The sequence below is a fragment of the Burkholderia sp. R-40 genome, assembly GCF_049942845.1.
GTDB lineage: Bacteria > Pseudomonadota > Gammaproteobacteria > Burkholderiales > Burkholderiaceae > Burkholderia > Burkholderia ambifaria.
The window spans coordinates 2684280-2740145 of the sequence record NZ_CP187967.1 but is presented as its reverse complement, the minus strand read 5'-3'; the positions used below and the strand labels follow the sequence as shown (position 1 = coordinate 2740145).

Sequence of the window (55866 nt, the reverse complement as noted above, 5' to 3'; positions counted from 1 at the left end):
CGGCAGCGTGCGCGCGACGACGACCGGCTGCGTCGGGAACAGCGTCCCGTCGACGTCCTTGCCGCCGAGCTTGATGAATTCTGGCGTCGCGATCCCGTGCGTCTGATAGATCGCGCCCTTGTAGCCGCGCTCGATCAACGTGCGTTGCGGCAGCACGGCCGGCGTGCCCGAGCCGGCGACCAGGATCGCATCGGGCTTCGCCGCGATCAGCTTCAGCGCCTGGCCCGTGACGCTCGCGTCGGTGCGGTTGAAGCGCTCGGTCGCGATCACGCGAATCTTGCGCACCTGCGCGAAGCGCGTGAATTCATTCAGCCAGCTGTCGCCGTAGCTGTCGGCGAAGCCGATGAAGCCGACGGTCTTCACGCCGTGATTGGCCATGTAGCGCGTCATCACGTCGGCCATCGCGCTGTCGCTCTGCGCCATTTTGAACGCCCAGGTCCGCGCGCCTTCCTGCGGCTCGACGATCGCGCCGGAGCCGACCAGCGTGATCATCGGCGTCTGGGCAGCCGCCACCGCGTCGAGCGCGGCGAGCGCGGCCGGCGTGATGTTCGGCCCGACCACGACGTCGACGTGATCCTCGTCGACGAGCTTGCGGATGTTGCGCACCGCGGTGCCCGGGTCCGACGCGTCGTCGAGCACCGTCACCTGCACCGGCTGCCCGGCGATCGTCTTCGGCCACATCAGGATCGCGTTCTTGCTGGTGATGCCGATCGCGGCGGCCGGGCCGGTCGACGACAGGTCGACGCCGACCTTCAGGTCGGCATGCGCGGCCGTGCACGCGAGCACGAACGCGGCGCCGGCGGCGCGGCGCAACAGGGCGGGAAGCGTCATGCGGGAATCTCCGTCGGGCAACGAAAAGGGGCGCGATATGCGCCCCTGTGGTTATACACGTACACCTCGTTTCTCGAAAATGCCGGCGGCCCCGAGGGGTTCCTGATCCTCGCCGGGCGTCCGGCGCGAAGCGGCCGGCCTGGGGCGCTGATCAAAGCTCGTACGATTCGGCTTCGCCCTTGAGCGCCTGCTCGATCAGCTTGCGGTTCAGCGTCGGCGACAGCAGCTCGACGAGCGTATACACATAGCTGCGCAGATAGGCGCCCTGCTTGAGCGCGACGCGCGTCACGTTGCTGCCGAACAGGTGGCCGACCGGAATCAGCCGCAGGTTGCGGTCGCGCTCCGGGTTGAACGCGATGTCGGCCATGATCCCGACGCCGAGGCCGAGCTCGACATAGGTCTTGATCACGTCGGCGTCGATTGCCTCGAGCACGATGTCCGGCGACAGCCCGCGCAGCGCGAACGCATGGTTGATCTTCTTGCGGCCCGCGAACGCATCGTCGTACGTGATCAGCGGGTACTGCGCGAGATCGTCCAGCGTGACCGGCTTGCGCTCGAGCAGCGGGTGGTCGGCCGGCACCACGGCCGCGTGATGCCACTGGAAGCAGGGCAGCGACACGAGTTCCTTGTAGTCGGCGATCGCCTCGGTCGCGATCGCGAGATCGGCCTGGTCGTGGATCACCATCTCGGCGACCTGCGTCGGGCTGCCCTGCAGGATCGACAGGTGCACCTTCGGGAAGCGCTTCTTGAACTCGGCGATCGCGGCCGGCAGCGAGTAGCGGGCCTGCGTGTGGGTGGCGGCGATCGTCAGGTTGCCCTGATCCTGCGCCGCATAATCTTTTCCGACCCTTTTAAGGCTTTCGACTTCCTGCAGGATCCGCTCGACCGACGCGAGGATGATCCTGCCCGGCTCGGTGAGCGAGCGCACGCGCTTGCCGTGCCGCGTGAAGATCTCTACGCCGAGCTCGTCCTCGAGCTCGATGATCGCCTTCGAAACCCCCGGCTGCGACGTGTAGAGCGCCTTGGCGGCCTCGGTGAGGTTGAAATTCTGCCGGACGGCCTCGCGCACGAAGCGAAATTGGTGCAGGTTCATTTATAACCCTTCCGCATATCAACAGAATTTTTTAGTCGTTTGAAATATAAGGCGAGTTTATTACGATTCACCGGAGTTTTTCAAATATGGATATCTGTTTTCGTCATTAGCAATCCAGCCGGGCAGCGGAAGGCCGCCGGCGGTGGCGGCGGAACGGAGATTCGGGCGCGACGTGGCTAGGACGTCGCGCGGTCACCACGAAAACCCTGGGGTCCCCGAATGTATCAGTACGACCAGTACGACCAGACGATCGTCGACGAGCGAGTCGCACAGTACCGCGATCAGGTGCGCCGCCGCCTGTCGGGCGAGCTGAGCGAAGACGAGTTCCGTCCGCTGCGCCTGCAGAACGGCCTGTACATGCAGCGCCACGCGTACATGCACCGCATCGCGATTCCGTACGGCAACCTGCGCAGCGACCAGCTCCGCATGCTGGCGCGCATCGCTCGCGAACACGACCGCGGCTACGGCCACTTCTCGACCCGCTCGAACATTCAGTTCAACTGGGTCGAGCTGGAAGACACGCCGGAGATTCTCGCGAAGCTCGCATCGGTGCAGATGCACGCGATCCAGACGTCGGGCAACTGCATCCGCAACATCACGGCCGACCAGTTCGCCGGCGTCGCGCAGGACGAGGAGATCGATCCGCGTCCGTGGGCCGAGATCCTGCGCCAGTGGTCGACGTTCCATCCCGAATTCGCATGGCTGCCGCGCAAGTTCAAGATCGCGGTGTCCGGCTCGAAGGACGACCGCGCGGCCGTGCAGATCCACGACCTCGGCGTGTACCTGAAGAAGAACGCGCAGGGCGAAGTGGTCGCCAGCATCCTCGCGGGCGGCGGTCTCGGCCGTACGCCGATCGTTGGTGCGGTGATCAAGGAAGACCTGCCGTGGCAGCACCTGCTCACCTACTGCGAAGCCGTGCTGCGCGTGTACAACCGCTACGGCCGGCGCGACAACCTGTACAAGGCGCGGATCAAGATCCTCGTGAAGGCGCTGTCGCCCGCGAAGTTCGCGCAGCAGGTCGAGGAAGAGTGGCAGCACCTGAAGGACGGCCCATCGACGCTCACGCAGGCCGAGCTCGACCGCGTGTCGCAGTCCTTCCTGCCGCCCGTCTACGAGAAGCTCGCCGACACCGACGCATCGTTCGAACAGCACCTGCTCGAGAACAAGGCGTTCGCGCGCTGGGTCGAGCGTAACGTCGCGCCGCACAAGGTGCCGGGCTATGCCGCCGTCACGCTGTCGCTGAAGGACCACCGCGTGGCCCCGGGCGACGCGACCGACGCGCAGATGGACCTGGTGGCCGACTGGGCCGACGCGTACTCGTTCGGCGAACTGCGCGTGTCGCACGAGCAGAACCTGATTCTCGCGAACGTGAAGAAGCGCGACCTGTTCGCGCTGTGGGAAAAGGCGAAGGCGGCCGGTTTCGCGACGCCGAACGTCGGCCTGCTGACCGACATCATCGCGTGCCCGGGCGGCGACTTCTGCTCGCTCGCGAACGCGAAGTCGATCCCGATCGCGCTGGCGATCCAGCAGCGTTTCGACGATCTGGACTACGTGTACGACCTCGGCGACCTGTCGCTGAATATTTCCGGTTGCATGAACTCGTGCGGTCATCATCACGTGGGCAACATCGGCATCCTCGGCGTCGACAAGGACGGTGCCGAGTGGTACCAGGTGTCGCTCGGCGGCGAGCAGGGCACGGGCCGCAACGGCGCGCGCCTCGGCCGCGTGATCGGGCCGTCGTTCTCGGCGGAAGAAGTGCCGGGCGTGATCGCGAAGCTGATCGACACGTTCGTCGAGGCGCGCATCGACGGCGAGCGCTTCATCGACACGTACGACCGCATCGGCATCGCGCCGTTCAAGGAGCGCGTGTATGCGGCGCGCCAGGCAGTGAACGCGTAACCAACCGGCTAGAAGGAATTTGCAGATGGCTTCGATTATCAAGAACCGCGCAGTGATCGACGACGCATGGCAGGTCGTGCGCGCGGCGGAAGACGGTGCGCTGCCCGCGGTCGACGCGTTGCCGGCCGGCAAGGTGCTGGTGCCGTTCACCCTGTGGCAGGCCGAGCGCGCGGCGCTCGTCGCCGCGAGGACGAAGGATGAACTCGGCGTGTGGCTCGCGCCCGACAGCGAGCCGGCCGATCTCGTGGCCGACTTCGGCGCGATCTCGCTGATCGCCGTCGAATTCCCGCGCTTTGCGGATGGCCGCGGCTACAGCATCGGCCGCCTGCTGCGCGAGCGCCACGGCTGGACCGGCGAGCTGCGCGCGATCGGCGACGTGCTGCGCGACCAGCTGCTGTACATGTCGCGTTGCGGCTTCGACGCGTTCGCGGTGCGTGCCGACAAGGACATCCACGACGCGCTGAACGCGTTTGGCGAATTCACGCAGCGTTACCAGGGCGCGTTCGACGAGCCGGCGCCGCTGTTCCGCCGCCGCGCCGCCGCCGACGTAGCGACGCCCGACACGAAGGTGAGCGCATGAGCACCGCGACCGCCGCCGCACTGACGCCGGAACTCGCCGCGAAGATCGAGCGCCTCGACGCGCTGCTCGCGCAGATCGGCGCCCGGCACGAGAAGGTGAAGTTCGCGAGCAGCCTCGCCGCGGAAGACATGCTGCTCACGCACGCGATCCTGTCGAAGGGCGTGTCGATTGGCATTTTCTCGCTGAACACCGGCCGCCTGCATGCGGAAACGCTGGGCATGATCGACCGCGTGCGCGAGCGCTACGGCTACGAGATCGAGCAGTTTCACCCGCAGCAGGACGCGGTCGACCAGTACGTCGCCGAGCACGGCCTGAACGCGTTCTACGAAAGCGTCGAGCTGCGCAAGTCGTGCTGCCACATCCGCAAGGTCGAGCCGCTGAACCGTGCGCTGGCCGACGTCGGCGCGTGGGTCACGGGCCAGCGTCGCGAGCAGTCGGTCACGCGTGCGGAGCTGCACGAGGAAGAACAGGACGAAGCGCGCGGGATCGCGAAGTACAACCCGCTCGCCGACTGGACGGAAGCCGACGTGTGGGCGTACCTGAAGGCGTTCGACGTGCCGGTCAACCCGCTGCATGCGCGCGGCTACCCGAGCATCGGCTGCGAGCCGTGTACGCGCGCGATCCGTCCCGGCGAGGACAGCCGGGCGGGCCGCTGGTGGTGGGAGTCGCGCGACACGAAGGAATGCGGGCTGCACATCACGATCACGCCGATTCCCGCGAACGCCGAAGCCGGCGCCGCGCACTGACAGCCGACCAGAAACCGAATATTGCGCCGCCTGCGACAGCGGGCGGCACGAACCCAGAAGAGAAGGACTGAAATCATGAGCACGACGCTCGAGCAATCCGCCTTTGCCCCGCCCACCGGTGCCGACAACCGCATGGGCCACCTCGACTGGCTCGAAGCCGAGTCGATCCACATCCTGCGCGAGCTGGTCGCCGAGTGCAGCAAGCCGGCGCTGTTGTTCTCGGGCGGCAAGGATTCGGTCGTCGTGCTGCACCTCGCGCTGAAGGCCTTCGGCCTCGGCGCGAACCGCAAGACGACGCTGCCGTTCCCGCTCGTGCACATCGACACGGGCCACAACTACGAGGAAGTGATCGACTTCCGCGATCGCCGTGCGCAAGAGCTCGGCGCCGAGCTGGTGGTCGGCCACGTCGAGGATTCGATCAAGCGCGGCACGGTCGTGCTGCGCCGCGAAACCGATTCGCGCAATGCCGCGCAGGCCGTCACGCTGCTCGAGACGATCGAGCAGCACGGCTACACCGCGCTGATCGGCGGCGCGCGCCGCGACGAAGAGAAGGCGCGTGCGAAGGAGCGGATCTTCTCGTTCCGCGACGAATTCGGCCAGTGGGATCCGAAGGCGCAGCGCCCGGAACTGTGGAGCCTGTACAACGCCCGCCTGCACAAGGGCGAGCACCTGCGTGTGTTCCCGATCTCCAACTGGACCGAACTCGACGTGTGGCAGTACATCGCACGCGAGAACCTCGAACTGCCGTCGATCTACTACGCGCACGAGCGCGAGATCGTGCGCCGCAACGGGCTGCTCGTGCCCGTCACGCCGCTCACGCCGATGCGTGACGGCGAGACGAGCGAGATCGCGCAGGTGCGCTTCCGCACGGTCGGCGACATCAGCTGCACGTGCCCGGTGGCGAGCGATGCGGACGACGTCGAGAAGATCATCGCCGAGACGGCCGTGACCGAGATCACCGAACGCGGCGCGACCCGGATGGACGATCAGGCGTCCGAAGCCGCGATGGAACAGCGCAAGAAGCAAGGTTATTTCTGAAGCACACGAGGACATTCAAATCATGAGCATCATCGAGAACACCGAAGACCTCGGCGTGCTGCGCTTCATCACCGCAGGCAGCGTCGACGACGGCAAGAGCACGCTGATCGGCCGCCTGCTGTACGACAGCAAGGCCGTGCTGTCCGACCAGCTGTCCGCGCTGTCGCGCGCGAAGAACAAGCGCACCGTCGGCGACGAACTCGACCTCGCGCTGCTGACGGACGGGCTCGAAGCCGAGCGCGAGCAGGGCATCACGATCGACGTCGCGTACCGCTATTTCGCGACCGCGAAGCGCAAGTTCATCATCGCCGACACGCCGGGCCACGAGCAGTACACGCGCAACATGGTGACGGGCGCATCGACCGCGCATGCGGCGATCATCCTGGTCGACGCGACGCGCGTGACGCTCGAGAACGGCGTCGCGCAACTGCTGCCGCAAACGAAGCGCCACAGCGCGATCGTGAAGCTGCTCGCGCTGCAGCACGTGATCGTCGCGATCAACAAGATGGATCTGGTCGACTACAGCGAAGCACGCTTCAACGAGATCCGCGACGCGTACGTCACGCTCGCGAAGCAGCTCGGCCTGACCGACGTGCGCTTCGTGCCGGTGTCGGCGCTGAAGGGCGACAACATCGTCGGCGCGAGCGAACGCATGCCGTGGTACGCGGGCGAGCCGCTGCTCGACGTGCTCGAGTCGCTGCCGGTCGAGACGCAGGCGCATGACGCGCTGCGCTTCCCGGTGCAGTGGGTCGCACGCCAGGACGGCAGCTCGGCCGACGATTTCCGCGGCTACATGGGCCGGATCGAATCGGGCGAGGTGAAGGTTGGCGACGAAATCGTCGTGCTGCCGTCGAACCGCACCGCGACGATCGCCGAGATCGTCGCGCCGGTGCCGGGCGGCACCGCGTCCGTCGCGCACGCATTCGCGGGCCAGACGGTGACGATTCGCCTGGAGGAGGATGTCGACGTGTCGCGCGGCGACATGTTCGTCACGACCGCCGAGCCGGTCGAGCCGGCGAAGAAGCTCGAGGCCGACCTGTGCTGGTTCGACGAGACGCCGCTGTCGCCGCAGCGCAAGTACCTGCTGAAGCAGACCACGAGCACGGTGTTCGCGAAGATCGGCGCGGTCAAGGAAGTGCTCGACGTGCATACGCTGTCGCAAGCGACCGACCGCCAGGAACTGAAGATGAACGACATCGGCCGCGTCGCGCTGACGCTGCAGAAGCCGATCGTCTGCGACACGTACGATGCACATCCGGGCACGGGCGCATTCGTGCTGATCGACGAGGCGACGCACCACACGGTGGCCGCCGGCATGATCCGGGCGTTCTCGGCGTAACCGGCGTTGCGCGCCGCCCTCGTGGCGGCGCGGGCCGGCCGCCGTCCGCACGGGCAGAACCGAAGCGAAGCGACAAACATGGGCAAGGTGTATCTGATCGGAGCAGGGCCGGGCGCCGCGGACCTCATCACGGTGCGCGGCGCGCGGCTGCTCGAGCAAGCCGACGTCGTGCTGCACGACGCGCTCGTCGAGCCGGCGATGCTCGACTACGCGCCGAACGCGCGCAAGATCGCGGTCGGCAAGCGCTGCGGGCAGCGTTCGACCGCGCAGCATTTCATCAACAAGCAGATCGTCGACGCGGCGCGCGAGCATGCATGCGTCGTGCGGCTGAAGGGCGGCGACCCGATGCTGTTCGGTCGCGCCGAAGAGGAAATGCGTGCGCTCGAGGCGGCCGGCATCGACTACGAGGTCGTGCCGGGCATCACGGCGGCGCTGGCCGGCGCGGCGACGCTTAAGCGCTCGCTGACGTTGCGCGGCGTGTCGCGCAGCGTCGCGTTCGCGACGCACAGCCGCGCACCCGGCAGCGACGAGATTCGCGAGGCCGCGCGCGCCGATTCGATCGTCTACTACATGGGCCGCGACAGCGCGCCGGGAATCGCGCAGGAGCTGATCGACGCGGGCCGTGCGCCCGCGACGCCGGTGGCGATCGTCGAGGCGTGCAGCACCGCGCGCGAACGCACGCTGACGCTGACGCTCGCGCAGATGGCGGCGGGCGACGCGCAGGCGTGGCTCGATCCGGCGGAGCCGAGCCTCTTGATGATCGGCGATGCATTCGCCGAACGCGTGCGACCCGCGAAAGCGGGCGAGGCGTTGCGCAATGCGGCTTGAGTCGACGTAGCGGTTCCCGAGCGGCAGCCGCTCGGTTTCGCGGTGGGTAATTCGAATGAGCGCTGGCGGAAGCCGGCGCTTTTTCATTGGTGCCGTGGATCCGACTAGGGGCTACGCGTTGCGGCCGAGCTGGTCGATGCAGTAGCGTGCGATGGCATCGAGCACGCCGTCGTCTTCGCCGACCGCCGTCGCGCAACGGATCTCGACATTCGGATGGGCGGCCCGGCACGCATCGACGAGCTGCGGCAGGTCGCGACGGACATGGCCGCCCTGGCCGAAGAACACGGGCACCACGGTGATGCGCGTGCAGCCGGCCGCGACCTGCGCGGCGACGGCCGTGTCGAGCGAAGGCGTCATCAGTTCGAGGAACGCGAGCGACACCTGCGGCGCGGGTGCGCCGCTGCCGCGCAGCCGCGCGGCCAGCCGCTCGAACGGCTCGGCCCAGCGCGGATCGCGTGCGCCGTGGCCGAACAGGACGATGCCGTGCGAACTCATGTCGAAGCCTCCGTCGTGACGGCGCTCAGTGCCGGTCCACCCACTTGAGCGCGAACAGGCCGAGCGCGAGATAGATGAGGCCCGGCGTCGCCGCGGTCAGCGGCGCGGGCCACGTGTTCAGCGTGCCGATGTGCGAGAACAGCGTGTTGAGCAGCTGGAAGCTCATGCCGAGCATGATGCCGCCGAACACCTTCACGCCGACCACGCCGGCGCGCGTATGCAGGTACGCGAACGGCAGCGACAGCACGAGCATCACGAACACCGCGAACGGGTAGAGCAGCTTGCGCCACAGCGCGATGTCGTAGCGCTGCGTGTCCTGCTGATTCTCGCGCAAGTGCTGGATGTAGCGGAACAGGTTGATGAGCGACATCCGCTCCGGCGACACGAGCAGCACCGACAGGATCTGCGGGGTCAGATCCGAGCGCAGCCGGTATTCCGGCAGCGTGACCTGCTGCGACCGGTACACGGGGTTCAGCGCGTCGGCCGGTGCGCCGCTGATCGGCTTGATCGGCGTCAGTTCGGTTTCCGTCACGCCGGTGAGCAGCCAGTGGCCGGGCGGCTCGTAGCGGCCCGTCTGCGCGATCCGCACGTTCTGCAGCTGGAATTTCGAGTCGAACTCGTAGATGCGCACGTTGCTGATCGTCGAATCGGGCGACAGGTTGCCGACGTTGACGAAGCGCGTGACCTGCTCGCCGTTCTCGCGGGCCGCGAGCGTGTCCTTCACCCACACGCCCGACTGGAAGTTCGACGACACCGACGCGCCGAGCGCCTGCAACCGCACGCGTTCGGACAACTGGTCGGCGTACGGGCCGACGAATTCGCCGATCAGGTAGGTGATGATCACGAGCGGAATGCCGATCTTCAGCAGCGAGCGCAGCGCCTGGTTGGTCGCAAGGCCCGACACGCGGAAGATCGTGAATTCCGAGTTCGCGGCCATTTGCGCGAACACGTAGATCGCGCTGATCAACGCGGCGACCGGGATGATCTCGTAGAAGCGCGACGGGGTTTGCAGCGCGACGCGCAGCACCGCGTAGCCGAACTTGTAGTTGCCGTGCCCGACCGAGTTCAGTTCGCTGATCAGGTCGAAGAAGAAGAACAGGCCCGAGAACGCGAACAGGATGAAGATGAACGTGACGTAGATCTGCCGCGCGAAGTATTTTTCATAGAGCCGCATCGATCATGCTCCCGAGCGGCCGAACAGCGCGCGTGTCAACAGCGGACGATTGCGCACGCGCAACCAGAAAATAAGAGCGACGATCGCCGCGACAATCACATGCAGGCCGACCAGGCCGACGCCGAACGACATCTTGCCCTGCTCGATCTGCGCCTGCACGACGTTCAGCAGGTTCGAGTACGTGAGGTAGATCAGCACGGCCATCACGAGGTTGATCGTGCGGCTGCGGCGCGGGTTCTGGTACGACAGCGGGATGCCGAGCACCATCAGGTTGATCGCGATCAGCGGCAAGCCCGCGCGCCACGCGAATTCCGCGAGGTTGTCGCGCGTCGGGTTGCGCAGCAGGTCCGGCGTGGGCGTGCTGTTGGTGGTCGGCACGTTGGTGACCGGGGTGCTCGTGATCTTCACGCCGTAGCGCTGGAACTCCATGATCTTGAAGTTCGGCTGGCCGGGCGTGCCGTCGTAGCGGCGGCCGTCCTCCAGCACGACGAAACGATCGCCGTCCTTCGTTTCCGTGTGACCCGTGTGCGATACGACGATATTGACCTTGCCGTTCTCGGTCGACGTGACGAACACGTTCTGCACCTTGCTCTGGTCAGGCGACATCTTCTCGATGAAGAACACGCGATGGTTCGACGCCGATTCGCGGAACTGGCCGGGCGCGAGCAGCGAGATCTCGTCGCGCTGCTGGAAGCGCGCCTTGATCATCTTGCTCTGCTGGTTCGACCACGGCCAGCCGACGAACGCGAAGAACGCGATCAGCAGGATGAGCGGCGTGGCGAACACGCCGATCGGCTTGATCAGGCGCGTGAGGCTGACGCCGGACGCGAGCCAGACGACCATTTCGGAGTCCCGGTACCACCGGGTCAGCACGAACAGGATCGACACGAACAGCGTGACGACGAGCATCACGGCGAGATAGCCGATCACGGTCAGGCCGATCAGCACGAGCACGTCTCGCGGATCGATTTCGCCGGACGCGGCATAGCCGACGATGCGGATCATCATCGTCGTGAGCATGATCGTGAGCAGCACCATGAACACGGCGCCAGCCGTATACGCAAGCTCGCGCTGGAGGGAGCGTTCGAAGATCATTCTTGATGAGAAGAGGGCGGGAGGCTGCGCACGCGTGGTGGAGCGCTCGCGCCGCCACGGGAAAAATAGCGGATAATTGCGGCTTTCATCCTTAGCCCAGATTTTATCCGAGGACAAGCGCGATGGACTTTAGCATAAAAGGCTGTGATTGGAGCAAAGGCGAGGCCAAGGGGTTCCTGACGGGGAAGTCCGATTGCATCGTGCTGGGCATCTTCGAGGCGCAAACCCTTTCGGGCGCGGCGCTCGACATCGACACGGCCACCAAGGGGCTGATCTCGCGCGTGGTGAAGGCCGGCGACATGGACGGCAAGCGCGGCAAGACGCTGTTCCTGCATGAAGTATCGGGCATCGGTGCGTCGCGCGTGCTGCTCGTCGGCCTCGGCAAGCAGGATGCTTTCAATCAGAAAGCCTACACCGACGCGGTGACGGCCGCATGGCGCGCGCTGCTGTCGACCAAGATCGTCCAGGTCACGTTCACGCTCGCGCAGCTGCCGGTCGACGAGCGCAGCTCCGACTGGGGCGTGCGCGCGGCGATTCTCGCGCTGCGCAACGAGACCTACCGCTTCACGCAGATGAAGAGCAAGCCGGAACCGGCGTCGCACACGCTCAAGCGTGTCGTGTTCAGCGTCGATCCGGTCGATGAAAAGGCGGCGAAGCTGGCGGTCAAGCAGGCCGTCGCGCTGGCGAACGGGATGGATCTCACGCGCGACCTGGGCAACCTGCCGGGCAACGTGTGCACGCCGACCTATCTCGGCAACACCGCGAAGAAGATCGCGAAGGATTGGGGTCTGAAGGCCGAGGTCCTCGGCCTGAAGCAGATCCAGGCGCTCAACATGGGCTCGTTCCTGTCGGTCGCGCGCGCGTCGGTCGAGCCGCCGCAGTTCATCGTGCTGCACTACCAGGGCGCCGCCGCGAAGGCCGCGCCGGTCGTGCTGGTCGGCAAGGGCATCACGTTCGACACGGGCGGCATCTCGCTGAAGCCGGGCGAGGCCATGGACGAGATGAAGTACGACATGTGCGGCGCCGGTTCGGTGCTCGGCACGATGCGTGCGGTCGCCGAAATGGGCCTGAAGATCAACGTCGTCGCGATCGTGCCGACCTGCGAGAACATGCCGGGCGGCAACGCGACGAAGCCGGGCGACATCGTCACCAGCATGAAGGGGCTGACGATCGAGGTGCTGAACACCGACGCCGAGGGCCGCCTGATCCTGTGCGACGCGCTGACCTATGCGGAGCGCTTCAAGCCGGCCGCGGTGATCGACGTGGCGACGCTGACGGGCGCGTGCGTGATCGCGCTCGGCGCCCACAACAGCGGCCTGTTCTCGAAGGACGACGCGCTGGCGGGCGAACTGCTCGACGCATCGCGCGAAGCGAACGATCCGGCGTGGCGCATGCCGCTCGACGACGAATACCAGGATCAGCTGAAGTCGAATTTCGCGGACATCGCGAACATCGGCGGGCGTCCGGCCGGTGCGGTGACGGCGGCGTGCTTCCTGTCGCGCTTCACCGACAGCTATCCGTGGGCGCACCTGGACATCGCCGGCACCGCCTGGAAGGGCGGCGCGGCGAAGGGCGCGACCGGCCGTCCGGTGCCGCTGCTCGCGCAGTTCCTGATCGACCGCGCCGGCCAGTGATGGCAGGTCTCACGACGATGCGGGTGCGCGGGCAATGACGCGAATCGATTTCCATTCGAACGTCGGCGATTCGCTCGCGTATGCATGCCGGCTGCTGCGCAAGGCCTATCAGGCCGGGCAGCCGGTCGTCGTGGTCGCGGAACCCGCGCGCCTGCGCGCGCTCGACGAGCGGCTCTGGACGTTCTCGCCGCTCGATTTCATCCCGCATTGCGGCGTCGACAGCGCGCACGCGGCCGGCACGCCGATCGTGCTGGCCGCCGATCTCGACCAGGCGCCGCATTACCATGTGCTGCTGAACCTCGGCGCGGCCGTGCCCGCGCAGTTCGCCCGCTTCGAGCGCCTGCTCGAGGTGGTCGGCAACGCGCCGGACGAGCTGGCCGCGGGCCGCGACCGCTATCGCTTCTACCGCGATCGAGGCTACGCGCTGAACAACTACAAGCAGGGCAGTTAGCCGCAACCGTCGACGGAGCCTTCCCGTGACACAAGCCGAATCCTCTTCGATCCCGACACTGACCGACGTGCTGGTGCCGGGCAAGCCGGTGCCGGCGCGTTCTGCCGTGGCCGATGTGCCGCCGCGCGACGATGCCGCCGTGCCGGAACACGCCGGAACCGACCCCGAAACCGTTGTGGTTGAGCCCGTGCCGACGCCGCATGTCCCGACCGTCGAACTGCCGGGCGACAGCGACGCACCGGCGCAGCCCGGTGCCGCCGGGCACGTGGTTGCGGAGGAAGCGGCCGGGATGCAGGCGCCGCTGCGCTCCGCGCTGGCCGCCGACGAGGCGCAGCAGCCCGGCTTTGCCACGGCGCCCGGGGAGGCCGACGAAGCGAGGCTGCCGCACGGGGTCGCGCCGACTGCCGACGGGCTGGCTACCGATCATCTCGCCGGCGCGGCGCAGCCGGACACGCATCCGGCCGCAGCATTGACGCCGGAGGACGCGCAGCATATCGCCGAGCGTCTGCGCAATCGGCTGACGAATTATCTGACCGGGGAAGGGCGCGAGGCCATCGAGGCTCGGTGCCGCGACGCGCTGCACGACCATACGGCGTGGCTGGTTGGCCAGATCACGCGCGAGGTGGCGCTGGCGCTCGAAACGGAAGTGATGGAGTGGGTCCGCGACGCGGTCGACGAAGAGGTCGCCCGCCGCCGGACCGGTCGTTCAGGCTGAGTGCACGATCGTTTCGTGCACGGGAACGCGAGTGCGGTTCCGTTCCTTGTCGATGGCGGTCGCCGAGCCGGTCATGTCGATGAGAGCCGGGCGGTGCCCGGCCATCCGGCTCAACGCAGCGACATCACCCACTGCGCGAGCGTGTGCGCTTCGGCGCTCGTCAGCTGCGTATTGGCGGGCATCGGCACGCTGCCCCATACCCCGATACTGCCCTTTACGATCGATTGCGCGAGGTAATCGACCGCGTCGGCGCGCGCCGCGTACTTGCCGGCGATGTCGTGGAACGGCGGGCCCATCAGCGGCTTGTTGATCGCATGGCAGGCCACGCAGTTCTTGCGCTGCGCGAGCGCGAGCCCGTCGCCGGCCAGGTCGGCGTGCGCGGCCGCGGTGCTGGCGGTCAGCAGCGCCGCGAGCAGCGCGCGCAATATCGTCTGTTTCATGCGGTTCTCCGCCGGCGGGGACGGCCGGCTTCACGGTCCGCGCATTATAAAAGCAAAGGGGAAACGCGTTTTGCGCGTTTCCCGGGCGGCCGCTTGAAGTGGGGTCGCATGCCCGCGCGCCGCATCAGCCAGTGACGGCGCCCTGATTCGCCGGGCGGGCGAGGGCCGCATACTTGGCCAGCACGCCGCGCGTGTAGCGCGGCGCCGGCTGCTTCCACGCGGCGCGGCGGCGCGCGAGCTCCGCGTCGTCGACGTTCAGCTGCAGCACCAGACGGTGCGCATCGATCGTGATCGAATCGCCTTCCTGCACGAGTGCGATCGTGCCGCCGACGAACGCCTCGGGCGCGACGTGGCCGACCACCATCCCCCAGGTGCCGCCCGAGAAGCGGCCGTCCGTGATGAAGCCGACCGATTCGCCGAGCCCCTTGCCGATGATCGCCGATGTAGGCGCAAGCATTTCCGGCATGCCGGGGCCGCCCTGCGGGCCGAGATAGCGCAGCACCAGCACGTCGCCCGCGCGGATCCGGTCGGCGAGGATCGCGTCCATCGCGCTTTGCTCGTCGTCGAACACGCGCGCCGGGCCCGTGATCACCGGGTTCTTCAGGCCGGTGATCTTCGCGACCGCGCCGTGTTCCGCGAGGTTGCCCTTCAGGATCGCGAGATGCCCTTCCTTGTACAGCGCGCGATCGATCGGGAAGATCACCTTCTGGTCCGCGCGCGGCACGCCCGGCACGTCCTTCAATTCCTCGGCGATCGTGCGGCCGGTGATCGTCATGCAGTCGCCGTGCAGCAGCCCCGCATCGAGCAGGATGCGCAGCACCTGCGGGATGCCGCCCGCCTGGTGAAGATCGGTCGCGACGTACTGACCCGACGGCTTCAGGTCGCAGAGCACCGGCACGCGCTTGCGGATGCGCTCGAAGTCGTCGATCGTCCAGTCGATCTCGGCCGCGTGCGCGATCGCGAGATAGTGCAGCACCGCGTTGGTCGAGCCACCGGTGGCCATGATCAGCGACACCGCGTTCTCGATCGATGCCTTCGTGATGATGTCGCGCGGCTTCAGGTCGTGCTTCACGGCCTCGACCAGCACACGCGCCGATTCGGCGGCCGAATCGACCTTCTCCTGGTCGGGGTTCGCCATCGTCGACGAGTACATCAGCGACATGCCGAGCGCCTCGAACGACGAGCTCATCGTGTTCGCCGTGTACATCCCGCCGCACGAACCCGAGGTCGGGCACGCGTTCTTCTCGACCCCTTCGAAATCCTCCTGCGACATCCGGCCCGCGGTGAATTCGCCGACCGCCTCGAACGACGACACGATCGTCAGGTCGCGGCCCTTCCAGTGGCCGGGGCGGATCGTGCCGCCGTACACGTAGATACCCGGCACGTTCAGGCGCGCGAGCGCGATCATCCCGCCCGGCATGTTCTTGTCGCAGCCGCCGACCACCACCACGCCGTCCATCCACTGGCCCTGTACGCAGGTCTCGATGCAGTCGGCGATCACTTCGCGCGACACCAGCGAGTACTTCATCCCCTCGGTGCCCATCGACATGCCGTCCGAGATCGTCGGTGTGCCGAAGATCTGCGGGTTCGCGTCGGCCGCCTTGATCGCCGCGACGGCCGCGTCCGACAGCCGCTGCAGGCCCGAGTTGCACGGCGTGATCGTCGAGTGGCCGTTCGCGATGCCGATCATCGGCTTGTCGAAATCGTCCTTCTGGTAGCCGAGGGCGTAATACATCGAGCGGTTCGGCGAACGGGCCACGCCTTGTGTGATGTGCTTCGAGCGGCGGTTGTACGGCATGGGGGACTCCATCGTTGTGTGGGCGACGCTCGCGAACGGCGCGCCGGTTCGGATCGATCAAGAATGGAGTGTCCGGTTTGGGATGTCCAATATATTATTTGTCGCTTATTAAGTCGTTTTGCGAATGAGTGAAGCATGGCTGAGCCCACGCCCGACCTGCGCCAGTGGCGCTATTTCGTGACCGTTGCCGACGAGCGCCACTTCGGCCGCGCGGCCGAGCGCCTGTCGATGACGCAGCCGCCGCTGTCGCAGGCGATCCGGGCGCTCGAGGAGGCGCTCGGCGTCGCGCTGTTCGTGCGTACCAAGCGCTCGGTCGCGCTGACGGCGGTCGGCGCGGCGCTGCTGCCCGACGTGCGCCGGCTGCTCGCGTCGGCCGACGCGCTGCCGCCGCTCGCGCGGCGCCTCGCGCGCGGCGAAGCCGGCTCGCTGTCGCTCGCGTTCGTGTCGACCGCCGATTACGGGCTGCTGCCGTCGCTGCTGCGCGCGTTCGGCGCGCGCTATCCGCAGGTGCGTCTCCAGCTCGCGGAGGCGACGAGCGACGTGCAGATCGACGAACTCGTCGCGGGACGCATCGACGCGGGGCTCGTGATTCCGCCGGTGCCGCCGCGCCACGCGGCCGGGCTGTCGTACCTGCCGGTCGTGCGCGAGCCGCTGGTGGTCGCGATGCCGGCGGCCGCGGCGCCCGATGGGCCCGAGGACGAGCCCGTGCATCTGGCCGATCTGGCCGCGCTGCCGCTCGTGATCTTCCCGCGTCGTTTGGCGCCCGGCTTTTATGACATCATTACGGGCTGCTACGGCGCGGCGGGGGAAACCCCGCACATCGGCCAGGAGGCGATCCAGATGCAGACGATCGTCAGCCTCGTGTCGGCCGGCATGGGCGTCGCACTGGTGCCGCAATCGCTGCGTAACCTGCGGCGCACCGGCGTGGTCTACCGGCCGCTCGCCGGCGATGCGCCGGTCGTCGAGACGGGCCTCGTGTGGCGCACGGGCGATGTCAGTCCCGTGCTTGCCGGCTTCATCGACGTCGTGCGCGCGCACGGTCTCGCCACGTGATGCGAACGATGGCGCGCCGGCATCGTCCAATGCGCGGAGCGGCGCCGGTGCGAGCGCCGTACCGCATTCGAAAACTTCATCGCTAATCCATGATCATTCACCCGAATTTCGACCCCGTAGCGATCCATCTCGGGCCGCTGGCCGTGCGCTGGTACGGCCTCATGTATCTCGTCGGCTTCATCGCGGCGATCGTCGTCGGCCGGATCCGCCTGAAGCTGCCACATGTCGCGGCGCAGGGCTGGACCGCGAAGGACATCGACGACATGATGTTCTACGGCGTGCTCGGCACCGTGCTCGGCGGCCGGCTCGGCTACGTGCTGTTCTACAAGGCCGACTTCTACTTCTCGCATCCGCTCGACGTGTTCAAGGTGTGGGAGGGCGGGATGTCGTTCCACGGCGGCTTCCTCGGCGTGACGCTCGCGATGGTGCTGTTCGCGTGGCAGCGCAAGCGCCACTGGCTTCAGGTCACCGATTTCGTCGCGCCGATGGTGCCGGCGGGGCTCGCGGCCGGGCGGCTCGGCAACTTCATCAACGGCGAGCTGTGGGGCCGCGTGACCGATCCGAATGCGCCGTGGGCGATGCTGTTCCCGGGCGCGATGCGCGACGACGCGGCGTGGCTGTCGAAGCATCCGGCGCTCGTCGAGAAGTGGCATCTCGCCGACGTGTTCATGCAGTACCAGATGCTGCCGCGCCATCCTTCGCAGCTCTATGAAATCGCGCTCGAAGGTATTGCGCTGTTCTTCGTGCTGTTCTTCTTCGCGCGCAAGCCGCGGCCGTTGGGTGCGGTGTCCGCGCTGTTCCTGATCGGCTACGGGCTCGCGCGCTTCACGGTCGAATTCGCGCGCGAACCGGACGACTTCCTCGGCCTGCTCGCGCTCGGCCTGTCGATGGGGCAGTGGCTGTCGCTGCCGATGATCCTCGCGGGCATCGCGCTGCTGGTGTGGGGCTACCGCCGACGTCCGGTGAATGCGGCTGCGTGATGGGGGTTGCATGATGTGCATGCCGATGCAGACGATCGGCATGCGCATCGATCGCACAAGCGCAAACGAAAAAACGCCGGCCCTCGGGCCGGCGTTTTTGCATCTGCCGAGTGCGGCGCGATGTGCGTTACTTCATCTGCACCGAGCCGTTGACGGTGACCGACACGGTCGCCTTGCCGCCTTCGACCGCGATCGGTGCGCTCATCTTCGCGTTGTCCATCGGCGCCGCGGCCATCGCCATCATGCGCGGATACGGCTGCACGTTGCGCCCGCCGCCGACGTTCACGTCGCGGATCGAGTAGCTGCCGTAGCCGAACGCCTTCGCGGCTTCGTCCGCGCGCGCGCGGAACGACTTGATCGCTTCGGTCGTGAGCTTCTGTTCGGCCGCGCGCTGCGCTTCGGGCGACAGCGAGAACTCGACGTTCGCGATCTGCATCTGGTTGGACAGCTGGCCCGCGAGCTTCGACGCCGCCGCAAAATCGCGCGATTCGAGCACGACTTCGGTACGGCCGCGCCATGCGGAGATCTTGCCGTCGCGATCGGTGCTCGGATACACGGAGAACGCACCGGTGTGCGCGGTGACGCCCGACACGCCCTTCGCCTGCGCGAGCGCGGCATCGGCGCGCTGGTTCAGCGCGGACGTGAGGCTGCCCGGGTCCTTCGCCTGCTGTTCGTAGGACAGCGTGATGTGGATGATGTCCTGCGGCACGTCGGCGCTGGCCTGCGACGACAGCGACAGCACGCCCGCCGGCTCGGGGAAGTGCGGGTTCGCGGCCTGCGCATGCGCGGCCGGCGACGCGAGCGTCAGCGCGACGGGCACGGCGGCGGCGAGGGCGAGCGACAGCGCGAGTGCGGTTTTCTTGGTCATTGTTGGACTCCTTGTGCGAGGGCGCGCACGCGGATCACGCGTGCGCGACGCGGGCGTGCCGCGCGACGAAAATACGGCCGTCGACCAGATCGGGCGACAGCGGTTGCTTAGGCCGCGCGAACGCGCCGCGAGTTCCGTGGCGGTGGCGCGTGTTGACGGGATTTGACGTTTGGCTTGCGCGCGCCTGCTGCGCGCGCCTACTGCGTGCGCCTACTTCATCAGCTTTTCGGTGATGAAGCGCCATTCGGCGCGCGTGACGGGCGTGATCGACAGCCGGTTGCCGCGTGCGAGCACGCGCATGTCGGCGAGTTCGTCGTGTTCGCGCAGCGCGGCGAGCGGCACGAGCGGCGACTTTTTCACGAAGCGCACGTCGACGAGCAGCCAGCGCGGTGCTTCCTGCGTCGACTTCGGATCGTAATACGGGCTTTTCGGATCGAACTGGGTGGGATCGGGGTAGGCCGTCGACGACACTTCGGCGAGGCCCGCGATGCCCGGCTCGGGGCAGCTCGAGTGATAGAACAGCACACCGTCGCCGATCTTCATCGTGTCGCGCATGAAATTGCGCGCCTGATAATTGCGCACGCCGGTCCACGGCAGCGAGTGCTGCGGCGCGTGGGCGAGATCGTCGATGCTTGCTTCGTCCGGTTCGGACTTCATCAGCCAGTATTGCATGGATCGTGATCGATGCAGAAAGGGCGTGACGGCCTGGCTGCATACGCGTTCGGCTTGCAGACAGACCTTGAAAAGGAAACGGCATCGGGAAGCCCCGATGCCGTTGAATAGGTCCCCACCTTGGCCGCTAGGCCGGCATCCTGAACCTGAGGTTCAGAATTGGTCGCAGTTAGCAGCACTTCGGGTACATCAGACAGAGTGACGCGCGCGCCCGTGCTACAAATTTCCGCAACCGTGCACATGGCATTGGTTCAAGGAATATATGACCTTGGCGAACCAGGCAGGGAAGCTGACTGAACTGTGTTTCGTTGCGCCAATTTGACCACCGTTGATCGCCGAGATCAAGGGGAATCGACGCATCGATCAAACGTTACTGCGTCTCGTGCTGTGCGAGCACCGCGCCGAGCTGTTCGTTCATCTGGTGCATTGTACGACGGATTTCTTCCGCCGGAAATGCTTCACCGTGCCGCACGCTCGTTTGCAGTCGCAGCAATTCGGATGCGAGCGACAGGGCCGCCATCACCGCGATGCGATCGGTGCCGCGCACCGAGCTGTTCGAGCGGATTTTCGACATTTCGGCATCGACGCGCGCGACGGCCTCGAGCAGCGCCGCTTCGGTCTCGGCCGAGCAGGCGAGCCGATAGGGCTGACCGAGAATCGAGACTTCGATCTGCTTGGTGCTCATGCATGTTCTCCGTGGCTGGCCGCGTCGTCGCTATCCGGCCGCGCCTGTGCATCCAGCAGATCGAGCTGGTTGTCGGCTTGCTCGGCGCTCTTCGTGCGCGGCAGCTTTTCGAGAATCGCGTTCAGTTTGACCTGGGCGTCGTCGATCTTTGCCGACAGCGTGTCGCGCTCCGCCGCGAGTGCATTGCGTTCGTCGCGCAGCTGCGCGAGTTCCGCGCGGACGGTGTCCGCTTCCGCGCGCATTTGCGCGACCTGCTCCTCGAGCGCGAGCCGTTCCGAGTGATAGCGCTTGTTCAGCGAGATCAGACGGCCAATATTTTGAGATAAAGTTTCGAGTTCGTTGAGCATCTGCTGCGTCCTCTAAAGACCCAGCATTTTAGCGCGGAATAACGCGCATTCCGACATCTGTAACGTTTCCAGTCGTAACACCCCCGCTTCTTGCCGCGAATATGCGCGTCCGACGCGCTCCCGGCATGCGTCCGGGCGCTTTCTTGACGCTCGTGCGGCCCGCTCCTAAACTGGCGCCGCCTCGGTGCTCGCGCGTGCGTCGCGCGGTTAAACGGGAAGCAGGGCGCGTGCTCCGCACGGAGACCGCCAACCTGCGCTGCCCCCGCAACGGTAAGCGGCCGCGTCGCATGACGCAGGCCGGCTCGGGCGCGTTTCGCGTGCAGGTCGCACGCGGGCGCGGGCCACTGCGCGTGAAACGCGCGGGAAGGCGAGCCGGTACGCCGCCAGCCCGGATACCGGCCGAGGCGAGGAGCCTGCACGGCTTCATGACGCGCGGCCTGCGGGGAAGCGGGGTGCGCAGTGCTTCACGGGACTTGTCTTCGATGCTGACCCCAATCGTTCGCCCCCTGCCCGGTGCGCGCCGCGGTGTGCCGCTTGCCGCCGTCACGCGGGCTGCGGCATACGCCGATCCGTCCGGAGCGGCGACGTCGCACGTCAAGCGGCGCCGCGATCCGTCGCGCGGCGTGCTGACGCGCCATTGCCGCCGGAAGTCGCCGTTGCCGAGCCGATCGTGCTCGACGGTGACGCGAGCGCCACGCCGGTCGACCCGATGGGGCGGCTTCCACTATATTGCGCAGAACGTCGGCCGCGCGAATGTGCGGTTCGACGGATCGCGGCCGTGTGCGCGATGGTGTCGCGTCGGCTCGACCGACGCGCGACCTGCCGCCACGTCGCGCGACGCGCGCGGCGAAACGCGGATTCGGGGGGCCGATCGCGGCACGCGGTATCGTGCGTCGATGGCGGTGAATTGCGCGTTCGGCGGCGCGTGGTGCCTGAGCCGTGCGCACAATGACTCGGGCGCCACGCGGCGCCCCGACGAGGGTGTCGTCAATCTTGCCGCGCGCGATGACGACGCCTCGTGCACCGTATGAGCGCCGCGCGTGCCGCGTCGATCTGGGCCGCGCTCGTGGCCGTGGTCGCGCTGCTGTTCGGGATCACCGGTCGTCCGTGCACGCATCAACAACCTGCTCAACAAGGATGACGAGCTTGCGTATGCCTACAACACGCCGCGGCGCGACGCCCGCGCCGCGCACGGCCGGCAACGGCGACAAGCGACGACATCGTGCGTCGTGCACGATGTCGTGGCCCGCATGAGCGCCGCGCGTGCCGCGTCGATCTGGGCCGCGCTCGCGGTCGTGGTCGCGCTGCTGTTCGTCGCGTCGCTGTCGATCGGCAGCGTGCCGATGTCGCCGTGGCAGGCGCTCGCGTCGCTCGTGCCGCACGGCGGCGACGCGCTGTTCGCCGACATCGTGCGCACGCTGCGGCTGCCGCGTGCGCTCGGGGGCTTCGCCTGCGGCGCGCTGCTCGCGCTGGCCGGTGCGCTGCTGCAGGTGCTGCTGCGCAATCCGCTCGCAGAGCCGTACGTGCTCGGCGTATCCGGCGGCGCGGCCGGCTTCGCGCTCGTCGCGATGATCGCGGGCGCCGCGTGGTGGCTCGTCGATGCGTCCGCGTTCGCCGGCGCGCTCGTGTCGGTCGCGCTCGTGCTCGGGCTGGCTCGCCGCGAGCTGGGGCGCGGTGATTCGCGCGATGCGTCGCCGCGGCTGCTGCTCACGGGTGTCGTCATCGCGGCCGGGTGGGGCGCGCTCGTCACGCTGCTGCTGTCGCTCGCGCCCGATGCGCGGCTGCGCGGCATCATCTTCTGGCTGACGGGCGATCTGAACGGCGTGACGGCGCCCTGGTTCGCATGGGGCGCGCTGCTGCTGGCCGCATGCGTCGCGCTGCCGGCCGCGCCGCAACTCAACGTGCTGCTGCGCGGCGACGCGACCGCGCTCGCGCTCGGCGTGCCGGTCGCGCGGCTGCGCATGCGGATCTACCTCGTCGCGTCGCTGGCCGCCGCGGCCGCGGTGACGACAGCCGGCACGATCGGTTTCGTCGGCCTCGTCGTGCCGCACGCGCTGCGGCTCGCATTCGGCAACGACCAGCGCATGCTGCTGCCCGCCGCGATGCTCGCGGGCGGCGGCGGCGTGATGGCGGCCGACCTGCTCGCGCGCACCGCGATCGCACCGGCGCAATTGCCGGTCGGCGTGATGACCGCGTTGATCGGCGTGCCGGTGTTCCTGTGGATGTTGCTGAGGAGACCGATGCGATGACGCACGCCGTACCGCACGCCGCCGGCGACATGACCTGCGCGGCGGTCGACCTGACGCTGAAGGCCGGCGAACGCACGCTGCTCGATGGCTTCACGCAGGCGTTCCGGCCCGGCGAGATCTGGTGCGTCGCGGGGCCGAACGGCGCCGGCAAGACGACGCTGCTCGCGACGCTCGCGGGCCTGCGGCAGCCGACCGGCGGCCACGTCGAGATCGACCGCGTGCCGCTCGCCGCGTGGCCGCCCGAACAGCTCGCGCGGCGCCGCGCGCTGATGCCGCAGCAACTGCACGACGCGTTCAGCGCGACGGTATTCGACACGGTGCTGCTCAACCGCTTTCCGTATCTCGGCGGCTGGGGCTGGGAGCGCGACGGCGACCGCGCGGCGGCGCGCGATGCGCTCGCGACGTTCGGGCTGAGCGCGCTGGCGTCGCGTGACGTGCTGTCGCTGTCGGGCGGCGAGCGCCAGCGCGTCGCGCTGGCCGCGACGCTGTGCCAGGACGCGCCGCTGATGCTGCTCGACGAGCCGCTCGCCCATCTCGATCTGCATCACCAGATCGATGGCCTCACCGCGCTGTGCACATGGCTCGACGCGGGCCCGCGCACGGTGCTGTTCTCGTGTCACGACCTGAATCTCGCGCGGCGTTTCGCGACGCACGCGCTGTTGCTCGACGGCCGCGGCCATGCGTGGGCGGGCCCCGTGCACGACGTGCTGACGCCGGCGCGCGCGAGCGACGCGTTCGGCTACCCGCTCGTGCTGATTCGCGAGAACGGCCGCGACGCGCTGATGCCCGCGTGGCCCGAGCGGCGATGAACTCCCTTCTTTCGATGCGCGGCACCGGCCGCGCCAACGAGGCAAACCTTCCGATGACGAATCCGACCGACTTCCCGCCCGCGATTGCGCCGCTCGACGACGCGCTGCGCAAGCGCTTGCAGCATGTGATCGATCACAAGACCAAGCCGCCGGGCAGCCTCGGCCAGCTCGAGGCGATCGCGTTGCAGATCGGCCTGATCCAGCGCACCGAGCGGCCGCACGTGCAGCGTCCCGTGACGATCGTGTTCGCCGGCGACCACGGGATCGCGGCCGAGGGCGTGAGCCCGTATCCGCAGGCGGTCACCGCGCAGATGGTGGCGAACTTCCTGGCCGGCGGCGCGGCGATCAATGCGTTCTCGGGTGCCGCGCAGTGCGTGCTCGAAATCGTCGATGCGGGCGTCGCGTCGCCGCTGCCGGTATCCGACCGGCTCGTGTCGCTGCCGGTTGCGCGCGGCACGCGCAACTTCGCGGCCGAACCCGCGATGACGCGCGACGAGGCGGCGACGGCGCTTGCGGCCGGTGCCGCGCGCGTGCGCCTGCACGCGTCGCTCGGCACGAACGTGATCGGCTTCGGTGAAATGGGGATCGCGAACACGTCGTCGGCCGCGTGCCTGATGAGCCGCCTGCTCGACGTGCCGATCGACGCGTGCGTGGGGCGCGGCACGGGCCTCGACGACCAGGGGCTCGCGCACAAGCGCGCGGTGCTCGGCCGCGCGCTCGTCCGGCATTCGCACGCGATCGCGCCGCTCGACGCGCTCGCGACGTTCGGCGGCTTCGAGATCGCGATGATGACGGGCGCGTATCTCGCGGCCGCGAGCGAGCGGATGACGATCCTCGTCGACGGCTTCATCGCGACGGCCGCGCTGCTCGTCGCCGAGCGCATCGCGCCCGGCGTGCGCGATTACTGCGTGTTCTCGCATGCGTCGCACGAGGCCGGCCACCGGCGCATGCTCGAGCATTTCGGCGCGAAGCCGCTGCTCGCGCTCGACCTGCGGCTCGGCGAAGGCACGGGCGCCGCGCTCGCGCTGCCGCTGGTGCGCGCGGCGGCCGCGTTCCTCACCGAGATGGCGAGCTTCGAATCCGCCGGCGTCGACAATCGTGACGCCTGAGCGCGCGCGCGGCGGCGTACGCGCCGAACTGCGCTACTTCTTCGTCGCGCTCGGCTATTTCACGCGCGTGCCGGTGCCGCGCGCGATCGGCTATGCGGCCGGCGATCTCGACCAGGCCGCGCGTTACTTCCCGCTGGTCGGCGCATGCGTCGGCGCGTGGGGCGCGCTCGTCTATCTCGCGGCGCTGCGCGTGCTGCCCGCGTCGATCGCGGTCGGCCTGTCGATGGCCGCGACACTGCTCGCGACCGGCGCGTTCCATGAGGATGGCCTGGCCGACAGCTGCGATGCGTTCGGCGGCGGCTATACGCGCGAAGACGTGCTGCGGATCATGCACGACTCGCGCATCGGCACGTTCGGCGCGGCCGCGCTCGTGATCACGCTCGGCCTGAAATGGCAGGCGCTCGCGGCCATGCCGCCGCTGCGCGCCGCGTGGACGATGGTCGCCGCGCATGCGGCGAGCCGGGCGGCGGCCGTGAGCCTGCTGATGTCGCTCGACTACGTTCGGCCGGAGGGCAAGGCGAAGCCGGTCGCGCAGCGCATGGGCGCGCGCGCGGCCTGGGTCGCGGCCGCATTCGGGCTGCCGTGGCTGTTGTGGCCGGACTGGCGCGCGGGTGTCGCGGCCTTCGTCGCGCTCGTGCTCGTGCGGGCATGGGCGGCTCGCTATTTCGTGAAGCGGATCGGCGGTTATACCGGCGACTGTCTCGGCTTCGCGCAGCAACTGAGTGAACTCGCGATCTATCTGATGGTGCTCGGATGGATCTCGTCCTGATTCGCCATCCGGCTGTCGAGGTCGAGCCGGGCGTGTGCTACGGATGCAGCGACGTGCCGCTCGCCGCGTCGGCCGACGCGGGCGCGCGGGCCGTGCGCGAGCGTCTGGCGGCGCTCGGGGCGCCGTTGCCCGAGCAGCTCTGGACGAGCCCGCTGATACGCTGCGCGTCGGTCGCCGAACGGCTCGCGCAGGCGTTGGGCGTGCCGCTGCGGCGCGACGCGGGCTGGCAGGAAATGGACTTCGGCGCGTGGGAGCTGCAGCGTTGGGACGATATCGACCGCGCCGCGCTCGATGCGTGGGCGGCCGACCTCATGCATGCGTGCGCGCATGGCGGCGAAAGCGTTGCGCGGTTCGCCGCGCGTGTCGCACGACTCGCGGACGCGGTCGCGCAGACCGACGCGCCGCAATGGGTACTCACGCATGCAGGCGTGATTCGCGTGCTTGCCGCGCACGCGTTGCGCGTGCCGCTCGATACGCTGCTGTCGCGACCGGTGCCGACGGCCGGCGTCGTGTGGTTGCGTAGGGATGATGCCGCACGCACGTGGGAAGTCGTCCACTGGGACGCGTAGGTGAAGCGCACGCTCGCCTGGAGCGCGCAAGCGCGCTAGCGCTTCTAAGCCCGAATCAGCGCGCCGGCCGCCGCGCCCGCGCCGCGTCGAGATCCTCGCACAGCGCGGCCGCGCCTTGCGCGATTCGCGGTGACGGCCGGGTCAGCAGATCGCCGTCGATCGCGAACAGGTTGTTGCGCGCCACGGCCGTCAGCGCGGGCCATGCACGCCAGCGCGCGAGGCTCGGCAGCGGCGCGTCGGAGCGCGTCGCGCCGGCGCTCGTCGTCACGATCGCTTCCGGATTGGCCGCCAGCACGGCCTCGTCGGTGACGCTCGGCGCGAGCGGCTTCAGCGCCGCGAACACGTTGCGTCCGCCGCACAGCGCAATGACTTCGTTGAACAGGTGCGCGCCGTTGAGCGTCGTCAGCGGCCGGTCCCATACCTGGAAGAACATCGTGACGGGGGCGCGCGCCGCGTAGCGTGCGCGCAGCGCCGCGATGTCGCGCGAGAACGATGCCGCAGCCGCGTCGGCGACTGGCGCCGTGCCGAACAGCGTACCGAGCTGGCGCAGGGACGTCGCCACGTCGTCGAGATGTTTCGGTTCACTGAAGAACAACGGGATGTGCAGCGCCCGCAGCGCATCGGTCTGCCGTTCCGCATTGCCGTGCCGCCAGACGACGATCAGATCCGGCTTCAGCGCGGCGATCCGCTCGAGGTCGAGCGCCTTGTTGTCGCCGACGCGCGGCACGGCCTGCGCGGCGGGCGGATAGTCGCTGTACGTGACTGTGCCGACCAGCTTCGCGCCGCCGCCGGCCGCGTAGACCAGTTCGGTCGCATGCGGCGCGAGACTGATCACGCGCTGCGCCGGGGCGGGCAGCGTGACGGTATTGCCGGCATCGTCGCGGGCCGTGACGTCGGCGTTCGCGACCGGCGCGTGCGCAAGCGCGACCAGCATCGCGAGCGGCGGCAGTCGGCGCAACAGGCGCGACAAGCGAGCGTTCATGCGGATACCTGTTGCAGCATCGGGACGCACTCCGCGAGCGCACCGGCGACCCGCCGCCATTCGGCTTCGCAGCCCGGCAGGCCGACGCGCACGCTCGACGGTTGCGCGAAGTACCGCGTCCAGATTCCGCGCGCGGCGAGCGCCGCATGCAGCGCGCTAGCGCGCGGGTCGTCGGTCCAACTGAAGAGCGGTGTCGCGTGCACCGCGAAGCCGTGCGTGCGCAACAGCGTGGCGAGTCGTTCGCCGTCGGTCGCGAGGCGTTCGCGCGCGGCCGCCTGCCAGGCGCGATCGGCGAACGCGGCGGTCACTGCATGACGCGCAGGGCCGCTGACGGTCCATGCGCCGAGCACGTCGCGCAGCGCGGCAATCAGGTCGGGATGCGCGAGCACGAAGCCCGCGCGAATGCCGGCGAGCCCGAAGAACTTGCCGACCGAGCGCAGCACGACGAGACCCTGACGATCGGTGTACTGCGCGAGCGAGGGCGTGGCGCCCGTATCCGCGAAGGCCTCGTCGACGATCAGCGTGCCGCCGCGTGCCGACAGCTGCGCATGCCAGTCGAGCAGCCGTTCGGCCGGCACGCATTCGGCGGTTGGATTATTCGGATTCCCGACGATGACGTGACGCACCGTTGCAGGCAACATGTTCGCGTCGACGTCGAGCGGCACGACGCGATGGCCGTGGCGCGCGAAGGCCGGCGCATATTCGCCATACGCGAGTGCCGCGACGCCGGCGTCGCCGGTGGGCAACAGCGCGGGCAACGCGCGGATCGCGGCCTGGCTGCCGGCGACCGGCAGCACGTGCGCGGCATCGGGCGCGTGATAGTAGCCGGCCGCGCACACGGCGAGCGCATCGCCGTCGTCGGGCAGGCGGCGCCAGGCGTCGGCCGGGACCGGCGGCACCGGATAGCCGACCGGATTGATGCCGGTCGACAGGTCGAGCCAGTCGTCGTGCGGAATGCCGTGGCGGCGCGCGGCTTCGTGCAGGTTGCCGCCGTGCGGGATGCGTGCGTCAGACATGATGGGTAGCGAGGATGAGTGCGCCGCTCGCGACGAGCAGCGCGAGCCACAGCGCGAGCGTGCGTGTGACGAGCGACAGCGCGGCGACGACGTGCACGGCCGTCGCGCTCGCGCCGGTGCCGAGCGCGGGACGGTCTTCGATTTCGCCGTGATAGACGGCCGGTCCGCCGAGCTGCACGTTCAGGCTGCCGGCGCCTGCGGCCATCACGGGGCCCGCGTTCGGGCTGTCCCAGTGGCGTGCCTGCGTGCGCCAGCAGCGCCACGCGGCGGCCGTGTCGCCGAGCAGCGCGTAGCTCGCGGCGGTGAGGCGTGCGGGAATCCAGTTGAGGGCGTCGTCGAGGCGCGCGGCGGCCCAGCCGAAGGTCAGGAAGCGCGGCGTGCGGTACCCCCACATCGCGTCGAGCGTGTTCGCGAGCCGAAACAGCAGCGCGCCGGGGCCGCCCGCGACCACGAACCAGAAGAGCGCGCCGAAGATCGCGTCGTTGCCGTTCTCGAGCGCCGATTCGACGGCCGCGCGCGACAGCGCGCCTTCGTCGGCTTCGCTGGTGTCGCGTGACACGATGCGCGCGGTCAGCGCGCGTGCGGCGTCGAGATCGTGCCGCAGCAGCGCGGCGGCGATCGGTGCGACGTGGTCGGCGAGGCTCTTCGCGCCGAGCGCGAACCACAGCAGCGCGACGTGCAGCGCGGCCGCGAGCGGCCAGGGCAGCACGGCCACGAGCCACGCGGCCACGGCCACCGGCGGCACCACCGCCGCGACCCATGCGGCGACGCCGACCACGCGGCCGCGCCGCCCCGTGTTCAGCGCGCCTTCGATGCGGCCGGCGAGCCGGCCGAACGCGACGAGCGGATGCCAGCCGGCCGGTTCGCCGACGATGCGATCGACGATCGCGGCCGCGACCGCGAGCATCGCGACGACGGGCAGCGACAGCATCAGCATGACGGCGCTCCGGCCTTGAGCTCGAGCGGCAGCCCGGCCACCAGCAGCGTCACGCGGGTCGCGAGCGCGGCGATGCGCTGGTTCAGGCGCCCGAGCTCGTCGACGTAGCGGCGCGTGACCGACCCGAGCGGCACGACGCCGAGCCCGATTTCATTGCTGACGACGATCACCTTCGCGCGCGCGTTGCGCAACGCGTGTTCGAGCCGCTCGACCTGCGCCGCGTACTGCGCGTCGTCGAGCGGCTCGCCGTCGAGCGGGCACAGCAGGTTCGTGAGCCACAGCGTCAGGCAGTCGACGAGCAGGCACGCGCGCGGATCGTCGAGCCGCGCGAGCGTGCCGGCGAGGTCGACGGGCGCGTCGGCGAAGCCCCAGTTGGCCGGCCGGCGCGCGCGGTGATGCGCGATGCGTTGCTCGAACTCGGCATCGGCGGCGCTCGCGGTTGCGGTCGCGATATAGGTGACGGAGCGGCCGCTGTCGGCGGCGAGCCGCTCGGCGTGCGCGCTCTTGCCCGAGCGCGCGCCGCCGAGGACGAAGGTGAGGTCGTGCGGAATCATCGCGTGATTGTAACGGCGCACGCGCGGCGGCGCGGGCGATAATGCGGCCTTTGCTTCGCCACGACCTTGCACACGATGAACGCACCCGAAGCGCCGCCGCGCGGCACGTTGATGATCCAGGGCACGACGTCCGATGCGGGCAAGAGCACGCTCGTCGCGGGCCTGTGCCGCCTCGCGCGCCGCGCGGGCGCGCGCGTCGCGCCGTTCAAGCCGCAGAACATGGCGCTGAACAGCGCGGTGACGGCCGACGGTGGCGAGATCGGCCGCGCGCAGGCGCTGCAGGCGCTCGCCGCGGGCGTCGCGCCCCATACCGATTTCAACCCCGTGCTGCTGAAGCCGACGAGCGATCGCGGCGCGCAGGTGATCATTCACGGCAAGGCACGCATGAACCTCGATGCGCGTGCGTACCACGACTACAAGCCGGTCGCGTTCGACGCGGTGCTCGAATCGTACGCGCGGCTGCGCGCCGGCTACGACACGGTGCTCGTCGAAGGGGCGGGCAGCCCGGCCGAGATCAACCTGCGCGAAGGCGACATCGCGAACATGGGCTTCGCCGAACGCGTGGACTGCCCGGTCGTGCTCGTGGCCGACATCGATCGCGGCGGCGTATTCGCGCACCTGGTCGGCACGCTCGCGTGCCTGTCGGACAGCGAGCGTGCGCGCGTGCGCGGTTTCGTCATCAACCGCTTTCGCGGCGACATCAAGCTGCTCGAACCGGGCCTCGACTGGCTGCGCGCGCAGACGGGCAAGCCGGTGTTCGGCGTGCTGCCGTACCTGCACGGGCTGCTGCTTGACGCCGAGGACATGCTGCCGTCGCAGGCGCGCAGCGCCGCCGCGCGCGGCGACGCCGGCGTGCTGCGCGTAGTGGTGCCCGCGCTGCCGCGGATCAGCAACCACACCGATTTCGATCCGCTGCGCGCGCATCCGCAGGTCGAGTTCACGTACTGGAAGAGCGGCCCGGTGCCGGACGCCGACCTGCTTATCCTGCCCGGCTCGAAGAGCGTGCAGCGCGATCTCGCGTGGCTGCGCGACGCGGGCTGGGACGCGGTGATCCGCCGGCACCTGCGCTATGGCGGCAAGGTGATCGGCATCTGCGGCGGGATGCAGATGCTCGGCCGCACGCTCGACGATCCGCTGGGCCTCGAGGGCGCGCCGGGCAGCGTGCCGGGGCTCGGGCTGCTCGACTTCGACACGACGCTGCAGCCGGACAAGACGCTGAAGAACGTGACCGGGCATCTCGCGCTGCCCGGCGCGGCCGCCGTGCACGGCTACGAGATCCACATGGGCGACACGCGCGGGCCGGCGCTCGCGGCGCCCGCGCTGGCGCTGGCGGCGGGCGACGCACCGGGCGGCGTGCGCACGGACGGCGCGGTGTCGGCCGACGGGCAGATCCTCGCGACCTACGTGCACGGGCTGTTCGACGCGCCCGACGCGTGCGCGGCGCTGCTCGCGTGGGCCGGGCTCGACGGCGCGGAACGCATCGACTATCCGGCGCTGCGCGAAGCGTCGCTGGAGCGGCTGGCCGATTCGTTCGCCGAGCATCTCGACCTGCGCGCGCTGTACGCCGAATTCCGCTGACGCACGGCGCGGCCGGCCTGGCATTTTGCGCAGGATCGCGTACAACTCAGGTGGGCGGAGGTCTGCCCGAAGGAGCGCGACGATGAAGGCTCGATGGTGGTTGAGCGTGCTGCTCGCGGCGCTGCTGGGCGCGTCGGCGCTGGCGCATGCGTGCGACTCGTACACGCCGCGCGGCGGTCCGGCCGGCTCTGGCGACGCCGCACAAGGCAAGAGCGGCGGCTGACAGGCGTATCGGAGACAGGACGTCAGGGCATGATCGGTCATGCCCTTTTTTTTGGCCTGATTCGTTCTCGTTGGGAATCAATTAAAGCGTTGGCGCGTGTTTATCGGCCGAATCGATTCGAATAGAGTGCAAGCCATTCTCAGCCACTTACGAAGGAATTCGCCATGAACCCCAATCGCCTGAACGATCTCGGCGCGACGCTGCTGCGTGTCGCACTCGGCGTGCTGTATCTCGCGCACGTCGCGCAGAAGGTGTTCGTCTTCACGCTGCCCGGCACCGCGCAGTTCTTCGCGTCGATCGGCCTGCCGGGCTGGCTCGCGTACGTGACGACCTTCGTCGAACTGGCCGGCGGCCTTGCGCTGCTGGCGGGCTTCCGCGTGCGCGTCGTCGCGCTCGTGCTGCTGCCGTTCATGCTCGGCGCGGTGTCCGCGCATCTGCCGAACGGCTGGAGCTTCGGGTCGCCCAACGGCGGCTGGGAATACCCGGCGTTCTGGGCCGTCACGCTGGCCGTGCAGGCGCTGCTGGGCGGCGGCGCATTCGCGCTCGGCGCACCGCGCACCGCGCCGCGCGCCGCATAAACGGGGCGGGCATCGGCGCGACCCGTTCCGGTGACCCCCCGTTTGCCGATATCATCGCTCCCTGTATCCGCAATCGAGCGGCGCCTGCGAGGCGGCAGGCGCCGCGCGGCTTTTTGGGGGAATTCATGACGGTCATCGTGGTGGCGAATCCGAAGGGCGGCGTGGGGAAGAGCACGCTGTCCACCAATCTTGCCGGCTATTTCGCGGCGCAGGGCGCATGGGTCGCGCTCGCCGATCTCGATCGGCAGCAGTCCGCGCATGCGTGGCTCGACCTGCGGCCGGCCGGCCTGCCGGCGATCGAGGCGTGGGCGCTCGATCCGGACGCGCCGTCGAAGCCGCCGCGCGGCCTCGAATATGCGGTGATCGACACGCCGGCCGGCCTGCACGGCAACCGGCTCAGCGTCGCGCTGCAGCTCGCCGACAAGATCATCGTGCCGCTGCAGCCGTCGATGTTCGATATCCTCGCGACCCAGCAGTTTCTGGAGCGCCTCGCCGGCGAGAAGGCCGTGCGCAAGGGCAGCGTCGAGGTCGGGATCGTCGGGATGCGGGTCGACGCGCGCACGCGCTCGTCCGACCAGCTGCATCGTTTCGTCGAAGGGCTCGGGCTGCCGGTGCTCGGCTACGTGCGCGACACGCAGAACTACGTGCAGATCGCCGCGCACGGCCTGACGCTGTGGGACGTTGCGAAGAGCCGCGTCGAGAAGGATCTCGAGCAGTGGCGGCCGATCGTCGAATGGGCCGAGCGCCGCGCGCCGAAAGCGGAGAAGGTCGGCAAGGCGTCCTGACCGGGCTGGGCGAACCCGGCCAACCCGGCCAACCCGGCGGCGGCGAAGCGGCAAACCCGGTCGAATGAATAAGGGCCTGCTCTGGCATCGCGCCGGATCAGGCCCTTCGTACGTCTACGGCTGCACGACACCGGCAGCAACGGCACGCGGGGCGCCGCGATACAACAAGCCAGCGTGCCGCGACACACCGGCCTCCGCCTGCCTCAGGTCCAGTTCTGCGTCGGCACGTGATCGCGGTGGCCCTTGATCTTGTTGCCTTCGTCGATGAACACCAGCTTCGGTTTCCAGCCGGCCTGCAGCTCGGCTTCGTCGACCATCGCGAACGCCGCGATGATCACGAGGTCGCCCAGTTGCGCGCGGCGCGCGGCCGAGCCGTTCAGCGAGATCATCCCGCTGCCGCGCTCGCCCTTGATCGCATACGTCGAGAAGCGCTCGCCGTTGTTGATGTTCCAGATGTCGATCCGTTCGTTTTCGACGAGGTTCGCCGCTTCGAGCAGGTCCTCGTCGATCGCGCACGAGCCTTCGTAATGCAGCTCGCAGTGCGTGACGGCCGCGCGGTGGATCTTCGATTTGAGCATGTGGCGCTGCATGGTATCTCCGTGATGCGTGAGAGGCGAGGGCGGGCGGCCCGTCAGATTTCCAGGTTGTCGATCAGGCGCGTCGCGCCGAGCTTCGCGGCTGCGAGCACGACGAGCGGCTCGCCGGCTTCGAGCTCGGCGGCGCTCGGCGCGATCAGGTTCGCGCGGCGGCGGATCGAGATGTAGTCGGGCGCCCAGCCGCGCTCGGCCAGGTGCGTGCGCGCGGTCTGCTCGAGCTTGCCGAGGTCGCGTTCGCCGCCGAGCACGCCGTCGCGCACGCGCTGCAGCGTTTTCGCGAGTTCGGGCGCTTCCTTGCGCTCGTCGGTCGTCAGATAGCGGTTGCGCGACGACAGCGCGAGGCCGTCCTCGTCGCGCACGGTCTCGGCCGCGATGATGTCGACCGGCAGCGCGAGCTGCTGGCACATCCGGCGCACGATCATCAGCTGCTGGTAGTCCTTCTTGCCGAACACGGCGACGCGCGGCTGCACGCAGGACATCAGCTTCGTGACGACCGTGCACACGCCGGCGAAGAAGCCGGGGCGGAACTCGCCCTCGAGGATCCCACCGAGGTCGTCGGGCGGCAGCACGCGGTACTCCTGCGGCTCCGGATACATGTCGCGCTCGGTCGGCGCGAACAGCACGTAGACGTTTTCCTTCTGCAGCTTCTCGATGTCGTCCTGCAGCGTGCGCGGATATTTGTCGAAATCCTCGTTCGGGCCGAACTGCAGCCGGTTGACGAAGATGCTCGCCACGACCGGGTCGCCGTGCTGGCGCGCGAGGCGCATCAGCGACAGGTGACCTTCGTGCAGGTTGCCCATCGTCGGCACGAACGCCGTGCGGTTCTGGCCGCGCAACTGGTCGCGCAGTTCCTGGATCGAGCTGATGACTTTCATGATCGGGTAGCGGGTTCCTCGCGCATGCGCGCGTTGGCGCCGCAACAGCGGCGTCGGGGTCGAAGCGGAGCACGCCGGCGCGCGGGCGGCGCATCGGGCGTCGGCGGATTGTAGAGGATTTGGCCGCCGGGCGCATCGAAAAAAGTACGGTCGTTCACTTTTTAATCGGGCGTGCCGCGGGCCGGCCGCGCGGGTGGGCCCGGCGGCGGAATGCGGTATGTGGCGGTGTGCGGGGACAGCGCGGGCGCGGCGGCGCGCGTTATGCGGGCAGGTAGGCGAGGCGCACGTAGATCGGCGCGAACGGTTCGGCCTGCGTGATCTCGAGGAGCGATTCGCGCGCCAGCTCGAGCATCGCGATGAAGTTCACGACGACGACCGGCACGCCGCGCGACGTGTCGAACAGGTCGGCGAACTCCATGAAGCGCGCATTCTGCAGCCGGCGCAGGATCAGGCTCATGTGTTCGCGCACCGACAGCTCCTCGCGGGAGATCTTGTGGTGCTGGACGAGCTTCGCGCGCTTGAGCACGTCGGCCCACGCGGCGCGCAGGTCGTTCGAATCGACGTCCGGGAAGCGCGGCGTGGTGCTCTGCTCGATGTAGACCTCGGCGCGCAGGAAGTCGCGGCCGAGCTGCGGCAGCTGGTCGAGGCGCTGCGCGGCAAGTTTCATCTGCTCGTACTCGAGCAGGCGGCGCACGAGCTCCGCGCGCGGATCCTCGGCTTCCTCGCCGGTGTCGGCCTTCTTGACCGGCAGCAGCATCCGCGACTTGATCTCGATCAGCATCGCGGCCATCAGCAGGTATTCGGCGGCCAGCTCGAGGTTCGACGTGCGGATCTGGTCGACATAACCCAGATACTGCGCGGTGACCTGCGCCATCGGGATGTCGAGCACGTTGAAGTTCTGCTTGCGGATCAGGTACAGCAGCAGGTCGAGCGGGCCTTCGAACGTCTCGAGGAAGATCTCGAGCGCATCGGGCGGGATGTAGAGATCCTGCGGCAGCTTGAAGAGCGGCTCGCCGTACAGGCGCGCGAACGCCGCGACGCCGTCGACCGTGTCGGGCGTCGAATCGGCGCCCGCAGGCGCGGCGATCGCGTCGTCCTGGCGGGCGGCGCTGGCCTCGTCGGCGGCGCTCACGTGCTTAGAAGTTCTGGTAGTAGACGTAGGACGTTTGCTTCACGCGCGATTCCTGCTGCTCGGCGCGCTCGTCGAGGTCGATCGGCTGCTTGTCCCACAGCAGGGAGCGGCCCTTGCGTTGCTCGGCTTCGAGCGTCGGCTTCTGTTGTTTGAGCTGATTCAGGAATTGCGTGACGTCGGACTGGTACGGCATGGCTTGGCTTTCCGTTTCAGGGGGCGCACGATGCGCCGGATTCTCGATGGCGGGATTTTACCGCATCGCGGGGAACAGCCGGCGGCAATCGCGCGTCGAATCCGCTGGCCGGCGCGTGCGGCGTGACTGCCCACGCGTGACCGGCCGGTCACGCGCGTCGTTGCGCGCAAGCGTCAAAGCGGCGCCGGCGCGGGCACGGATGCCGCCCTGTGGTCAAATACAGGGCTTTCCACGAAACCATGACAACCGAGGGCGAGGTCATATTTGGCGGGTCAGGCGAACCAGCAAGCATATCCGACGCATGAGGCGGCGCCGCGCGAACCGTGCGCGGCCCGGCACGCGGGTGATCGCGCGCGGCGCGGCGTCGCTGGCGCGGCCCGGACCGCCCTCGTGGGCTGTCTCGCCGCGTGCGTCGTATTGCCGGCCTACGCGAAGTACGACGTCGACATCGACGCGCCGCGCTCGATCCGCAAGCTCCTGAAGGCTCATCTCGATATTGCGCGCTTCGCGAAGCGCGACGACATCAGCGACGACCAGTTCGACTTCCTCGTGACCGCCACGCCGCAGCAGGTTCGCGACCTGGCCGCGACAGCCGGCTATTTTTCGCCGGTCGTGCGTACCGACGTGCGCACGCGCGACGGCAAGCGCGACGTGCGCGTCGCCGTCGATCCGGGGCCGCAGACCGTCGTGTCGACGGTCGACCTGACGTTCAAGGGGCCCGTCGACACCGAGGATCCGAAGCAGGAGACCGCGACCCGCTTCGCGTTCTCGCTGAAGCCCGGCGATCCGTTCACGCAGTCCGGCTGGGACACCGCAAAGGGCGAGGCGCTCAAGCAATTGCAGTCGCGCCGCTACCTGGGCGCGAAGATCACGTCGTCGGAGGCGCGCATCGATCCGCGCACGCAGCGCGCGACGCTGGCCGTCGCGTTCGACAGCGGCCCGACATTTACGATTGGCAAGGTTGATGTCGACGGCGTGCGCCGCTATCCGGAGAAGATCGTCACGAACGTGAACCCGCTGTCCGAAGGCGAGATCTACGACGCGCGGCGGATCACCGAGCTGCAGCGGCAACTGCAGAACACGCCGTACTACGCGAGCGTCGCGATCGACGTCGGCGACGATACGTCGAAGCCCGAGCTCACGCCCGTGCACGTGAAGGTCAGCGAATTCCCGTACAACAACATTCGCGGCGGCGTCGGCTACGCGACCGACACGGGCCCGCACGTGCAGGGCTCGTACACGTACCTCGACACGTTCGGCGCCGCGTGGCCGTTCACCGTGTCGGGCCGGGTCGACCAGATCCAGCAGTACGGCCAGGTGCAGTTGTCGATGCCGCCCGGCGAGAAAGGGTGGACCAACAGCGTGCTCGCGTCGTACACGAACACCAACGTGTCGGACACGCGCATCTACAGCGCGCGGATCGGCGCGCAGCGCACGCGCACCGGCCAGTTCATCGACTACGCGTACTCGCTGATGTACTACCAGGACCGGCTCGACCAGAACGGCGCGGGCCCGACCACGAGCCGCGCGCTGGTGCCGCAGTGGTCGTGGACGCGCCGCAACGTCGACGATCCGCTGTTCCCGCGCTCGGGCAACCTGATCCACGCGGAGGCCGGCTTCGCGATCAAGGGCGTGCTGACCGACCAGACCTTCATCCGCGGTTACGCGCGCGGCCAGCAGTACGTGCCGATCGGCAAGCGCGACCTGTTCGTGTTCCGCGCGGAGCTCGGCGGCGTGTTCACGAGCGGCAGCTCGACCGGCGTGCCGGCGTCGCTGCTGTTCCGCGCAGGTGGCTCGAACTCGGTGCGCGGCTACGGCTACCAGAGCATCGGCAACAGCGTCGCCGGCTCCGTGCTGCCGACCAAGTACCTGATGACGGGCACCGCCGAATACCAGCACTGGTTCAACCGCGACTGGGGCGCCGCGACGTTCTTCGACATCGGCACCGCGACCGATGCGTGGGGCGAGAAGGTGTTCTATCCGGGTGTCGGCATCGGCGCGCGCTGGCGCAGCCCGGTCGGCCCGATCAACGTCGACGTCGCGTACGGGCTGCGCAACCACAGCGTGCGCCCGTACCTGACGCTCGGCATCGCTTTCTGACCTTATTGCCCGATCCACGACGAACCGCATGACGAAGGACCCGAACGACACGCCGCCGCCTCACGATCCGGATTCGCCCGAGCGCGCGCCCGACGCGCCGCCGCGCGCACCGCGCCGCGGGCGGGCGGTGCGGGTCGTCGCGTGGACGCTCGCGACGGTCGTGCTGCTCGTCGTGCTGGCGGTCGGGCTCGTGCTGGCCGCCGCGACGACCGAGCGCGGCACGCGGCTCGCCTGGCAGACGGCCGTGCGCGTGCTGGGCGCTCGGTTGACGGGCACGCTGGAAGGCGGCGCGCTCGCGACCGGCGTGCGGCTGCGCGGCTTCGCGTGGACGAGCCCCGGCGGCGCCGGCACCGAAGTGCGGATCGACCGGCTCGAGGGCCGCTGGGCGCTGACCCGCGCGCCGTGGCGGTTGTCGGTCGCGTACCTGCGCGCGGGCACGATCGACGTGCGGATCGTGCCGGGGCCGTCGAAACCGGCCACGACCCCGCAGGATCTGAGCCTGCCGCTGCAGGTGCGAATCGACGACCTGCGCGTCGATCACCTGGCGATCCACGAAGGCAGCTCGACGACGCAGCTCGACCATCTCGCGCTGAACGGCCGCAGCGACGGCCGTCACCATGAACTCGCGCTCGACGGCGTCGACACGCCGTACGGCGCGCTGACCGCGCGCGCGAAGCTCGACGGCGTGAAGCCGTTCGCGCTGACGGGCAACGCGACCTACGTGGGCAAGCTCGCCGACGAACCGGTCAACGCGAGCGCGAACGTATCGGGTTCGCTCGAGGCACTAGTTGCCGACGTCGCCGCGAGCGGGATGAAGCTGCACGGGCGCGCGCACGTCGAGGCCGCGCCGTTCGGCGCGGTGCCGCTCACGCGGGCGTCGATCGCGTTCGAGCACGTGAACCCGCAGGCGATTTCGCCAGGCGCGCCGGCCGCCGATCTCGCGGTGCGCGCGGAGCTGGCGCCCGTGACCGCGCCGGCCGGCGCCGCACCGGCGAAGGGCTTCGCGGTGACGGGCCCGGTGTCGATCGTCAACGCGAAGCCCGGCTTGCTCGGCGAGCACCTGCTGCCGGTCGTCGACGCGCATGCGACCGTGAATCTCGACGCGCATGCGCAGCGGATCGACGGCCTCGCACTGAAGCTGATCCGCGACGGCAGCGTGACCGGCGGCGGCACGCTGACGGGCGGCAAGGGCCGCTTCGACCTGCAGGTCGCGAATCTCGACCTCAATGCATTCGTCGCGCAATTGCGGCCGATGCGCCTCGGCGGCCCGCTCGGCGTGACGCTCGCGGGCGACGTGACGACCGTCGACTTCAACCTGAACGATCCGAAGCTCGCGCTCGGCGCGCGTGCGAAGGTCGCGCTGACGGCGCAGCAGACGGTGCTGACCGATGCGCGCGTGACGGCCGGCAAGGGCCGTATCGACCTGACGGGCGTGTTCCGCCACGACGCGCATTCGAGCTACGACGCGAAGGCGACGCTGACGGCGTTCGATCCGCTGCAGCTCGCCGCGATGAATGCGCCGGGCGCGGCTGGCGGCAAGCCGGCTGCAAAAACGGCGGCAAAGCCGGCAAAGACGGCGAACGCGACCAAAGCGACAACCAAGGCGCCGGTCAAGCACGGCGAGACGCGCGTATCGGGCACGCTGACGGCCTCCGGCGCGTTCGCGCCGCAGGTGTCGACGAAGGCGACCTTCAAGCTCGGCGACAGCCTGTACGACGGCGTGCCGCTGACCGGCGCCGGCGTCGTGCAGCTGGTCGGCCCGCGGATTCTGCCGAGCAACGCGACCCTGTCGATCGCGGGCAACCACGTCGACCTGCGCGGCAGCTTCGGCGCGCCGGGCGACCGGCTGCGCTTCGTCGTCGATGCGCCGCAGCTCGACCGGCTCGGCTTCGGCATGCAGGGCTTGGTGCAGGCGCAGGGCGAGCTGACCGGCAGCTTCGCGCATCCGAACGTGATGGGCACCTACAAGGCCCAGCACGTCGTGGTCGGCTCGAACCGGATCGGCGCCGCGCAGGGCCGCGCCGACATCCGCGATGGCGCGCACGGCGCGCTTGTGTTCACGGCCGACGCGACCGACCTCGCGCTCGGCTCGCTGCAATTGAAATCGCTGCGCGCGAATCTCGACGGCACGCGCGCGAAGCACACGCTCGATGCGTCGGCGATGGGGATCGCCGACGGCCGCGTGATCAACCTGACGCTCGCGGCGAACGGCGGCGTGGTCGAGAACCGCGACGGGATGCGCTGGGACGGCACCGTCACGCGCCTCGCGAACCGCGGCACGCCGGCGCTCGCGCTGCAGGCGCCGCTCACCATATCGGCCGGTGCCGGCCGCGTGACGCTCGGCGCGACGCGGCTCACGCTCGAAGGCGCGTCGATCGACCTGAAGTCGTTCGTGTTCGATCGCGGCCAGATGCGCTCGGCAGGCTCCGTGCGCGATGCATCGGTCGCGCGTTTCTTCGAAGTCCGCCAGGCGCTGACGGGCCAGCGGCCGCCGGTGCGTACCGACGTCGTGCTCGATGCCGACTGGGACTTCTCGCTCGGCGCGAATGCGAGCGGCCACGTGCAGATGAAACGGCGCGGCGGCGACGTGACGATCGAGAGCGGCCGCGGCATCGCGTCGCTCGGGCTGACCGACCTGTCCGCGCGCGCGACCTTCGCACCCGGCAACCGGCTCAACGTGGTGGCGCTCGCGAAGGCGAACCGGATCGGCACGCTCGCCGCGAACGTCACCGTCCCGTTCGCGCTGCGCGACGGCGTGTTCGGCGTCGTCGACGATGGTCCGCTGTCGGGCCGCATCGACGCTGACATCCCGTCGCTGAAGGCGACCGGCAACCTGTTCGGGCCGAGCTACCTGCTCGGCGGGCGCGCGGCGCTGCACCTGACGGTCGCGGGCACGCCGGTGAAGCCGAACGTGTCGGGGAGCCTGACGGGCGACGACCTGTCCGCGACGCTGGTCGACCAGGGCGTGCAGCTGAAGGACGGCATCGTGCGCGTGAAGCTCGCGGAGAACCTCGTCGAATTCCAGCAGGTCGAGTTCCACGGCGGCGACGGCACGCTGCGCGCGATCGGCCGCGTGCGTCTCGACGGCGAGGCGCCGGACCTGACCGCGAGCATCGTCGCGGACAAGCTCGAGCTGTTCGCCGCGCCCGACCGCAAGCTGTCGCTGTCGGGCAAGGCGACCGTCGCGAACGACGGGCCGCGCGGCGCGCTGGCGATCAACGGCAAGTTCGTCGTCGACCGCGCGCTGTTCGACCTGCCGGAGGACGGCGCGCCGCATCTGTCCGACGACGTCGTGATCGTGCGCCCGGACGGCACGGTGCGCGGCGACGTGCAGACGGGCACCGCGGTCGCGAAGCCGCAGAAGGTCGACGAAAAGCCGGCGCCGTCGCTCGCGCCGCGCGCCAACATCGACATCGGCCTCGGCAACAACTTCCGCTTCCGGGGCCACGGCGCGGACCTCGGGCTGCGCGGCACGATCACCGTGATGAGCGCGCCGGGCGTGCCGCTGCGCGCGGTCGGCAACGTGCGCGTGACGGAGGGGTCGACCTATACGTCGTTCGGCCGCAAGCTCGCGGTCGAGAACGGTTTCTTCACGTTCAACGGCCCGGTGTCGAATCCGGGCATCAACATCCTCGCGATGCGGCGCAACCAGGAGGTCGAGGCCGGCGTGCAGGTCATCGGCACGATCCAGTCGCCGACGGTCAAGCTCGTGTCCGAGCCGAACGTCACCGACAACGAGAAGCTGTCGTGGCTGCTGTTCGGTCACGGCACGGATCAGGGCAACAACGTCGGCCAGCAGAACGCGATGACCGCCGCGCTTGCGCTGCTCGGCAGCGCGACCGGCAAGCGGGTCGCGCAGAGCATCGGTCTCGACGAATTCTCGATCGGCCGCAGCGACGTCGGCCTGACCGATGCGCAGGTCGTGCAGATCTCGAAGGCGATCAACGAGCGCTTCGTGCTCGGTTACGAGCAAGGGCTGCAATCGGCGAGCAACGCGTTCAAGGCGACGATCAACCTGACGCGCTTCTGGTCGGTGTCCGCGTATGGCGGCACGTTCCAGGGCGTCGACCTGAACTACACGCGGCGCTTCGATCGCTGGTTCAGCCAGCGGTGATGAAGGGGCGCGCTCCAGCCGCGCCATGAAAAAAAGCCCCGCACATCTCGTGCGGGGCTTCCTTGCTCAGCCAGCGGCGTGTGCTGCTTACTTCACGCGCATGCCGGGCTTCGCGCCGCTGTGCGGCTCGAGGATGTAGAGGCCCGGTTCTGCCTTCTCGTCGGCTGCCGACGCGGCGAGCACCATCCCTTCGGACAGCCCGAACTTCATCTTGCGCGGCGCGAGGTTCGCGACCATCACCGTCAGCTTGCCGACGAGCTGTTCGGGCTGGTAGGCCGACTTGATGCCCGAGAACACGTTGCGGGTCTTTTCCTCGCCGATGTCGAGCGTGAGCTGCAGCAGCTTGTCCGAGCCTTCGACGGCCTGGCACGCGACGATCTTCGCGATGCGCAGGTCGACCTTCGCGAAATCGTCGATCGAGATCGGAGCGTCGTCGGCACCGTTCGCGGCAACCGCCTTCGCGTTCGCCTTGGCGCTCTTCGCGTCCTTCGCGGCGTTGGCGGCGTTGGCGGCGGTCGTGCCCGCGGCAGCGGCGCCCGCGGCGTCGGCCTGCAGCGAATCGCGGTTCGCGGCGAGCAGGGCGTCGATTTGCTTCGGATCGACACGCGTCATCAGGTGCTGGTACGCCTTGATCGGCTGCGCCGACGACAGCGGCTTCGCGGCATCGGCCCATGCGAGCGGCGCGACGCCGAAGAACGCCTCGACCGCTTCGGCCACGCGCGGCATCACCGGCTTCAGCGCGAGCGACAGCAGACGGAACGCCTCGAGGCTCACGCTGCAGGTTTCGTGCAGCGCGACCGCGTTGGCCGGATCCTTCGCGAGTTCCCACGGCTTCGCACCGTCGACGTACGCGTTCACTTCGTCCGCGAGTTCCATCGTGTGGCGCAGCGCGCGGCTGTATTCGCGTCCTTCGTAGTGCGCGGCGATCGATGCAATCGCATCGCGCAGCTTCGCGACGAGCGGATGGTTCATCGCGCTGTCCTGCACGCGGCCGTCGAAACGCTTGATCAGGAAGCCGGCCGCGCGGCTCGCGATGTTCACGTACTTGCCGACGAGGTCGCTGTTCACGCGCGCCTGGAAGTCGTCGAGGTTCAGGTCGATGTCTTCCATCGTCGCGTTCAGCTTCGCGGCGAAGTAGTAGCGCAGCCATTCGGGGTTCAGGCCGGTGTCGATGTAGCTCTGCGCGGTGATGAACGTGCCGCGCGACTTCGACATCTTCGCGCCGTCGACCGTCAGGAAGCCGTGCGCGAACACGTTGGTCGGCGTGCGATGGCCCGAGAACTCGAGCATCGCCGGCCAGAACAGCGTGTGGAAATACAGGATGTCCTTGCCGATGAAGTGGTACTGCTCGGCCGTCGAACCCGCGCGGATCCACGCGTCGAAGTCGATGCCCTCGCGGTCGCACAGGTTCTTGAAGCTCGCGTAGTAGCCGACCGGCGCGTCGAGCCACACGTAGAAGTACTTGCCGGGCGCGCCCGGGATCTCGAAGCCGAAGTACGGCGCGTCGCGCGAGATGTCCCAGTCGGCGAGCTTGGCTTCACCGGCGTCGCCGAGCCATTCGCGCATCTTGTTGGTGGCTTCGGGCTGCGCGAGGCCGCTGACCCATTCGCGCAGGAACGACTCGCAGCGCGGGTCGGACAGGCGGAAGAAGTAGTGCGTCGACGTCTTGCGCACCGGCGTCGCACCCGACACCACCGAATACGGGTTCAGCAGTTCGGTCGGCAGATAGGTCGAGCCGCACACTTCGCAGTTGTCGCCGTACTGGTCCTTCGCGTGGCATTTCGGGCACTCGCCCTTGATGAAGCGGTCCGGCAGGAACATTTCCTTGACCGGGTCGTACGCCTGCTCGATCGCGCGCTCGGCGATCAGGCCGTTTTCCTTCAGCGCGAGATAGATGCTCTCGCTCAGCACGCGGTTCTCGTCCGAGTCGGTCGAGTAGAAGTTGTCGAACGACACGCCGAAGCTGTCGAAGTCGCGCTTGTGCTCGGTCCACACGCGGTCGATCAGCTGCTTCGGCGTGAGGCCTTCCTTCTCGGCGCGCAGCATGACCGGCGTGCCGTGGGTGTCGTCGGCGCCGATGTAGTAGACCTCGTGGCCGTGCATTCGCAGCGTCCGCACCCAGATGTCGGTCTGGATGTACTCGACCAGGTGGCCGATGTGGATCTGGCCGTTGGCATAGGGCAGTGCGGACGTAACGAGGATCTGGCGGCGGCCTTGCGGCGCCGTAGCCTGCACGGAAGTCAGGTCGGATGCGGACATAGGGTCTGTAGAAGAACGGCGAAAACGACGGAAACTGCGATTCTAGCAGGGGCGCGCGCCGGTCAGCCGGGGCGGGTGTTCGACAGGGGGTGCCGCGACGGGCGCGCGGGCGGGGGACACGTGCCCGGCAGTGAAATGCTGCGGCGCAGCACGCGATTTTCGGGCAAAAAAAACCGGGGCGGATACGGCCCCGGAGCAACAACGACAAGAGGAGAATGGTGACGGGCCGGCAGCGCCAGCCGCGTACCGTAAAGACAGACCGCAGGCCGCGACGGAAGTTCGAAATTTTTTTCGATTTGTTACGGATCCTGCTGGAAGCCTTGTGCGGCGGGGCTGTGCGCGTGGCGCACGGCCCCGTTCCCTCTCGTGGCGATGCTTACTGATGCTGCTGCGGCGCGCGCAGGTAGATCTCGACGCGGCGGTTTTGCGCACGGCCGGCTTCGGTCGCGTTGTCCGCGATCGGGTTCGACGGGCCCATGCCCTGGGCCGACAGACGGCCGCCCGCGACGCCGCGCTGCGCCAGCGCGTTCACGACGCTTTGCGCACGGTTCTGCGACAGCGTCTGGTTCAGCTGCGCCGAACCCGTGCTGTCCGTGTAGCCGATGACCGATCCCGTCAGTTGCGGGTTCTGGTTCAGCGTCGTCGCCAGGTCGTTCAGCAGCGGCGTGAAGGCCGGCGTGATCGCGTACTGGTTCGTCGCGAACGTCACCGAGCTCGGCACGTTCAGCTTCAGCGAGCCGTCCGGCTGCTCGGTCACTTGCGTGCCGGTCTGTGCTGCCGACGGTGCGAGCTTGTTCTTGATCGCCTGCCAGTTGTAGCCGGTCACGCCGCCGACCAGTGCGCCGACGCCTGCGCCGATCGCCGCGCCCTTGCCGCCACCGGCCAGCGCGCCGATGCCCGCGCCCAGCGCCGCACCGGTGCCGGTGCCGACGGCCGCGTTGTTGCCTTGCTGCGTGGCGCAGCCTGCCAGCAATGCGCCGGCCAATGCGAAGACGGACAAGCGGGTCGCGATTTTCATGTTCATCTTGGATTCCTCTCTTTCTTGGTTGAACGAGTCGACAACGACGACAAACAACAGTGACGGCTCCCACCACGGGCGCCCGACAAAGGCGGGCGGGCCCGGGCTCGCGGCAGCCGCCGAGGCGGCTGCATGCCCTGTTCGCCAGCGTGGCTGTTCCGGACAGGTGATGCGTCAGCCTCTACAATATAGGCGGTTGGCGGCCGATTTGGCCCTATAGCATGCCGCACGCGAAGATTGCGCCGCCGCGCGCGTTCGCGCAATGGCGTGCAACAGATTCTTTCACTTTTCCCGATTTTCGCAGCGTAATTTGATATTTTTTGACGTTTGCGCGGGAGAAAAACGTTTTCACGGAGTTTCGATGAGCATTGACCGGGCACAAGTCGACGCCGCGCTGGCGGCGGTCGTCGACCCCAATACCGACCGTCCGTACGCGGCGAACAAGGGCGTGCGCAGCGTCGCGATCGACGGCGACGCCGTGGCGGTCGACGTGGTGCTCGGCTATCCCGCGCGCAGCCAGCACGACGACGTGCGCGCGCGCATCGCCGCTGCGCTGAAGGCCGTGCCGGGCGTGCGCGACGCACGTGTCGCCGTGTCGCAGGAGATCGTCGCGCACACTGTGCAGCGCGGCGTGAAGCTGCTGCCGAACGTGAAGAACATCGTCGCGGTCGCGTCGGGCAAGGGCGGCGTCGGCAAGAGCACGACGGCCGTCAACCTCGCGCTCGCGCTCGCCGCGGAAGGCGCATCGGTCGGCATCCTCGACGCCGACATCTACGGCCCTTCGCTGCCGACGATGCTCGGCATTCACGGCCAGCGCCCCGAGTCGCCGGACAACCAGTCGATGAACCCGCTCATCGGCCACGGGCTGCAGGCGAACTCGATCGGCTTCCTGATCGAGGAAGACAATCCGATGGTGTGGCGCGGCCCGATGGCGACGTCGGCGCTCGAGCAACTGCTGCGCCAGACCAACTGGCGCGAGCTCGACTACCTGATCGTCGACATGCCGCCGGGCACCGGCGACATCCAGCTCACGCTCGCGCAGCGCGTGCCGGTGACGGGCGCCGTGATCGTGACGACGCCGCAGGACATCGCGCTGCTCGACGCGAAGAAGGGCCTCAAGATGTTCGAGAAAGTCGGCATTCCGATCCTTGGCATCGTCGAGAACATGAGCATCCACATCTGCTCGAACTGCGGCCACGAGGAGCACATCTTCGGCGCGGGCGGCGCCGAGCGGATGGCGCAGGAGTACGGCGTGAACGTGCTCGGCAGCCTGCCGCTCGACGTCGCGATCCGCGAGCGCGCCGATAGCGGCACGCCGACGGTCGCGGCCGAGCCGGACGGCGCGCTGGCGCGGCGCTACCGCGACATCGCGCGCGGCGTCGCGCTGGCGATTGCCGAGCGCGCGCGCGACATGACGTCGAAGTTCCCGTCGATCGTTGTTCAAAATACGTAAAACCCTTGCGGGGCGGGGGCTCACGCTGTTTACGGCGCCGCGAGGCGCGGTATCATGGCGACTTTTCCCGGGTCCCTTTACCCACCCGGCACGGCGGCCGCATCAACAGCCGCCAGCCGGCATGAGGATCGAATGAACCAACGACATCACGGCGTGCGCGCCGGCCGCGCGCGGCGCGCGCTGCTGGCCGCCGCCGCGCTGGGCCTGCTGGCCGGCTGTACCTCCTTTTCCTCGTCGCACGAAAAACGCGCCGACGCGCAGTTGCAGCCGACGGTCGGCTCGCAGGCACGCGGCGCGGTGACGTTCGTCGAACGCCCGGACGGCGTCCAGGTCACGTACAACCTGGTCGGCCTGCCGCCGAACAGCGATCACGCGCTGCAGGTGCACGAGCGCGGCGACTGCAACGCGGGCGACGGCTCGAGCGCCGGCCCGGTGTTCGCGCCGGCCGCCGAGCGCCTGCGCGCGGGCGCGCGGGTCGCCGGCGATCTCGGCAATATCCATGCGGACGCGAACGGCGTCGCGGCCGGTTTCATCGTCGCGCCCGATCTGGCCCTCGATGGCGTGCGCTCCGCGATGAACCGCGCGGCGCTGGTGCACCGCGACCCGAGCGATCCGATCTTTTCGCAGCATGGCGCGGGCGCCGCGCTCGCGTGCGGCGTGATCCGTTGACGGCCGCCGCGTGCGCGAGCCGATGATCGCGTAAAATGTGCGCCTTTCCCGGCCGCCGCCTCGCGGGTACGGCCGTCACCGACTGTCACGCAGCGTTTCCAGGCGCCCCGATATGAAACGACCCCAACGCTCACTTTGTTCGCTGCCCTCCGACGGGGCGGTCAGCCTCTTTGGGACAGCCCGGCGGAGGCTCGCATGAGCATCAAGTCCGACAAGTGGATTCGGCGCATGGCCGAAGAACACAAGATGATCGAGCCGTTCGTGCCCGATCAGGTTCGCGCGTCCGAGGATGGCCGCCGGATCGTCAGCTACGGCACGTCGAGCTACGGCTACGACATCCGCTGCGCGGACGAATTCAAGATCTTCACCAACATCAATTCGACGATCGTCGATCCGAAGAACTTCGACGAGGGCTCGTTTGTCGATTTCAAGGGCGACGTGTGCATCATCCCGCCGAACTCGTTCGCGCTGGCCCGCACCGTCGAATATTTCCGCATCCCGCGCACCGTGCTGACGGTCTGCCTCGGCAAGTCGACGTACGCGCGCTGCGGGATCATCGTCAACGTGACGCCGTTCGAACCCGAGTGGGAAGGCTACGTCACGCTGGAATTCTCGAATACCACGCCGCTGCCGGCGAAGATCTACGCGAACGAAGGCGTCGCGCAGGTGCTGTTCTTCGAAAGCGACGAGGTGTGCGACGTGTCGTACGCCGATCGCGGCGGCAAGTATCAGGGTCAGCGTGGTGTCACGCTGCCGAAAACCTGATCTGGTTGCATATCGTCTCACCGGTTTCCGGGTGACCGCTGCGCGTGACGCGCCGCGGTCGTTCTTTTTGGAGAATCGCCCATGAAGTTTCGTTTTCCCGTCGTCATCATCGACGAAGATTTCCGCTCCGAGAACATCTCGGGCTCCGGCATCCGGGCGTTGGCCGAAGCGATCGAGAAGGAGGGCGTCGAAGTCCTCGGCCTCACGAGCTACGGCGATCTGACGTCGTTCGCGCAGCAGTCGAGCCGCGCGTCGTGCTTCATCCTGTCGATCGACGACGACGAACTCATGCTCGGCGAAACGGGCGCGGACGGCGAGCTGCCCGAGCTGGCGACCGCGATCATCGAGCTGCGCGCGTTCGTGACCGAAGTGCGCCGCCGCAACGCGGACATCCCGATCTTCCTGTACGGCGAGACGCGCACGTCGCGGCATCTGCCGAACGACATCCTGCGCGAACTGCACGGCTTCATCCACATGTTCGAGGACACGCCGGAGTTCGTCGCGCGCCACATCATCCGCGAGGCGAAGGTCTATCTCGACTCGCTCGCGCCGCCGTTCTTCAAGGAACTGGTCAAGTACGCGGACGAAGGCTCGTATTCGTGGCACTGCCCCGGCCACTCGGGCGGCGTCGCGTTCCTGAAGAACCCGCTCGGTCAGATGTTCCACCAGTTCTTCGGCGAGAACATGCTGCGCGCGGACGTCTGTAATGCAGTCGACGAACTCGGCCAGCTGCTCGACCACACGGGCCCGGTCGCGGCGTCCGAGCGCAACGCGGCGCGCATCTTCAGCGCGGATCACCTGTTCTTCGTGACCAACGGCACGTCGACGTCGAACAAGATCGTCTGGCACGCGACGGTCGCGCCCGGCGACATCGTGCTGGTCGACCGCAACTGCCACAAGTCGATCCTGCACGCGATCACGATGACGGGTGCGATTCCGGTGTTCCTCACGCCGACGCGCAACCACTTCGGCATCATCGGGCCGATCCCGCGCGACGAATTCAAGCCGGAGAACATCCGCAAGAAGATCGAGGCGAACCCGTTCGCACGCGAAGCGCTGCGCGAGAACCCTGACCTCAAGCCGCGCATCCTGACGATCACGCAGAGCACGTACGACGGCGTCGTCTACAACGTCGAGATGATCAAGGACCTGCTCGGCGACCTGCTCGACACGCTGCACTTCGACGAAGCATGGCTGCCGCATGCGACGTTCCACGACTTCTACCGCGACATGCACGCGATCGGCGACGGCCGTCCGCGCACGGGCGCGCTCGTGTTCGCGACGCACTCGACGCACAAGCTGCTCGCGGGCATCTCGCAGGCGTCGCAGATCGTCGTGCAGGATTCCGAGAACCGCACGTTCGACAAGCACCGCTTCAACGAGGCGTACCTGATGCACACGTCGACGAGCCCGCAGTACGCGATCATTGCGTCGTGCGACGTCGCGGCCGCGATGATGGAGCCGCCGGGCGGCACCGCGCTCGTCGAGGAATCGATCGCCGAGGCGATCGACTTCCGCCGCGCGATGCGCAAGGTCGACGCCGAATACGGCGACGACTGGTTCTTCAGCGTGTGGGGCCCGGACGACCTGTCGGAAGAAGGCATCGGTTCGCGCGAGGACTGGATGCTGAAGCCGAACGACCACTGGCACGGCTTCGGCCCGCTGGCGGAAGGCTTCAACATGCTCGACCCGATCAAGGCGACGATCATCACGCCGGGGCTCGACGTCGACGGCGAGTTCGGCGAGACGGGCATTCCGGCCGCGATCGTCACGAAGTACCTGGCCGAGCACGGGATCATCGTCGAGAAGACCGGCCTGTACTCGTTCTTCATCATGTTCACGATCGGCATCACGAAGGGCCGCTGGAACTCGATGGTGACCGAGCTGCAGCAGTTCAAGGACGACTACGACAACAACCAGCCGCTGTGGCGCGTGCTGCCGGAATTCGTCGCACAGCACCCGCGCTACGAGCGTGTCGGCCTGCGTGACCTGTGCACGCAGATCCACGACGTGTACCGTGCGAACGACATCGCGCGCCTGACGACGGAGATGTACCTGTCGGACATGGAGCCGGCGCTGAAGCCGTCGGACGCGTTCGCGAAGCTCGCGCACCGCAAGATCGACCGCGTGCCGCTCGACGAGCTCGAAGGCCGCGTGACGAGCATCCTGCTGACGCCGTACCCGCCGGGCATTCCGCTGCTGATTCCGGGCGAGCGCTTCAACAAGACGATCGTGAACTACCTGCGGTTCGCGCGCGACTTCAACGAACGCTTCCCGGGCTTCCATACCGACATCCACGGCCTCGTCGCGGAAGAAATGAACGGTCGCGTCGAGTACTTCGTCGACTGCGTGCGCGACTGATGGCGGCGCAGGGACGAATCCGGACGATGCGCGCGGCGCTGGCCGCGCTCGTCGTCTGGGCCGCGTGGTCGGCAGGGCCGGCGGGGTTCAATGTCGCGCAGGCGGAAGTGGCGGCGGCCGACCCGATCGACGTCGCGATGCGGCAGTGTCTCGCGCGGCGCGACCGGTCGTCGACGGCCGGCCAGATCCAGTGCATGGGCGAGGCGCAGCAGCAGTGGCAGACGGTGATGGACCGCGCGTACCAGCGCCTGTCGGACGATGCGCCGGCCGACGTGAAGCGCGGCTGGCAGGACAGCCAGCGCCACTGGGTCACGTGGCGCAAGGATGAAATTCAGCTGCTGAAGGCCGTGTACGACACGACGCGCGGCACCGCATACGCGATGTCGAGCGCCGACATGCAACTGCAGCCGGTGCGCGATCGCGCGCTGGCGCTGCGCGCGGCGGCCGACCGCTATGCGCCGCCGCCCGCCGCCGTGCCGGTGGCCGCGACGAGCGGTGCGCAGGGCGGCGTGAGCGCGGCGCCGGGCGCCGCCGCGGCAGTCGGCGGCAAGCCGGCAAACGTGCCGCGCGATCCGGCGATCGGCCGCGTGCGGCCGTGCGTGCAGGATGCCGCGTGCGAGCATGCGCTGTTCGATCTGAACCGCTATTACCAGAAGCTGCGTCGCAAGATGCCCGCGCATTCGGCCGCGACGCTCGTGCGCGCGCAACGCGCATGGGTCACGTTCCGCGATGCGACGGCGCCGCTCGTCGGCGAGGACGGGCGCGTCGACCTGATCGGCGCGCGCATCGCGACGATGAAGCGGCTGTCGGAGACGGCCGGCAACAAGTAGGGTTCGCCGCTCTGCCGGCATCCGGCGCGGCAACGCAAAACGGGCACCCGAGGGTGCCCGTTTGCATGTGGGGTGCCGCGTGCGGCGCTTACGCGGATTGCTGCGTGTCGAGGCCGCCGAACCACGACGGCACGAGCGCGAGCGCATCGTCGAGCGACGTGAGCACGTGCAGGCTCAGCGCGACGATCTCGGGTGTGGGCGCCTTCAGATCGGGCACGGTGACGACCGATGCGCCAGCGCCGGCGGCCGACAGCGCGCCGAAGTCGCTGTCCTCGAACGCGACGCACGCGTGGGCCGGCACGCCGAGGCGCTCGGCCGCGAGCCGGTACACGGCCGGATCGGGCTTGCCGCGCGCGACTTCGTCGCCGCCCGCGATCGCGTGGAAGAACGGCAGCACGCCGACCGCGTCGAGCCGTGCACGGATCACGTCGCGCGCGGACGATGACGCGACCGCGCACGGAATGCCGGCCTGCGCGAGCGCCTCGAGCAGCGCAAGCGCGCCCGCTTTAAGCGGAAACTTCGGATGCGGTTCGGGTGCGGCGAGCTGTTCGCGCACGAGCAGGCGCACGGCGTCGAACGTGTCGGTGTCGCCGATCAGCCGCGCGAGAATCACCTGGCCTTCGGCGAACGAGCGCCCGACGATCTGCAGGTAGTCGATCTCGGTCAACGTGACGCCGTGCGCGGTCGACACGTCGATCCACGTGTTCATGATGGTCCGCTCGGAATCGACGAGCAGGCCGTCCATGTCGAAGAGCGCGGCGGAGAAGGTCATCGGCGGTATCCGGGAAGCGGGGCAGGCAACGGGCGGCGCGGCGGCCGCCCGAATGGAGGACGGACGCCGGGGAGGCGTCCGTCCGGGACAACGGGCTTACGTGCCGAGCGCGGCGCGGGCAGCCTTGACCGCCGCACGCACCTGGTCGGGCGCGGTGCCGCCCGCGTGGTTGCGGCTTGCGACCGAACCTTCGAGCGTGAGGTAGCCGAACACGTCGTCGCCGATCAGGTGCGCGACGTTCGGCAGTTCCTGCTTCATTTCGTCGAGCGTCAGGTCGGCGAGGTCGATCCCGCGGTCGTCGCAGATCCGCACCGCGTGCGCGACCGCTTCGTGCGCGTCGCGGAACGGCAGCCCGCGCTTCACGAGGTAGTCGGCGAGGTCGGTGGCGGTCGAGAAGCCCTGCAGCGCGGCCGCGCGCATCGCGTCCGGCTTCACGGTGATGCCCGCGACCATCTCGGCGAAGATTCGCAGCGTGTCGGCGACGGTGTCGACCGTGTCGAACAGCGGTTCCTTGTCTTCCTGGTTGTCCTTGTTGTACGCGAGCGGTTGGCCCTTCATCAGCGTGAGGAGCGCCATCAGGTGGCCGTTCACGCGGCCCGTCTTGCCGCGCGCGAGCTCGGGCACGTCCGGGTTCTTCTTCTGCGGCATGATCGAGCTGCCGGTGCAGAAGCGATCGGCGATGTCGATGAAGCCGACGCGCGGGCTCATCCACAGCACGAGTTCCTCGGAGAAGCGCGACACGTGCGTCATCACGAGCGCGGATGCCGCCGTGAATTCGATCGCGAAGTCGCGATCCGACACCGCGTCGAGCGAGTTCGCGCAGATGCCGTCGAAGCCGAGCGTCTTCGCGACGGCGTGACGGTCGATCGGGTAGCTCGTGCCCGCGAGCGCGGCCGCGCCGAGCGGCAGGCGGTTCACGCGGGTGCGGCAGTCGCGCATGCGTTCCGCGTCGCGCGTGAACATCTCGACGTATGCGAGCAGGTGATGGCCGAACGTGACCGGCTGCGCGACCTGCAGGTGCGTGAAGCCCGGCATGATCGTGTCGGCGTTCTTTTCCGCGAGGTCGATCAGCGCGCCGCGCAGGTCGTTCAGCAGGCCGCCGATGCGGTCGATCTCGCCGCGCAGCCACAGCCGGATGTCGGTCGCGACCTGGTCGTTGCGCGAGCGGCCCGTGTGCAGGCGCTTGCCCGCATCGCCGATCAGCGCGGTCAGGCGCGCCTCGATGTTCAGGTGGACGTCCTCGAGATCCAGCTGCCATTCGAATTCGCCGCGCTCGATCTCGCCCTTGATCTGCGTCATCCCGCGCTCGATCGCGGCGAGATCGTCGGCGCTGATGATCTTCTGCGCCGCGAGCATGCTCGCGTGCGCGAGCGAGCCGGCGATGTCGACGAGCGCGAGGCGCTTGTCGAAAAACACCGACGACGTGTAGCGCTTGACCAGCTCCGACATCGGTTCCGAGAAGCGGGCCGACCAGGCCTCGCCCTTTTTGTGCAGTTGGGACGTCATGGCGATTCTTCGAAGGGGAGTTGGGCGGCGTGCGCCGCCGAGGGAATCCCGCAATTCTAACATTCGCGGGGCTGACGGCCGGCGCGCGCCGGCCGCGGATCACCGCGGGCCGCAGGTCAGCGGGCCGATCCGCGGCAGCGTGCCGTCGTCGGGGCGCTGGTACGCGAACGCAACGGCGCAATCGCGGCCGCCGCCGGTGATTTCCAGGTGGTTGTTCGCGACGAGGCCGTCGACGAAGGTCAGGCCGTCGTAGCCGACGATCGTGCGCTGACCGGTTTCGACGTGGCGGACCTCGAGCCCGGGCGGCAGCGGCGTGCCGTCCGGCGCGCGCAGCGCGATCGACGCGGCGCTGTAGCGTGTCACCGCGAAGTGCGCGAGCACGCCGGAGCGCGCCTGCGGCACGACGTCGAGCGTCGTGTCGGCGATCCGGGCGTCGGCGGGCAGCGCGGTGCCGTCGATCGCGACGCGATTGCTCTGGTACGCATTCAGGTCGGGCACGAGCAGATAGCCGGCCCGGTTCGTCTCGCCGATCATCCGGTTCTGGTGCAGCACGGGCACGCGCCCGGTGTCGGTCGAGACGAGCGCGAAGCCGTCGTCGACGCGGCGTGCCGTCATCAGCTGGCCGTTCATCAGCACGATCGCGCCCGTGACGTCGACCGACGCGTTGCGGTGCCCGTCGAACGACTGCGTGAGCAACGTGACCTCGCCCGCACGGCCGAGATACTGCAACTGCCCCTGCGCGTAGCGCATGCCTGCGTTGGCGCCCGCCTGCACGTTCCAGCCGACGCCGCCGCCATAGTCGGGCGGCCGTGTCGCGCTCAGCGTGTAGGTCGAGTCGCCGTTCTGCCGCCCGGCGTTCACCGACACGGACGTGTTGCCGCCGAGCCCGATGCTCACGCTCACGAAGAAGCCGCGCGTGTCGCGCTGCCGGAAGTCCTGGAAGCCGCTGAACGTGACCGAGGTCAGCCCGCCGAGATTGACTAGGTACGCGACCGAGCCGATGCGCGAGGCGGCGACGCCCGGATACTTGAGGCCGAGATAGCTGAACGACAGCGTCTGCCTGCGCAGGAACGGGAATGACACCGTGACGCGGTCGGTGGCGCGCGACACCGGCACGCCTTCGCGGCTGCCGAGGTCGCTGTAGTCGCCGAAGGCGCGCAGCGTCTGGGCATCGATGGAGAAGCGCGGCGTCACGTACTGGTAGCCGATGCCGGCCTGCACGCCCGTGCGGCCCGGCGCGCTGAGCGCCAGCGACGCGTTCGCCACGCCGCGTTCGCCCAGACGTGCGAGCGCGCCGGCACCCGCGTTGTAGACGCCGGCCGTCGCTTCCGCGTGCGCCTCGACGGTCAGCCGCTCGCTGATCCCGTAGCGCAGCGAGCCGCTCGCGGCCGGCGTGCGCGCGTAGTCGAACGAGTCGATGCCATAGGCGCGGCGCAGGAACCCGGCTTCCGCCGAATAGCTGGCGAGGCCGGGGGCGAGCAGGCGCGTGTCGACGTACAGCGGAATGGACGTCGCGATCGAGCGGCCGAGCGCGTCGCGCGTGATGACCGTCGCGTTGCCCGCGCCGGTGATGCCGGGCACGCTGTTGATCACGAACGGCCCGCTCGCCACGTTGCCGCTGAACTGGCGCACGTTGTTCACGTACAGGTCGACCGAGGTCGGCACGACCGCGCTGCCGGACAGCGCGGGCACCGGAAACGTGACCAGATCGGGACGCAGGCCGAAATTGCTGCGCCACTGCACGCCGCCGATGCGCAGCGAGCGGGTCCACGACAACGACGACGAAATCGTGTCGCCGATCTGGGTCGTCGTGAGCGTGCCGGGGTTCGAATGACTCCACGACGTGTCGTAGCGCACGTAGCGCCGGCGGTCGTCGTACAGATACGCGACGCCGGTGCTGCTGAATACGCCGTACGGGTCGAAATAGCGCGCCTCGCTCCAGACCGCGAGCGGCGCATGGGCGATGGTCTGCGCGTAGGCGTCGTAGTTCAGCACGAAGCCGCGGCCGGACGTGGCGGGCGGCGCGGCCGCGAGTGCGCGCGTATCGAACGTGTGCGGGATGCGCAGCGCATCGGGCACGCGCAGGTCGAGCGTCTGCCGGCCCGCGTCGTAGTCGTAGCGCAGCCCGGCGAGCGTGTCGAGCGCGACGAGCACGTTCGACGGCTCCTGCGTGCGGTCGTTCGTCCGGTCGTTCGTCGCGATACCCAGGTCGTTCAGGTCGGCGGAGGCCGCGTACAGGCGTCCGTCGATTTGCTGGAAGCGTGCGATCCGGTGCGTCGGTTCGCCATTGACCGATACGTCGAG

At 68.6% G+C, this 55866-nt stretch carries 52 protein-coding genes, 1 other RNA gene and 1 riboswitch (2 of these 54 running past the window's edge); of the genes, 28 read left to right on the top strand and 25 right to left on the bottom strand.

Going from position 1 to position 55866, the window contains the following annotated elements; genetic code table 11:
• Both ACP26O_RS12680 and ACP26O_RS12675 read right to left on the bottom strand, forming a co-directional pair.
• Window positions 1-831 carry the 5' portion of an ABC transporter substrate-binding protein gene (locus ACP26O_RS12680; RefSeq protein WP_011657689.1) on the bottom strand. 327 nt of this gene lie to the left of the window's left edge, so only the first 831 of its 1158 coding nucleotides appear in the window; its start codon is at window positions 829-831; its stop codon lies beyond the left edge, outside the window.
• A 151-nt stretch (window positions 832-982) separates the two neighbouring features.
• Entirely contained in the window at window positions 983-1924 is a 942-nt protein-coding gene (locus ACP26O_RS12675) for a CysB family HTH-type transcriptional regulator (protein WP_006750027.1), read from the bottom strand.
• A gap of 219 nt (window positions 1925-2143) precedes the next feature.
• On the opposite strand from ACP26O_RS12675, the gene ACP26O_RS12670 reads away from it, so the two are divergent.
• From ACP26O_RS12670 to cobA, 6 genes are all read left to right on the top strand, one after another.
• Entirely contained in the window at window positions 2144-3823 is a 1680-nt protein-coding gene (locus tag ACP26O_RS12670; RefSeq protein ID WP_105833089.1) for a nitrite/sulfite reductase, read from the top strand.
• A gap of 25 nt (window positions 3824-3848) precedes the next feature.
• Window positions 3849-4403, top strand: coding sequence for a DUF934 domain-containing protein (locus tag ACP26O_RS12665; RefSeq protein ID WP_175665063.1), 555 nt, complete (start codon window positions 3849-3851; stop codon window positions 4401-4403).
• Window positions 4400-5149, top strand: a complete 750-nt coding sequence (locus ACP26O_RS12660; protein ID WP_165751880.1) for a phosphoadenylyl-sulfate reductase — start codon at window positions 4400-4402, stop codon at window positions 5147-5149. The genes ACP26O_RS12665 and ACP26O_RS12660 overlap by 4 nt, the downstream gene beginning before the upstream one ends.
• Before the next feature lie 75 nt (window positions 5150-5224).
• Window positions 5225-6187, top strand: a complete 963-nt coding sequence (cysD, locus tag ACP26O_RS12655; RefSeq protein WP_126228343.1) for a sulfate adenylyltransferase subunit CysD — start codon at window positions 5225-5227, stop codon at window positions 6185-6187.
• Between the two features lie 22 nt (window positions 6188-6209).
• Window positions 6210-7526: a sulfate adenylyltransferase subunit 1 gene (locus tag ACP26O_RS12650; RefSeq protein WP_175665062.1), complete on the top strand. Its 1317-nt coding sequence runs from the start codon at window positions 6210-6212 to the stop codon at window positions 7524-7526.
• Between the two features lie 78 nt (window positions 7527-7604).
• The gene (cobA, locus tag ACP26O_RS12645; RefSeq protein WP_175665061.1) at window positions 7605-8354 is read left to right on the top strand and encodes a uroporphyrinogen-III C-methyltransferase; all 750 of its coding nucleotides are present in this window, start codon (window positions 7605-7607) and stop codon (window positions 8352-8354) included.
• A gap of 111 nt (window positions 8355-8465) precedes the next feature.
• On the opposite strand, the gene ACP26O_RS12640 is transcribed toward cobA, so the two are convergent.
• The 3 genes from ACP26O_RS12640 to lptF are packed head-to-tail and all read right to left on the bottom strand — an operon-like array spanning window position 8466 to window position 11118.
• Window positions 8466-8849: a sirohydrochlorin chelatase gene (locus ACP26O_RS12640; RefSeq protein WP_126228340.1), complete on the bottom strand. Its 384-nt coding sequence runs from the start codon at window positions 8847-8849 to the stop codon at window positions 8466-8468.
• 25 nt (window positions 8850-8874) lie between these two features.
• Window positions 8875-10023, bottom strand: a complete 1149-nt coding sequence (gene lptG / locus ACP26O_RS12635) for an LPS export ABC transporter permease LptG (RefSeq protein WP_011657681.1) — start codon at window positions 10021-10023, stop codon at window positions 8875-8877.
• A gap of 3 nt (window positions 10024-10026) precedes the next feature.
• On the bottom strand, window positions 10027-11118 hold the full coding sequence (gene lptF / locus ACP26O_RS12630) for an LPS export ABC transporter permease LptF (RefSeq protein ID WP_012364484.1): 1092 nt from the start codon (window positions 11116-11118) through the stop codon (window positions 10027-10029).
• Between the two features lie 122 nt (window positions 11119-11240).
• Here lptF and ACP26O_RS12625 point away from each other — a divergent pair, with 122 nt between their 5' ends.
• The 3 genes from ACP26O_RS12625 to ACP26O_RS12615 are packed head-to-tail and all read left to right on the top strand — an operon-like array spanning window position 11241 to window position 13918.
• The gene (locus ACP26O_RS12625; protein WP_105833082.1) at window positions 11241-12752 is read left to right on the top strand and encodes a leucyl aminopeptidase; all 1512 of its coding nucleotides are present in this window, start codon (window positions 11241-11243) and stop codon (window positions 12750-12752) included.
• A 34-nt stretch (window positions 12753-12786) separates the two neighbouring features.
• The gene (locus tag ACP26O_RS12620; protein WP_011657678.1) at window positions 12787-13203 is read left to right on the top strand and encodes a DNA polymerase III subunit chi; all 417 of its coding nucleotides are present in this window, start codon (window positions 12787-12789) and stop codon (window positions 13201-13203) included.
• Window positions 13204-13228: 25 nt separating this feature from the next.
• A complete protein-coding gene (locus ACP26O_RS12615) occupies window positions 13229-13918 on the top strand; it encodes a DUF2486 family protein (RefSeq protein ID WP_175665060.1) in 690 nt (229 codons plus the stop codon).
• A 110-nt stretch (window positions 13919-14028) separates the two neighbouring features.
• Here ACP26O_RS12615 and ACP26O_RS12610 read toward each other — a convergent pair whose 3' ends face one another.
• Together ACP26O_RS12610 and ilvD are read right to left on the bottom strand one after the other, a co-directional pair.
• On the bottom strand, window positions 14029-14358 hold the full coding sequence (locus tag ACP26O_RS12610; RefSeq protein WP_175660270.1) for a c-type cytochrome: 330 nt from the start codon (window positions 14356-14358) through the stop codon (window positions 14029-14031).
• A gap of 124 nt (window positions 14359-14482) precedes the next feature.
• Window positions 14483-16156 carry a dihydroxy-acid dehydratase gene (gene ilvD / locus ACP26O_RS12605; protein WP_175665059.1) on the bottom strand — a complete coding sequence of 558 codons (1674 nt, stop codon included), beginning with the start codon at window positions 16154-16156 and terminating at the stop codon, window positions 14483-14485.
• A gap of 135 nt (window positions 16157-16291) precedes the next feature.
• On the opposite strand from ilvD, the gene ACP26O_RS12600 reads away from it, so the two are divergent.
• Complete coding sequence (locus ACP26O_RS12600; protein WP_011657674.1) at window positions 16292-17209, top strand: LysR substrate-binding domain-containing protein; 918 nt, start codon at window positions 16292-16294, stop codon at window positions 17207-17209.
• 89 nt (window positions 17210-17298) lie between these two features.
• Entirely contained in the window at window positions 17299-18189 is an 891-nt protein-coding gene (gene lgt, locus ACP26O_RS12595; RefSeq protein WP_105833078.1) for a prolipoprotein diacylglyceryl transferase, read from the top strand.
• Window positions 18190-18316: 127 nt separating this feature from the next.
• On the opposite strand, the gene ACP26O_RS12590 is transcribed toward lgt, so the two are convergent.
• The 5 genes from ACP26O_RS12590 to ACP26O_RS12570 all read right to left on the bottom strand — a co-directional run bounded on the left by ACP26O_RS12590 (window position 18317) and on the right by ACP26O_RS12570 (window position 20761).
• Window positions 18317-19057 (bottom strand): SIMPL domain-containing protein, encoded by a 741-nt coding sequence (locus tag ACP26O_RS12590; RefSeq protein WP_175665058.1) that lies wholly within the window; start codon window positions 19055-19057, stop codon window positions 18317-18319.
• A gap of 210 nt (window positions 19058-19267) precedes the next feature.
• The gene (locus tag ACP26O_RS12585; RefSeq protein WP_175665057.1) at window positions 19268-19729 is read right to left on the bottom strand and encodes an EVE domain-containing protein; all 462 of its coding nucleotides are present in this window, start codon (window positions 19727-19729) and stop codon (window positions 19268-19270) included.
• Between the two features lie 108 nt (window positions 19730-19837).
• Window positions 19838-20019, bottom strand: a non-coding RNA gene (ssrS, locus tag ACP26O_RS12580) — 6S RNA.
• An 80-nt stretch (window positions 20020-20099) separates the two neighbouring features.
• Complete coding sequence (locus ACP26O_RS12575; RefSeq protein WP_006478091.1) at window positions 20100-20414, bottom strand: cell division protein ZapA; 315 nt, start codon at window positions 20412-20414, stop codon at window positions 20100-20102.
• Window positions 20411-20761, bottom strand: coding sequence for a hypothetical protein (locus tag ACP26O_RS12570; protein WP_006750007.1), 351 nt, complete (start codon window positions 20759-20761; stop codon window positions 20411-20413). The genes ACP26O_RS12575 and ACP26O_RS12570 overlap by 4 nt, the downstream gene beginning before the upstream one ends.
• A gap of 165 nt (window positions 20762-20926) precedes the next feature.
• Window positions 20927-21179, top strand: a riboswitch (cobalamin riboswitch).
• Between the two features lie 7 nt (window positions 21180-21186).
• Here ACP26O_RS12570 and ACP26O_RS12565 point away from each other — a divergent pair.
• The 6 genes from ACP26O_RS12565 to cobC all read left to right on the top strand — a co-directional run bounded on the left by ACP26O_RS12565 (window position 21187) and on the right by cobC (window position 26266).
• On the top strand, window positions 21187-21792 hold the full coding sequence (locus ACP26O_RS12565) for a hypothetical protein (protein ID WP_175665056.1): 606 nt from the start codon (window positions 21187-21189) through the stop codon (window positions 21790-21792).
• A 219-nt stretch (window positions 21793-22011) separates the two neighbouring features.
• A complete protein-coding gene (locus ACP26O_RS12560) occupies window positions 22012-23010 on the top strand; it encodes a FecCD family ABC transporter permease (protein ID WP_175665055.1) in 999 nt (332 codons plus the stop codon).
• Complete coding sequence (locus ACP26O_RS12555) at window positions 23007-23819, top strand: ABC transporter ATP-binding protein (RefSeq protein ID WP_175665054.1); 813 nt, start codon at window positions 23007-23009, stop codon at window positions 23817-23819. The genes ACP26O_RS12560 and ACP26O_RS12555 overlap by 4 nt, the downstream gene beginning before the upstream one ends.
• Window positions 23820-23872: 53 nt before the next feature.
• The gene (gene cobT, locus ACP26O_RS12550) at window positions 23873-24928 is read left to right on the top strand and encodes a nicotinate-nucleotide--dimethylbenzimidazole phosphoribosyltransferase (RefSeq protein ID WP_175665092.1); all 1056 of its coding nucleotides are present in this window, start codon (window positions 23873-23875) and stop codon (window positions 24926-24928) included.
• A complete protein-coding gene (locus ACP26O_RS12545) occupies window positions 24918-25697 on the top strand; it encodes an adenosylcobinamide-GDP ribazoletransferase (protein WP_175665053.1) in 780 nt (259 codons plus the stop codon). Before cobT ends, ACP26O_RS12545 begins: the two co-directional genes overlap by 11 nt.
• The gene (gene cobC, locus ACP26O_RS12540; protein ID WP_175665052.1) at window positions 25682-26266 is read left to right on the top strand and encodes an alpha-ribazole phosphatase; all 585 of its coding nucleotides are present in this window, start codon (window positions 25682-25684) and stop codon (window positions 26264-26266) included. Before ACP26O_RS12545 ends, cobC begins: the two co-directional genes overlap by 16 nt.
• Window positions 26267-26321: 55 nt before the next feature.
• Here cobC and ACP26O_RS12535 read toward each other — a convergent pair whose 3' ends face one another.
• The 4 genes from ACP26O_RS12535 to cobU are packed head-to-tail and all read right to left on the bottom strand — an operon-like array spanning window position 26322 to window position 29755.
• Window positions 26322-27248 carry a cobalamin-binding protein gene (locus ACP26O_RS12535; protein ID WP_175665051.1) on the bottom strand — a complete coding sequence of 309 codons (927 nt, stop codon included), beginning with the start codon at window positions 27246-27248 and terminating at the stop codon, window positions 26322-26324.
• Window positions 27245-28264: a threonine-phosphate decarboxylase CobD gene (cobD, locus tag ACP26O_RS12530; protein WP_175665050.1), complete on the bottom strand. Its 1020-nt coding sequence runs from the start codon at window positions 28262-28264 to the stop codon at window positions 27245-27247. Before cobD ends, ACP26O_RS12535 begins: the two co-directional genes overlap by 4 nt.
• Entirely contained in the window at window positions 28257-29201 is a 945-nt protein-coding gene (gene cbiB / locus ACP26O_RS12525; protein WP_175660262.1) for an adenosylcobinamide-phosphate synthase CbiB, read from the bottom strand. Before cbiB ends, cobD begins: the two co-directional genes overlap by 8 nt.
• Window positions 29195-29755: a bifunctional adenosylcobinamide kinase/adenosylcobinamide-phosphate guanylyltransferase gene (gene cobU / locus ACP26O_RS12520; protein ID WP_126228327.1), complete on the bottom strand. Its 561-nt coding sequence runs from the start codon at window positions 29753-29755 to the stop codon at window positions 29195-29197. The genes cbiB and cobU overlap by 7 nt, the downstream gene beginning before the upstream one ends.
• 75 nt (window positions 29756-29830) lie before the next feature.
• Here cobU and ACP26O_RS12515 point away from each other — a divergent pair, with 75 nt between their 5' ends.
• The 4 genes from ACP26O_RS12515 to ACP26O_RS12500 all read left to right on the top strand — a co-directional run bounded on the left by ACP26O_RS12515 (window position 29831) and on the right by ACP26O_RS12500 (window position 32919).
• Window positions 29831-31333: a cobyric acid synthase gene (locus ACP26O_RS12515; protein ID WP_166726281.1), complete on the top strand. Its 1503-nt coding sequence runs from the start codon at window positions 29831-29833 to the stop codon at window positions 31331-31333.
• Window positions 31334-31415: 82 nt separating this feature from the next.
• Entirely contained in the window at window positions 31416-31556 is a 141-nt protein-coding gene (locus tag ACP26O_RS12510; RefSeq protein ID WP_006754521.1) for a hypothetical protein, read from the top strand.
• Between the two features lie 164 nt (window positions 31557-31720).
• Window positions 31721-32134: a DoxX family protein gene (locus ACP26O_RS12505; RefSeq protein ID WP_175665049.1), complete on the top strand. Its 414-nt coding sequence runs from the start codon at window positions 31721-31723 to the stop codon at window positions 32132-32134.
• 125 nt (window positions 32135-32259) lie between these two features.
• A complete protein-coding gene (locus ACP26O_RS12500) occupies window positions 32260-32919 on the top strand; it encodes a ParA family protein (protein WP_175660260.1) in 660 nt (219 codons plus the stop codon).
• A 203-nt stretch (window positions 32920-33122) separates the two neighbouring features.
• Here ACP26O_RS12500 and panD read toward each other — a convergent pair whose 3' ends face one another.
• From panD to ACP26O_RS12480, 4 genes are all read right to left on the bottom strand, one after another.
• Window positions 33123-33509 (bottom strand): aspartate 1-decarboxylase, encoded by a 387-nt coding sequence (panD, locus tag ACP26O_RS12495; protein ID WP_006754524.1) that lies wholly within the window; start codon window positions 33507-33509, stop codon window positions 33123-33125.
• Between the two features lie 41 nt (window positions 33510-33550).
• The gene (gene panC / locus ACP26O_RS12490) at window positions 33551-34390 is read right to left on the bottom strand and encodes a pantoate--beta-alanine ligase (protein WP_012364461.1); all 840 of its coding nucleotides are present in this window, start codon (window positions 34388-34390) and stop codon (window positions 33551-33553) included.
• A gap of 259 nt (window positions 34391-34649) precedes the next feature.
• On the bottom strand, window positions 34650-35522 hold the full coding sequence (locus tag ACP26O_RS12485; protein ID WP_011657657.1) for a segregation and condensation protein A: 873 nt from the start codon (window positions 35520-35522) through the stop codon (window positions 34650-34652).
• A 4-nt stretch (window positions 35523-35526) separates the two neighbouring features.
• Window positions 35527-35715 carry a DUF3460 family protein gene (locus tag ACP26O_RS12480; RefSeq protein WP_006761252.1) on the bottom strand — a complete coding sequence of 63 codons (189 nt, stop codon included), beginning with the start codon at window positions 35713-35715 and terminating at the stop codon, window positions 35527-35529.
• A 264-nt stretch (window positions 35716-35979) separates the two neighbouring features.
• Here ACP26O_RS12480 and ACP26O_RS12475 point away from each other — a divergent pair, with 264 nt between their 5' ends.
• Together ACP26O_RS12475 and ACP26O_RS12470 are read left to right on the top strand one after the other, a co-directional pair.
• Window positions 35980-37815 carry an autotransporter assembly complex protein TamA gene (locus ACP26O_RS12475; protein WP_175665048.1) on the top strand — a complete coding sequence of 612 codons (1836 nt, stop codon included), beginning with the start codon at window positions 35980-35982 and terminating at the stop codon, window positions 37813-37815.
• 28 nt (window positions 37816-37843) lie between these two features.
• Entirely contained in the window at window positions 37844-41929 is a 4086-nt protein-coding gene (locus ACP26O_RS12470; RefSeq protein WP_175665047.1) for a translocation/assembly module TamB domain-containing protein, read from the top strand.
• An 87-nt stretch (window positions 41930-42016) separates the two neighbouring features.
• On the opposite strand, the gene metG is transcribed toward ACP26O_RS12470, so the two are convergent.
• Complete coding sequence (gene metG, locus ACP26O_RS12465) at window positions 42017-44188, bottom strand: methionine--tRNA ligase (protein ID WP_175665046.1); 2172 nt, start codon at window positions 44186-44188, stop codon at window positions 42017-42019.
• A gap of 376 nt (window positions 44189-44564) precedes the next feature.
• A complete protein-coding gene (locus ACP26O_RS12460; protein WP_012364456.1) occupies window positions 44565-45212 on the bottom strand; it encodes an OmpA family protein in 648 nt (215 codons plus the stop codon).
• A 355-nt stretch (window positions 45213-45567) separates the two neighbouring features.
• Here ACP26O_RS12460 and apbC point away from each other — a divergent pair, with 355 nt between their 5' ends.
• The 5 genes from apbC to ACP26O_RS12435 all read left to right on the top strand — a co-directional run bounded on the left by apbC (window position 45568) and on the right by ACP26O_RS12435 (window position 51284).
• On the top strand, window positions 45568-46659 hold the full coding sequence (gene apbC, locus ACP26O_RS12455) for an iron-sulfur cluster carrier protein ApbC (protein WP_426356243.1): 1092 nt from the start codon (window positions 45568-45570) through the stop codon (window positions 46657-46659).
• 132 nt (window positions 46660-46791) lie between these two features.
• A complete protein-coding gene (gene sodC / locus ACP26O_RS12450; protein ID WP_011657651.1) occupies window positions 46792-47328 on the top strand; it encodes a superoxide dismutase [Cu-Zn] in 537 nt (178 codons plus the stop codon).
• Between the two features lie 195 nt (window positions 47329-47523).
• Complete coding sequence (dcd, locus tag ACP26O_RS12445; protein WP_006398615.1) at window positions 47524-48093, top strand: dCTP deaminase; 570 nt, start codon at window positions 47524-47526, stop codon at window positions 48091-48093.
• 81 nt (window positions 48094-48174) lie between these two features.
• Window positions 48175-50454, top strand: a complete 2280-nt coding sequence (locus ACP26O_RS12440) for an arginine/lysine/ornithine decarboxylase (protein ID WP_011657650.1) — start codon at window positions 48175-48177, stop codon at window positions 50452-50454.
• Window positions 50454-51284 (top strand): lysozyme inhibitor LprI family protein, encoded by an 831-nt coding sequence (locus ACP26O_RS12435; protein WP_175665044.1) that lies wholly within the window; start codon window positions 50454-50456, stop codon window positions 51282-51284. The genes ACP26O_RS12440 and ACP26O_RS12435 overlap by 1 nt, the downstream gene beginning before the upstream one ends.
• Window positions 51285-51372: 88 nt before the next feature.
• Here ACP26O_RS12435 and ACP26O_RS12430 read toward each other — a convergent pair whose 3' ends face one another.
• The 3 genes from ACP26O_RS12430 to ACP26O_RS12420 all read right to left on the bottom strand — a co-directional run.
• Window positions 51373-52056, bottom strand: a complete 684-nt coding sequence (locus tag ACP26O_RS12430; protein WP_175656452.1) for an HAD family hydrolase — start codon at window positions 52054-52056, stop codon at window positions 51373-51375.
• Window positions 52057-52152: 96 nt separating this feature from the next.
• A complete protein-coding gene (gene argH / locus ACP26O_RS12425; protein ID WP_012364451.1) occupies window positions 52153-53562 on the bottom strand; it encodes an argininosuccinate lyase in 1410 nt (469 codons plus the stop codon).
• A gap of 99 nt (window positions 53563-53661) precedes the next feature.
• Window positions 53662-55866, bottom strand: the 3' portion of a protein-coding gene (locus tag ACP26O_RS12420; RefSeq protein ID WP_244099017.1) for a fimbria/pilus outer membrane usher protein. The gene runs 42 nt beyond the window's last position; 2205 of the gene's 2247 nt are visible here — the last part of the coding sequence; the start codon falls outside the window, past its right edge; its stop codon occupies window positions 53662-53664.

Bases quoted from the DNA above. Each gene is read 5' to 3' on its own strand.
- ACP26O_RS12500 (WP_175660260.1), top strand. From the start codon at position 32,260: ATGACGGTCATCGTGGTGGCGAATCCGAAGGGCGGCGTGGGGAAGAGC.
- cbiB (WP_175660262.1), bottom strand. From the start codon at position 29,201: ATGCTGATGCTGTCGCTGCCCGTCGTCGCGATGCTCGCGGTCGCGGCC.
- ACP26O_RS12670 (WP_105833089.1), top strand. From the start codon at position 2,144: ATGTATCAGTACGACCAGTACGACCAGACGATCGTCGACGAGCGAGTC.
- lgt (WP_105833078.1), top strand. From the start codon at position 17,299: ATGATCATTCACCCGAATTTCGACCCCGTAGCGATCCATCTCGGGCCG.
- lptF (WP_012364484.1), bottom strand. From the start codon at position 11,118: ATGATCTTCGAACGCTCCCTCCAGCGCGAGCTTGCGTATACGGCTGGC.
- cysD (WP_126228343.1), top strand. From the start codon at position 5,225: ATGAGCACGACGCTCGAGCAATCCGCCTTTGCCCCGCCCACCGGTGCC.
- dcd (WP_006398615.1), top strand. From the start codon at position 47,524: ATGAGCATCAAGTCCGACAAGTGGATTCGGCGCATGGCCGAAGAACAC.
- ACP26O_RS12555 (WP_175665054.1), top strand. From the start codon at position 23,007: ATGACGCACGCCGTACCGCACGCCGCCGGCGACATGACCTGCGCGGCG.
- ilvD (WP_175665059.1), bottom strand. From the start codon at position 16,156: ATGCCGTACAACCGCCGCTCGAAGCACATCACACAAGGCGTGGCCCGT.
- ACP26O_RS12625 (WP_105833082.1), top strand. From the start codon at position 11,241: ATGGACTTTAGCATAAAAGGCTGTGATTGGAGCAAAGGCGAGGCCAAG.
- cobT (WP_175665092.1), top strand. From the start codon at position 23,873: ATGACGAATCCGACCGACTTCCCGCCCGCGATTGCGCCGCTCGACGAC.
- ACP26O_RS12620 (WP_011657678.1), top strand. From the start codon at position 12,787: ATGACGCGAATCGATTTCCATTCGAACGTCGGCGATTCGCTCGCGTAT.
- ACP26O_RS12640 (WP_126228340.1), bottom strand. From the start codon at position 8,849: ATGAGTTCGCACGGCATCGTCCTGTTCGGCCACGGCGCACGCGATCCG.
- ACP26O_RS12470 (WP_175665047.1), top strand. From the start codon at position 37,844: ATGACGAAGGACCCGAACGACACGCCGCCGCCTCACGATCCGGATTCG.
- metG (WP_175665046.1), bottom strand. From the start codon at position 44,188: ATGTCCGCATCCGACCTGACTTCCGTGCAGGCTACGGCGCCGCAAGGC.
- cobC (WP_175665052.1), top strand. From the start codon at position 25,682: ATGGATCTCGTCCTGATTCGCCATCCGGCTGTCGAGGTCGAGCCGGGC.
- cobU (WP_126228327.1), bottom strand. From the start codon at position 29,755: ATGATTCCGCACGACCTCACCTTCGTCCTCGGCGGCGCGCGCTCGGGC.
- cobA (WP_175665061.1), top strand. From the start codon at position 7,605: ATGGGCAAGGTGTATCTGATCGGAGCAGGGCCGGGCGCCGCGGACCTC.
- sodC (WP_011657651.1), top strand. From the start codon at position 46,792: ATGAACCAACGACATCACGGCGTGCGCGCCGGCCGCGCGCGGCGCGCG.
- ACP26O_RS12585 (WP_175665057.1), bottom strand. From the start codon at position 19,729: ATGCAATACTGGCTGATGAAGTCCGAACCGGACGAAGCAAGCATCGAC.
- ACP26O_RS12570 (WP_006750007.1), bottom strand. From the start codon at position 20,761: ATGCTCAACGAACTCGAAACTTTATCTCAAAATATTGGCCGTCTGATC.
- lptG (WP_011657681.1), bottom strand. From the start codon at position 10,023: ATGCGGCTCTATGAAAAATACTTCGCGCGGCAGATCTACGTCACGTTC.
- ACP26O_RS12505 (WP_175665049.1), top strand. From the start codon at position 31,721: ATGAACCCCAATCGCCTGAACGATCTCGGCGCGACGCTGCTGCGTGTC.
- ACP26O_RS12510 (WP_006754521.1), top strand. From the start codon at position 31,416: ATGAAGGCTCGATGGTGGTTGAGCGTGCTGCTCGCGGCGCTGCTGGGC.
- argH (WP_012364451.1), bottom strand. From the start codon at position 53,562: ATGACGTCCCAACTGCACAAAAAGGGCGAGGCCTGGTCGGCCCGCTTC.
- ACP26O_RS12565 (WP_175665056.1), top strand. From the start codon at position 21,187: ATGACGCGCGGCCTGCGGGGAAGCGGGGTGCGCAGTGCTTCACGGGAC.
- ACP26O_RS12560 (WP_175665055.1), top strand. From the start codon at position 22,012: ATGAGCGCCGCGCGTGCCGCGTCGATCTGGGCCGCGCTCGCGGTCGTG.
- ACP26O_RS12665 (WP_175665063.1), top strand. From the start codon at position 3,849: ATGGCTTCGATTATCAAGAACCGCGCAGTGATCGACGACGCATGGCAG.
- ACP26O_RS12435 (WP_175665044.1), top strand. From the start codon at position 50,454: ATGGCGGCGCAGGGACGAATCCGGACGATGCGCGCGGCGCTGGCCGCG.
- ACP26O_RS12590 (WP_175665058.1), bottom strand. From the start codon at position 19,057: ATGACCAAGAAAACCGCACTCGCGCTGTCGCTCGCCCTCGCCGCCGCC.
- ACP26O_RS12600 (WP_011657674.1), top strand. From the start codon at position 16,292: ATGGCTGAGCCCACGCCCGACCTGCGCCAGTGGCGCTATTTCGTGACC.
- ACP26O_RS12480 (WP_006761252.1), bottom strand. From the start codon at position 35,715: ATGCCGTACCAGTCCGACGTCACGCAATTCCTGAATCAGCTCAAACAA.
- ACP26O_RS12515 (WP_166726281.1), top strand. From the start codon at position 29,831: ATGAACGCACCCGAAGCGCCGCCGCGCGGCACGTTGATGATCCAGGGC.
- ACP26O_RS12440 (WP_011657650.1), top strand. From the start codon at position 48,175: ATGAAGTTTCGTTTTCCCGTCGTCATCATCGACGAAGATTTCCGCTCC.
- ACP26O_RS12430 (WP_175656452.1), bottom strand. From the start codon at position 52,056: ATGACCTTCTCCGCCGCGCTCTTCGACATGGACGGCCTGCTCGTCGAT.
- ACP26O_RS12610 (WP_175660270.1), bottom strand. From the start codon at position 14,358: ATGAAACAGACGATATTGCGCGCGCTGCTCGCGGCGCTGCTGACCGCC.
- ACP26O_RS12575 (WP_006478091.1), bottom strand. From the start codon at position 20,414: ATGAGCACCAAGCAGATCGAAGTCTCGATTCTCGGTCAGCCCTATCGG.
- ACP26O_RS12460 (WP_012364456.1), bottom strand. From the start codon at position 45,212: ATGAACATGAAAATCGCGACCCGCTTGTCCGTCTTCGCATTGGCCGGC.
- apbC (WP_426356243.1), top strand. From the start codon at position 45,568: ATGAGCATTGACCGGGCACAAGTCGACGCCGCGCTGGCGGCGGTCGTC.
- ACP26O_RS12650 (WP_175665062.1), top strand. From the start codon at position 6,210: ATGAGCATCATCGAGAACACCGAAGACCTCGGCGTGCTGCGCTTCATC.
- ACP26O_RS12660 (WP_165751880.1), top strand. From the start codon at position 4,400: ATGAGCACCGCGACCGCCGCCGCACTGACGCCGGAACTCGCCGCGAAG.
- panC (WP_012364461.1), bottom strand. From the start codon at position 34,390: ATGAAAGTCATCAGCTCGATCCAGGAACTGCGCGACCAGTTGCGCGGC.
- panD (WP_006754524.1), bottom strand. From the start codon at position 33,509: ATGCAGCGCCACATGCTCAAATCGAAGATCCACCGCGCGGCCGTCACG.
- ACP26O_RS12675 (WP_006750027.1), bottom strand. From the start codon at position 1,924: ATGAACCTGCACCAATTTCGCTTCGTGCGCGAGGCCGTCCGGCAGAAT.
- cobD (WP_175665050.1), bottom strand. From the start codon at position 28,264: ATGTCTGACGCACGCATCCCGCACGGCGGCAACCTGCACGAAGCCGCG.
- ACP26O_RS12535 (WP_175665051.1), bottom strand. From the start codon at position 27,248: ATGAACGCTCGCTTGTCGCGCCTGTTGCGCCGACTGCCGCCGCTCGCG.